The 54,593-nt window shown below is 66.5% G+C and carries 55 protein-coding genes and 1 riboswitch (1 of these 56 running past the window's edge); of the genes, 23 read left to right on the forward strand and 32 right to left on the reverse strand.

Annotated features, from left to right (window positions below; genetic code table 11):
* Nucleotides 1-6: 6 nt before the first annotated feature.
* The 10 genes from tolA to ribBA all read right to left on the reverse strand — a co-directional run bounded on the left by tolA (nt 7) and on the right by ribBA (nt 8,101).
* Entirely contained in the window at nt 7-891 is an 885-nt protein-coding gene (tolA, locus tag CTA01S_RS11160) for a cell envelope integrity protein TolA (RefSeq protein WP_019560943.1), read from the reverse strand.
* A 23-nt stretch (nt 892-914) separates the two neighbouring features.
* Complete coding sequence (locus CTA01S_RS11165; protein ID WP_019560944.1) at nt 915-1,343, reverse strand: biopolymer transporter ExbD; 429 nt, start codon at nt 1,341-1,343, stop codon at nt 915-917.
* Between the two features lie 13 nt (nt 1,344-1,356).
* Nucleotides 1,357-2,073: a protein TolQ gene (gene tolQ / locus CTA01S_RS11170; RefSeq protein ID WP_019560945.1), complete on the reverse strand. Its 717-nt coding sequence runs from the start codon at nt 2,071-2,073 to the stop codon at nt 1,357-1,359.
* Nucleotides 2,070-2,492: a tol-pal system-associated acyl-CoA thioesterase gene (gene ybgC / locus CTA01S_RS11175; protein ID WP_019560946.1), complete on the reverse strand. Its 423-nt coding sequence runs from the start codon at nt 2,490-2,492 to the stop codon at nt 2,070-2,072. The genes tolQ and ybgC overlap by 4 nt, the downstream gene beginning before the upstream one ends.
* Nucleotides 2,493-2,557: 65 nt before the next feature.
* Entirely contained in the window at nt 2,558-2,956 is a 399-nt protein-coding gene (locus CTA01S_RS11180) for a TssQ family T6SS-associated lipoprotein (RefSeq protein ID WP_019560947.1), read from the reverse strand.
* Nucleotides 2,957-3,038: 82 nt separating this feature from the next.
* Nucleotides 3,039-4,733, reverse strand: coding sequence for a serine/threonine-protein kinase (locus tag CTA01S_RS11185; RefSeq protein ID WP_062195604.1), 1,695 nt, complete (start codon nt 4,731-4,733; stop codon nt 3,039-3,041).
* A gap of 120 nt (nt 4,734-4,853) precedes the next feature.
* The gene (locus CTA01S_RS11190) at nt 4,854-6,020 is read right to left on the reverse strand and encodes a pyridoxal phosphate-dependent aminotransferase (RefSeq protein ID WP_062195606.1); all 1,167 of its coding nucleotides are present in this window, start codon (nt 6,018-6,020) and stop codon (nt 4,854-4,856) included.
* A 12-nt stretch (nt 6,021-6,032) separates the two neighbouring features.
* The gene (gene nusB / locus CTA01S_RS11195; RefSeq protein ID WP_062195613.1) at nt 6,033-6,509 is read right to left on the reverse strand and encodes a transcription antitermination factor NusB; all 477 of its coding nucleotides are present in this window, start codon (nt 6,507-6,509) and stop codon (nt 6,033-6,035) included.
* Nucleotides 6,506-6,970, reverse strand: a complete 465-nt coding sequence (gene ribH, locus CTA01S_RS11200; RefSeq protein WP_062195615.1) for a 6,7-dimethyl-8-ribityllumazine synthase — start codon at nt 6,968-6,970, stop codon at nt 6,506-6,508. Before ribH ends, nusB begins: the two co-directional genes overlap by 4 nt.
* Before the next feature lie 27 nt (nt 6,971-6,997).
* Nucleotides 6,998-8,101, reverse strand: a complete 1,104-nt coding sequence (gene ribBA / locus CTA01S_RS11205; RefSeq protein ID WP_019560952.1) for a bifunctional 3,4-dihydroxy-2-butanone-4-phosphate synthase/GTP cyclohydrolase II — start codon at nt 8,099-8,101, stop codon at nt 6,998-7,000.
* Between the two features lie 275 nt (nt 8,102-8,376).
* On the opposite strand from ribBA, the gene CTA01S_RS11210 reads away from it, so the two are divergent.
* The 9 genes from CTA01S_RS11210 to CTA01S_RS11250 all read left to right on the forward strand — a co-directional run bounded on the left by CTA01S_RS11210 (nt 8,377) and on the right by CTA01S_RS11250 (nt 18,247).
* Nucleotides 8,377-9,681, forward strand: coding sequence for an ABC transporter substrate-binding protein (locus CTA01S_RS11210; RefSeq protein ID WP_062195617.1), 1,305 nt, complete (start codon nt 8,377-8,379; stop codon nt 9,679-9,681).
* Nucleotides 9,682-9,823: 142 nt separating this feature from the next.
* A complete protein-coding gene (locus CTA01S_RS11215; RefSeq protein ID WP_062195620.1) occupies nt 9,824-10,684 on the forward strand; it encodes a carbohydrate ABC transporter permease in 861 nt (286 codons plus the stop codon).
* Between the two features lie 7 nt (nt 10,685-10,691).
* On the forward strand, nt 10,692-11,528 hold the full coding sequence (locus tag CTA01S_RS11220) for a carbohydrate ABC transporter permease (protein ID WP_019560955.1): 837 nt from the start codon (nt 10,692-10,694) through the stop codon (nt 11,526-11,528).
* A gap of 20 nt (nt 11,529-11,548) precedes the next feature.
* Nucleotides 11,549-12,613: an ABC transporter ATP-binding protein gene (locus tag CTA01S_RS11225; protein ID WP_062195623.1), complete on the forward strand. Its 1,065-nt coding sequence runs from the start codon at nt 11,549-11,551 to the stop codon at nt 12,611-12,613.
* Nucleotides 12,610-13,350: an SDR family oxidoreductase gene (locus CTA01S_RS11230; RefSeq protein ID WP_019560957.1), complete on the forward strand. Its 741-nt coding sequence runs from the start codon at nt 12,610-12,612 to the stop codon at nt 13,348-13,350. The genes CTA01S_RS11225 and CTA01S_RS11230 overlap by 4 nt, the downstream gene beginning before the upstream one ends.
* A gap of 34 nt (nt 13,351-13,384) precedes the next feature.
* On the forward strand, nt 13,385-14,794 hold the full coding sequence (gene dalD / locus CTA01S_RS11235) for a D-arabinitol 4-dehydrogenase (RefSeq protein ID WP_019560958.1): 1,410 nt from the start codon (nt 13,385-13,387) through the stop codon (nt 14,792-14,794).
* Nucleotides 14,795-14,815: 21 nt separating this feature from the next.
* Nucleotides 14,816-15,742, forward strand: a complete 927-nt coding sequence (locus tag CTA01S_RS11240; protein WP_019560959.1) for an AraC family transcriptional regulator — start codon at nt 14,816-14,818, stop codon at nt 15,740-15,742.
* Nucleotides 15,743-15,780: 38 nt separating this feature from the next.
* Nucleotides 15,781-17,268 carry a xylulokinase gene (gene xylB, locus CTA01S_RS11245; RefSeq protein WP_062195626.1) on the forward strand — a complete coding sequence of 496 codons (1,488 nt, stop codon included), beginning with the start codon at nt 15,781-15,783 and terminating at the stop codon, nt 17,266-17,268.
* Between the two features lie 34 nt (nt 17,269-17,302).
* The gene (locus CTA01S_RS11250) at nt 17,303-18,247 is read left to right on the forward strand and encodes a PfkB family carbohydrate kinase (protein ID WP_198150872.1); all 945 of its coding nucleotides are present in this window, start codon (nt 17,303-17,305) and stop codon (nt 18,245-18,247) included.
* A 37-nt stretch (nt 18,248-18,284) separates the two neighbouring features.
* On the opposite strand, the gene CTA01S_RS11255 is transcribed toward CTA01S_RS11250, so the two are convergent.
* Entirely contained in the window at nt 18,285-18,902 is a 618-nt protein-coding gene (locus tag CTA01S_RS11255) for a riboflavin synthase (protein ID WP_062195631.1), read from the reverse strand.
* A gap of 56 nt (nt 18,903-18,958) precedes the next feature.
* Entirely contained in the window at nt 18,959-20,089 is a 1,131-nt protein-coding gene (gene ribD, locus CTA01S_RS11260; RefSeq protein WP_371326094.1) for a bifunctional diaminohydroxyphosphoribosylaminopyrimidine deaminase/5-amino-6-(5-phosphoribosylamino)uracil reductase RibD, read from the reverse strand.
* 122 nt (nt 20,090-20,211) lie between these two features.
* Between ribD and CTA01S_RS11265 the strand changes: the two genes are divergently transcribed.
* Nucleotides 20,212-20,739, forward strand: coding sequence for a GspH/FimT family protein (locus CTA01S_RS11265; protein WP_084362405.1), 528 nt, complete (start codon nt 20,212-20,214; stop codon nt 20,737-20,739).
* A 17-nt stretch (nt 20,740-20,756) separates the two neighbouring features.
* Here CTA01S_RS11265 and CTA01S_RS11270 read toward each other — a convergent pair whose 3' ends face one another.
* From CTA01S_RS11270 to CTA01S_RS11310, 9 genes are all read right to left on the reverse strand, one after another.
* Nucleotides 20,757-21,257 (reverse strand): type IV pilin protein, encoded by a 501-nt coding sequence (locus CTA01S_RS11270; RefSeq protein ID WP_305781982.1) that lies wholly within the window; start codon nt 21,255-21,257, stop codon nt 20,757-20,759.
* The gene (locus CTA01S_RS11275) at nt 21,254-24,730 is read right to left on the reverse strand and encodes a pilus assembly protein (protein ID WP_198150873.1); all 3,477 of its coding nucleotides are present in this window, start codon (nt 24,728-24,730) and stop codon (nt 21,254-21,256) included. The genes CTA01S_RS11270 and CTA01S_RS11275 overlap by 4 nt, the downstream gene beginning before the upstream one ends.
* Before the next feature lie 23 nt (nt 24,731-24,753).
* On the reverse strand, nt 24,754-25,275 hold the full coding sequence (locus CTA01S_RS11280; RefSeq protein WP_198150874.1) for a pilus assembly PilX family protein: 522 nt from the start codon (nt 25,273-25,275) through the stop codon (nt 24,754-24,756).
* A 53-nt stretch (nt 25,276-25,328) separates the two neighbouring features.
* Nucleotides 25,329-26,309, reverse strand: a complete 981-nt coding sequence (locus CTA01S_RS11285; protein WP_198150875.1) for a PilW family protein — start codon at nt 26,307-26,309, stop codon at nt 25,329-25,331.
* Nucleotides 26,310-26,368: 59 nt separating this feature from the next.
* Nucleotides 26,369-26,848, reverse strand: coding sequence for a type IV pilus modification protein PilV (pilV, locus tag CTA01S_RS11290; RefSeq protein WP_062195644.1), 480 nt, complete (start codon nt 26,846-26,848; stop codon nt 26,369-26,371).
* Nucleotides 26,838-27,290: a GspH/FimT family pseudopilin gene (locus CTA01S_RS11295; protein ID WP_062195647.1), complete on the reverse strand. Its 453-nt coding sequence runs from the start codon at nt 27,288-27,290 to the stop codon at nt 26,838-26,840. The genes pilV and CTA01S_RS11295 overlap by 11 nt, the downstream gene beginning before the upstream one ends.
* A 105-nt stretch (nt 27,291-27,395) precedes the next feature.
* On the reverse strand, nt 27,396-27,854 hold the full coding sequence (gene nrdR / locus CTA01S_RS11300; RefSeq protein WP_062195649.1) for a transcriptional regulator NrdR: 459 nt from the start codon (nt 27,852-27,854) through the stop codon (nt 27,396-27,398).
* An 18-nt stretch (nt 27,855-27,872) separates the two neighbouring features.
* Complete coding sequence (gene glyA, locus CTA01S_RS11305; RefSeq protein ID WP_062195652.1) at nt 27,873-29,120, reverse strand: serine hydroxymethyltransferase; 1,248 nt, start codon at nt 29,118-29,120, stop codon at nt 27,873-27,875.
* A gap of 84 nt (nt 29,121-29,204) precedes the next feature.
* Nucleotides 29,205-29,334, reverse strand: a riboswitch (ZMP/ZTP riboswitch).
* A gap of 88 nt (nt 29,335-29,422) precedes the next feature.
* Nucleotides 29,423-30,283, reverse strand: a complete 861-nt coding sequence (locus tag CTA01S_RS11310) for a transglycosylase SLT domain-containing protein (protein WP_019560973.1) — start codon at nt 30,281-30,283, stop codon at nt 29,423-29,425.
* A 292-nt stretch (nt 30,284-30,575) separates the two neighbouring features.
* Here CTA01S_RS11310 and ubiD point away from each other — a divergent pair, with 292 nt between their 5' ends.
* Nucleotides 30,576-32,153, forward strand: a complete 1,578-nt coding sequence (ubiD, locus tag CTA01S_RS11315) for a 4-hydroxy-3-polyprenylbenzoate decarboxylase (protein WP_062195654.1) — start codon at nt 30,576-30,578, stop codon at nt 32,151-32,153.
* A 258-nt stretch (nt 32,154-32,411) separates the two neighbouring features.
* Here the strand turns inward: ubiD and CTA01S_RS11320 are convergent, their stop codons facing one another.
* Nucleotides 32,412-33,224, reverse strand: a complete 813-nt coding sequence (locus CTA01S_RS11320) for a YdcF family protein (RefSeq protein ID WP_019560975.1) — start codon at nt 33,222-33,224, stop codon at nt 32,412-32,414.
* 130 nt (nt 33,225-33,354) lie between these two features.
* Here CTA01S_RS11320 and msrA point away from each other — a divergent pair, with 130 nt between their 5' ends.
* From msrA to CTA01S_RS11350, 6 genes are all read left to right on the forward strand, one after another.
* The gene (gene msrA / locus CTA01S_RS11325) at nt 33,355-33,897 is read left to right on the forward strand and encodes a peptide-methionine (S)-S-oxide reductase MsrA (protein ID WP_019560976.1); all 543 of its coding nucleotides are present in this window, start codon (nt 33,355-33,357) and stop codon (nt 33,895-33,897) included.
* Nucleotides 33,894-34,535, forward strand: a complete 642-nt coding sequence (locus tag CTA01S_RS11330; protein WP_062195656.1) for an ABC transporter ATP-binding protein — start codon at nt 33,894-33,896, stop codon at nt 34,533-34,535. The genes msrA and CTA01S_RS11330 overlap by 4 nt, the downstream gene beginning before the upstream one ends.
* Nucleotides 34,532-35,737 carry an ABC transporter permease gene (locus CTA01S_RS11335; RefSeq protein ID WP_062195658.1) on the forward strand — a complete coding sequence of 402 codons (1,206 nt, stop codon included), beginning with the start codon at nt 34,532-34,534 and terminating at the stop codon, nt 35,735-35,737. The genes CTA01S_RS11330 and CTA01S_RS11335 overlap by 4 nt, the downstream gene beginning before the upstream one ends.
* A gap of 100 nt (nt 35,738-35,837) precedes the next feature.
* A complete protein-coding gene (locus CTA01S_RS11340) occupies nt 35,838-36,098 on the forward strand; it encodes a hypothetical protein (protein WP_062195659.1) in 261 nt (86 codons plus the stop codon).
* Between the two features lie 9 nt (nt 36,099-36,107).
* Complete coding sequence (locus tag CTA01S_RS11345; protein ID WP_062195660.1) at nt 36,108-36,629, forward strand: DUF3299 domain-containing protein; 522 nt, start codon at nt 36,108-36,110, stop codon at nt 36,627-36,629.
* Between the two features lie 75 nt (nt 36,630-36,704).
* Nucleotides 36,705-39,401, forward strand: a complete 2,697-nt coding sequence (locus CTA01S_RS11350) for a hybrid sensor histidine kinase/response regulator (RefSeq protein ID WP_062195662.1) — start codon at nt 36,705-36,707, stop codon at nt 39,399-39,401.
* 7 nt (nt 39,402-39,408) lie between these two features.
* On the opposite strand, the gene pdxH is transcribed toward CTA01S_RS11350, so the two are convergent.
* A complete protein-coding gene (pdxH, locus tag CTA01S_RS11355; protein ID WP_019560982.1) occupies nt 39,409-40,050 on the reverse strand; it encodes a pyridoxamine 5'-phosphate oxidase in 642 nt (213 codons plus the stop codon).
* Between the two features lie 184 nt (nt 40,051-40,234).
* Between pdxH and CTA01S_RS11360 the strand changes: the two genes are divergently transcribed.
* Nucleotides 40,235-40,879 (forward strand): nucleotidyltransferase family protein, encoded by a 645-nt coding sequence (locus CTA01S_RS11360; RefSeq protein WP_062195665.1) that lies wholly within the window; start codon nt 40,235-40,237, stop codon nt 40,877-40,879.
* Nucleotides 40,880-40,892: 13 nt separating this feature from the next.
* Here CTA01S_RS11360 and CTA01S_RS11365 read toward each other — a convergent pair whose 3' ends face one another.
* A complete protein-coding gene (locus CTA01S_RS11365) occupies nt 40,893-41,525 on the reverse strand; it encodes a gamma-glutamylcyclotransferase (protein WP_062195668.1) in 633 nt (210 codons plus the stop codon).
* 238 nt (nt 41,526-41,763) lie between these two features.
* Here CTA01S_RS11365 and edd point away from each other — a divergent pair, with 238 nt between their 5' ends.
* Together edd and eda are read left to right on the forward strand one after the other, a co-directional pair.
* On the forward strand, nt 41,764-43,575 hold the full coding sequence (gene edd / locus CTA01S_RS11370; RefSeq protein WP_062195670.1) for a phosphogluconate dehydratase: 1,812 nt from the start codon (nt 41,764-41,766) through the stop codon (nt 43,573-43,575).
* A gap of 5 nt (nt 43,576-43,580) precedes the next feature.
* Nucleotides 43,581-44,216 carry a bifunctional 4-hydroxy-2-oxoglutarate aldolase/2-dehydro-3-deoxy-phosphogluconate aldolase gene (eda, locus tag CTA01S_RS11375; protein ID WP_062195713.1) on the forward strand — a complete coding sequence of 212 codons (636 nt, stop codon included), beginning with the start codon at nt 43,581-43,583 and terminating at the stop codon, nt 44,214-44,216.
* A 3-nt stretch (nt 44,217-44,219) separates the two neighbouring features.
* On the opposite strand, the gene gloA is transcribed toward eda, so the two are convergent.
* The 3 genes from gloA to CTA01S_RS11390 all read right to left on the reverse strand — a co-directional run bounded on the left by gloA (nt 44,220) and on the right by CTA01S_RS11390 (nt 47,241).
* Entirely contained in the window at nt 44,220-44,615 is a 396-nt protein-coding gene (gene gloA, locus CTA01S_RS11380) for a lactoylglutathione lyase (protein WP_084362407.1), read from the reverse strand.
* Nucleotides 44,616-44,684: 69 nt separating this feature from the next.
* Nucleotides 44,685-45,506 carry an SDR family NAD(P)-dependent oxidoreductase gene (locus CTA01S_RS11385; RefSeq protein ID WP_062195675.1) on the reverse strand — a complete coding sequence of 274 codons (822 nt, stop codon included), beginning with the start codon at nt 45,504-45,506 and terminating at the stop codon, nt 44,685-44,687.
* A 76-nt stretch (nt 45,507-45,582) separates the two neighbouring features.
* A complete protein-coding gene (locus CTA01S_RS11390; RefSeq protein ID WP_062195677.1) occupies nt 45,583-47,241 on the reverse strand; it encodes a methyl-accepting chemotaxis protein in 1,659 nt (552 codons plus the stop codon).
* Between the two features lie 230 nt (nt 47,242-47,471).
* On the opposite strand from CTA01S_RS11390, the gene CTA01S_RS11395 reads away from it, so the two are divergent.
* Nucleotides 47,472-48,617: a response regulator gene (locus CTA01S_RS11395; RefSeq protein WP_019560990.1), complete on the forward strand. Its 1,146-nt coding sequence runs from the start codon at nt 47,472-47,474 to the stop codon at nt 48,615-48,617.
* 485 nt (nt 48,618-49,102) lie between these two features.
* Here CTA01S_RS11395 and CTA01S_RS11400 read toward each other — a convergent pair whose 3' ends face one another.
* From CTA01S_RS11400 to CTA01S_RS11420, 5 genes are all read right to left on the reverse strand, one after another.
* Entirely contained in the window at nt 49,103-49,726 is a 624-nt protein-coding gene (locus CTA01S_RS11400) for a DUF502 domain-containing protein (RefSeq protein ID WP_019560992.1), read from the reverse strand.
* A gap of 128 nt (nt 49,727-49,854) precedes the next feature.
* The gene (locus CTA01S_RS11405; protein ID WP_019560993.1) at nt 49,855-50,865 is read right to left on the reverse strand and encodes a TRAP transporter substrate-binding protein; all 1,011 of its coding nucleotides are present in this window, start codon (nt 50,863-50,865) and stop codon (nt 49,855-49,857) included.
* 64 nt (nt 50,866-50,929) lie between these two features.
* Nucleotides 50,930-52,210 (reverse strand): TRAP transporter large permease, encoded by a 1,281-nt coding sequence (locus CTA01S_RS11410; protein WP_062195679.1) that lies wholly within the window; start codon nt 52,208-52,210, stop codon nt 50,930-50,932.
* Nucleotides 52,211-52,226: 16 nt separating this feature from the next.
* The gene (locus CTA01S_RS11415) at nt 52,227-52,760 is read right to left on the reverse strand and encodes a TRAP transporter small permease (protein WP_019560995.1); all 534 of its coding nucleotides are present in this window, start codon (nt 52,758-52,760) and stop codon (nt 52,227-52,229) included.
* On the reverse strand, nt 52,757-53,245 hold the full coding sequence (locus CTA01S_RS11420) for a gluconokinase (RefSeq protein ID WP_026330202.1): 489 nt from the start codon (nt 53,243-53,245) through the stop codon (nt 52,757-52,759). The genes CTA01S_RS11415 and CTA01S_RS11420 overlap by 4 nt, the downstream gene beginning before the upstream one ends.
* A 205-nt stretch (nt 53,246-53,450) precedes the next feature.
* Here CTA01S_RS11420 and gntR point away from each other — a divergent pair, with 205 nt between their 5' ends.
* Both gntR and CTA01S_RS11430 read left to right on the forward strand, forming a co-directional pair.
* Nucleotides 53,451-54,476 (forward strand): HTH-type transcriptional regulator GntR, encoded by a 1,026-nt coding sequence (gene gntR, locus CTA01S_RS11425; protein ID WP_026330203.1) that lies wholly within the window; start codon nt 53,451-53,453, stop codon nt 54,474-54,476.
* Nucleotides 54,477-54,584: 108 nt separating this feature from the next.
* Nucleotides 54,585-54,593, forward strand: the beginning of a protein-coding gene (locus tag CTA01S_RS11430; RefSeq protein ID WP_062195681.1) for a GGDEF domain-containing protein. The gene runs 1,629 nt beyond the window's last position; the window shows 9 of its 1,638 coding nt (coding positions 1-9); its start codon is at nt 54,585-54,587; its stop codon lies off the right edge, out of view.

Here is a 54,593-nt window from a genome sequence, read left to right on the forward strand (position 1 = left end):
GGGGGGTCAGTCTTTGGGTCGGAAGGTGATGAGGATGGGGGAGGGCACGCGGCCGTTGTCGTCGCGTGGCAGGGTTTGGGTGCGTTCGATGGCGCGCAGCACGGCTTGGTCCCATTCGGGGTGCCCGCTGGACTGAACCAGCCGGGCGCCGAGGATGGTGCCGTCGGGGGCGGCGCGCACTTCGACTTCGGCCGCCGGGTTGGTCGTCAGCGTGTCCACGAAGATGATGTTGGGCTTGATGCGAGCACGTAGCCGTCCGGCGTAGCCGGCGGAAGGAGTCCCGGCCGCGCTGCCTTGGGCGGCACCAGTGGCCTGTGTGCCGCTGCCGGCCTGACTGATGATGCGCTGCATCTGCGCTTCTCGCAGCTCGGCCAGCCGTTTTTCTTCGGCTTGACGCCGCTTTTCGGCTTCGGCTTTGCGTTGTTGCTCAAGTCTTTGCTTTTCGGCTTGTTCGCGTTGGAGTCGTTCGGCTTCTTCCCGTTTTTTGCGTTCGGCCTCGCGCCGTTGGGCTTCCTCGCGCTTTTTGCGCTCGGCGGCTTCTTGCAGCTCACGCTGGCGCTGCTGCTCGGCCTGCTTGCGTTGTTTCTCGATGGCCAGCTCGGCTTGGCGCGGTGGTGCCGGTGGCGGTGGCGCCGGGGCCGGCTGGGGCGCGGGTGCCGGGGGGGCCGGGGGCGCAGGGGCAGGGGTCGGCGCTGGCGGTGGCGCGGCGGCCTGGGGCAGCGCGGCCCACAGTTCGGCTTCCACGGCTTCGGGTGCGCTGGACTTCCAGTTGACGCCCAGCGCCAAGGCCCCTATGAGCGCCGCGTGCATGCCCAGTGCGATGGCCAGGCCGCGGCCGCGGGCATCGGGCGAGGGGGGGAGCAGGTCGTCGCGTTCGCTGGGCAGCGTCATGAATGGAAGGCTCAGGTGGTACTTCAGCTGCCTTGCTGGCGCACGAGCAGGCCCACGCGCTCGAATCCGCCAGCACGCAGTCGGGACATCACGTTGACGACCGCTTCGTAGCGTACGTTGCGATCGGCCGAGATCACGATGGGGACGTTGTCGAGGCCTTGGACGGCAGCGTGCACGTCTCGTTCGAGTTGGGACAAGGTGGTGCGACCGCGTTCTTTGCCGTCCACGCGCAGCCGCAGTTTCTCGTCGGTGCCGACCACGACTTCGACGACGCGTTGTGGTGCCGCGGCTGCGCGGCCCACGCTGGGCAGATCCACCACGGCCGTGGTGATCAGCGGGGCGCTGACCATGAAGATGATCAGCAGCACCAACATCACGTCGATGAAGGGCACCATGTTCATCTCGCTGATGGTGCGGCGACGAGTGCCGGAGCGGGAGACAACGGCTGGCATGGGGGCCTCCTGCTCAGTGCGCCGGCGTGCCTGCGGCAGGTTGCCCTGCCGCGCTGTGGCTGAGGTTGCGCTGCAAGATGTTGGAGAACTCCTCGATGAAGGTCTCCATGCGGATGGCCACTTGGTCGATCTGGCGTGCGAAGCGGTTGTAGGCCATCACCGCGGGGATCGCCGCGAACAGGCCGATGGCCGTGGCCACCAGGGCTTCGGCGATACCGGGGGCCACCGTGGCCAGCGTGACTTGTTGCAAGTTGGCCAGGCCGGTGAAGGCGTGCATGATGCCCCACACCGTGCCGAACAGGCCGATGTATGGCGCCACCGAGCCGACCGTGGCCAGAAAGGACAAGTGGTGTTCGATGGCGTCCATCTCGCGCTGAAAGCTCGCCCGCATGGCGCGCCGGGCGCCGTCGAGCAGGGCGCCGGCATCGGCCACGCGGCGCTCGCGCAGTTTCAGGAATTCGCGCATGCCTGAGGCGAAGATGCGCTCCATCGGCCCGCCTTGTCGGGGGTTGTCGCTGGCCAGGTTGTACAGATCGTGGAGGTTGCGCCCCGACCAGAATTCGCGCTCGAATTCGTCATTGAGGCTGCGTACGCGACTGAGGCCGAAGAACTTCCCGAAGATCACGGTCCAACTGGCCAGAGAGAGGAACATGAGCAGCAGCATCACCAGCTGCACGATGAGACTGGCTTGCGCGATGAGCTGGATGATCGACAGATCCTGATGGGTCATGCAAGTTCCTGAAGCAGTTCTTTGGGGATGCGGTGCGGGCGTAGGGTCTGCGCATCGACACACCCGATTCTGATCTCGCCTTCGGCCAGCACGGTGCCATCTCGTAACGCTTGCTGCTGGATGACCATGGAGGCGGCTTTGGCCGCGGTCACGGCCACGGTCACTTCGAGCAGGTCGTCCAAACGGGCGGGTTGAAGATAGCGCACGGACGTGTGACTGACCACGAACATCACGCCTTGTTCCCGTCGCAGTTGTTCCTGCGAATACCCTTTCGCACGCAGCCATTCGGTGCGAGCGCGCTCGAAGAACTTGAGGTAATTGGCGTAGAAGACCACGCCGCCGGCGTCGGTGTCTTCCCAGTACACGCGCACCGGGTGGCGATGGACGATGCAGACGGGGGTGGGGATGGACGCTGACATGGGCCACGGAGGCGGCCCGGCGACGAGCCGGGTCGGCAAAAGCCCACATTATCGCCGTGCAGGGCTCAGGGAGACTGGCGGCTCTTGAGGAAGACGGGCCCCCAGAGGGGATGGCCGGCTTCGGATTTGGTCAGATCGAAGTCCGGGTCGGCGGCCCGCGCGGCGCGGAAGGCGGCTTCACATTGAGCCTGCCGCTGGCTGGTGCAATAGATGAAGGCCAGGTACTTGTGCGCGGCGGCTTGGTCTTTGGGAGCAGCCAAGCCGGCCTGCAGAGCCTGTTTGAGCCGGCGCTCGGCCTCGGCATATTGGGCGTCGTCGTAGGCCTTCAAGCCGGCCAGCAGGGCCCCCTCGGCGGGCCGGGCGGCCAGCTCGGTGACACCAACCACCGTGGGGGCGGCTGGCCACTGGGCGCAACCGGCCAGGGCGGCCAAGGCCAGTATCGAGCTCGTCAGCGCTTTGATCATGTCAGTTCCCCACGGCCGCCCGAAAGAACTGACCACCCTCTCGGGGGGAAGCGAGCGAAGCGAGTCAGGGGGGCGTTTCATCTTAGGGGTCAGGGGCGGATTCGAACTTGTGCCGCAACACCACGGGTTGGTCGGGCTTGACGGTCACCGTCACCCGGTGCGGCGGAAATGCATCGTTGCGAATGGTGATGGTGTGTCGCCCTTCGGTCAAGCTCAAGCGGGTCAGTGGCGGGGCGATGCCGGCTGGAGCCCCGTTGACTTCGACCTGCCCCCAGGGGCTGATGGCCAGCACCACTTCGCCGGTGGCCAAGGGGGCTGTGGGCGCGGCGCCGGGCGTGGCACTGGGGCGGCTCCCGCGCACCGAGGGGGACGTCGAGGCGCTGGCACGCTCGCGGGTGGGGGTCGGACGGGCCGGGGCGGTGGCCGGTGCCGCAGGCGTCTGGGTGGGGGGCGCCGCTTCTGCTGCCGCGCGGGCGGCCGTGTCGGCGCCAGGGGCAGAGGCCGAGGGGTCGTTCACGTCGGGCAGCGCGGCATTGGTGAGCGCGTCGGGCCGTGCAGCGGGCACAGCCACCAGGGCCGGTGCGGCTGCAGGCGCCGCGTTGTGCGGCTCTTCGGTCCATGAGGCCAGTCCCAGCCACAGGGCGCCGCCGGCCAGCACACCGGCCGATACGGCCAGTGCCAGCGCGCGCCAGCGCGGGCCACGATGCGGGCTGGACGGCGTCTCGTCATGCTCGTCGGCATCGACCTGCTCTTGCAGCCAGTGCCGCAGTTCGCGTGACAGGGCCCGTGCCGAGCGATAGCGTTGCTCGGGGTCTTTGGCCATGGCCCGCGCGACGATCTGAGACAGCGCTGGCGGCACGCTGGGGTTGACTTCGTGTGCCGGCGGAGGTTGGTGATGCAACACCGCTTCGGCGATTTCGGACAGGGTGGCCCCTTGGAAAGGACGAGCGCCCGTCAGCAGTTCGTACAGCACCACCCCGAGCGAGTACACATCACAGCGCCGGTCCACCGGGGCATGGCGCACTTGCTCGGGGGCCATGTAGTACGGCGAGCCAGCGGTGAAGTCGTCTTCGGGGCCGCCATCCTGCTGACTGGCCACGCGGGCGATGCCGAAGTCCAGCACCTTCGGCTGGGTGCGGCCGGTCATGAAGATGTTGGCCGGCTTCACATCGCGGTGGATGATGCCTTTGGCATGGGCGTAGGCCAGGGCATCGGCGGCACGGCGCACGATCAGCGCGGCTTCGACCGGCCGCGGCCGCCAGCCTTCCTTGAGGAGCTGGCGCAGGTCCTTGCCTTTGAGCAGCTCCATGGCAATGTATGCGCCTTGCGGGCTGGTGCCGGCATCGAAGACGGTGACGATGTGCGGATGGTTGAGGCTGGCCACCGCGCGGGCTTCGTTCAGGAACAGACGGTGGAAACGCTCACGGGCTTCGGCCGACAGTTCCAAGCTCAGGGTTTTGATGGCCACCAGGCGCGACAGCAGCGGGTCCTGCGCGGCATAGACGGTGCCAAGCCCGCCTTCGCCCAGACGGTACTTCAGGGCATAGCGCCCGATGTGTCCGATCGTGGGCAGCTCGTCGGGGGGGACGGAGGCCGGGTCCACGCGCGTGGAGCCGCAGCTGCCGGCGCGCTCGCCTTGCTCGCTGAACAAGGAGCCGTGTGCGGAGTCGAGCTGCTGGGTGGAGTCGAAGGCCGGCGACGCGTCACGCCCATCGCTCGGGCGACGCGAGCGGGCCTGATGCGGGCTCAGTGCGAAGATGGTCTTCTGGAAATCCACGTGTGCAGCTTAGACCAAGCGCTTGGCACCCTGTGGGCGCGCAGTGTGAGAAATGTCCGCCAAAACTGCTTCTGCGGGTAAGGAGTGTGTCCCAGGCTTACAGGGATGGGACGCATGCGTTCACAAGCAGCGTTGCAGTCGGGCCACGGCTTCTTCGAGCTGGGCCCTGGCCGTGGCGTAAGACAGGCGCAGATAGCGCGCCGTGTCGGCATGGCCAAAGTCCCGCCCCGGGGTGATGGCCAGATGGGCGCGGCGCATCAGCTCGAAGCTGAAGTCCCAGCTGTCAGGCGCATGGGCCGAGCAGTCGGCCCAGGCATAAAAGGCGCCGTCGGGCATCACCGGCACGGTCAGCCCCAAACGGTTCAGCGCCGGCACGAGAAAGTCACGCCGAGCACGGAACTCGGCACGGCGGCGTTCATACTCGGCCAGACTGTCGGGCTCGAAACAGGCCAGTGCCGCATGCTGGGCCACGGTGGACGGGCAGATGTAGAGGTTTTGCGCCAGCTTCTCGACCACGGCCACCATGGGCTCGGGCACCACCATCCAGCCCAGGCGCCAGCCGGTCATGCTGAAGTACTTGGAGAAGCTGTTGATCGTGACCACGTCGTCCCCGTGGGCCAGCGCGCTCACACCGAAGGCCTCGTCATAGCTCAAGCCGAGGTAGATTTCGTCCACGATCGTCACGCCGCCACGACGGCGCACTGCAGCGACGATGCGACGCATCTCGTCGGGGGCGATCGAGGTCCCCGTGGGATTGGACGGCGAGGCCAACAGCACCCCACGTGTGCGCTCGTTCCAGGCCGCCTCGACGGCCTCAGCGCTGAGTTGGTAGCGCTGCTGGGGCCCGCTGGGCAGCATCACCGCGCGCCCCTCTGCGGCCGAGACGAAGTGTCGGTTGCAGGGGTAGCTCGGGTCGGGCATCAGGATCTCGTCGCCGGGCTCGACCAGCGCCAAGCAGGCCAGCTGCAAGGCGCCGGAGGCCCCGGCCGTCAGCACGATGCGTTGCGCCGGCACGGTCAGACCGAAGCGCTGTGCATACCAGTGGCTGATGCGTTCGCGCAAGGGCATCAGGCCCAGGGCATCGGTGTACTGGGTGCGGCCATCGCGCAGGCAACGCTCGGCCGCCTCGCGCACCAAGGGCGGGGCGGTGAAGTCGGGCTCGCCGATGTTGAGGTAGATCATCGGCTGCTGCCGGCAGGCCGGGCTGCGCGCCAGCTCGGCGGCCGCTTTGGCGCACTCCATCACGTAAAACGGCGCGATGCGATCGGTGCGTGCGGCAAATCTCATGCGTGGCAGACCTCAGCCGCGCGAGGCCCGAGCGGCTTGCACTTCGGCGGGGCGCAGCTCGGCTGCAGCCTTGTCGAGCACACCGTTGACGTATTTGTGTCCGTCGGTGCCCCCATAGCTCTTGGCCAGTTCGACCGCTTCGTTGATGACCACCTTGTAGGGGATGTCCACGCAGTGGCGCAGCTCGTAGCAGCCGATCAGCAACACGGCGTGTTCCACTGGTGACAGCTCGCTGGTCTTGCGGTCCACATGGCGAGCCAGCACGGCGTCCAGGCTGGCAGCCTCCTGGATGCAGCCATGCAGCAAGGCATCGAAATGGGCCGTGTCGCACTTGGCAAAGCCATCCTGCTCGCGCGCATGCGCGTCGATCAGGCCGGCATCGCTGCCCGACAGCAGCCATTCATACAGGCCCTGAAGGGCGAACTCGCGCGATCGGCGACGTGCCGATTTGGCCGGGGCGCGTCGGGGCTTGGCAGAGCTTGCGGTCACGAGAGATCTTCCAGCAAATTGGCCATCTCGACGGCCACGCGGGCGGCGTCACGCCCCTTTTCTTCGGCGCGTGCCCAGGCCTGGGCCTCGTTGTCCACGGTGAGAATGGCATTGGCCACGGGCAGTTGATAGTCCAGGGAGATGCGCGTCACACCCGCGCCGCTTTCGTTGGCCACCAATTCGAAATGGTAGGTTTCGCCCCGGATGATGCAACCCAGAGCGATCAGGGCGTCAAAGCGTTCGCTGTCGGCCAGGGCTTGCAGCGCCACGGGCACTTCCAGGGCGCCGGGCACGGTCACGTGCTCGATGTGTTTGTCGGCCACACCCAAAGCGGCCAGCTCGGCACGGCAGGCTTGCGCCAGGGCGTTGGTGATGGCCTCATTGAAACGCGCCTGCACGATGCCGATGCGCAGATCCTTGCCGTCCAGACGCGCTGCGCGACCCTTGTCAGCACCTTGCATGCGTGTGCCTTTCTCGTGCGAGATCGTTCACTGTTCCGGGCCGATGAAGGCCGTCACTTCCAAGCCATAGCCCACCATGCTGGGCATGCGCCGCGGGCTGCCCAGCAGCTTCATCTTGGTCACTTGCAAGTCGCGCAGGATTTGTGCGCCCACGCCATAGGTGCGCAAGTCCATCTGCGCGGGCGGTCGCGGCGCCAGGGCGGGCTCGCTGGGCAGCAGGCGGCGCAACAGATCTTCCGGGCCGTCGCTGCTGCAATTGAGCAACACGGCCACCGCGCGTTCTTCCTGCTGCAGTCGTGCCAAGGCGCGGCCCAAGGGCCAGGAATGCGTGCATTCGCTGGTGTCGAGCAGGTCCAGCACCGACAGCGGTTCGTGCACACGCACCACCACCTCTTCGTGCGGCAGCCAGCGCCCCTTCACCAAGGCCAGATGCACGCCGCCGGAGCGATCGCGGTAGATGGTGCAGTCGAACGGGCCGTGTGGGGTGTTCAGCGCACGTTGTCCAAGCCGCTCGATCAAGGATTCATTGCGGCTGCGGTACTCGATCAAATCGGCGATGGTCCCGATCTTCAGACCATGCGTCTGCGCGAAAACCTCGAGGTCGGGCAGCCGGGCCATGCTGCCGTCGTCGTTCATGATCTCGCAGATCACCGCTGCCGGGGTGAGGCCGGCCATGCCGGCCAGATCACAGCCGGCTTCGGTGTGACCCGCACGCATGAGCACCCCGCCGTCTTGGGCCTGCAAGGGAAAGATGTGCCCGGGTTGCACCAGGTCGGAGGGCTTGGCGTCGCGGGCCACGGCCACCTGAATGGTGCGGGCCCGGTCGGCCGCCGAGATGCCCGTGGTCACGCCCGTGGCCGCTTCGATCGAGACGGTGAACGCGGTGCCATGCTTGGTGCCGTTGCGCGCAGCCATGGGCGGCAATTGCAAGCGCTCGCAACGCTCGCGCGTGAGCGTCAAGCAGATCAAACCCCGCCCGTACTTGGCCATGAAATTGATGGCCTCGGGGGTCACATGGTCGGCCGCCAGCACCAGGTCGCCTTCGTTTTCGCGGTCTTCCTCATCGACGAGGATGACCATGCGGCCGGCGGCCAGCTCGGCGATGAGCTCGGGAATCGGAGAAATGGGCATAAGCGCAGCATTGTAGAGGCTCGCGCAGTCCTCAGTGCCGGGGCCGGAGGCCGCCGGTAAACGCCTGGGGCTGGGATGCCGTGGCCTCGGGGCGCAGGGTTCCTAAACTTATTGTCAGTCTACTGGGGTAAATCCCGAGTATATGGCGCAATAAAGTATAGAAAAGCGGGAAGGGCGTACCAGTGTGACCAATGGGTGTCAGGACAATGCAGCGGCACGGCCGCAGGGCCGGATTGCATGCATCAGCGATGCGAGAACCCATGAAGGAGACTGGTATGAGATCGAAGCTGACCGCGGCGTTGGCGGTGTGGATGGTGGCCGGCTGGGCCCAGGCCAACACTGAGCTGGTGATTGCCACCGTCAACAACGGCCACATGATCGAAATGCAAAAGTTGTCCAAGCATTTCGAGCAAGCCCATCCCGACATCCGACTCAAATGGGTGACGCTGGAAGAAGGCGTGCTGCGCCAGCGCGTCACCACCGACATTGCCACCAAGGGCGGCCAGTTCGACATCATGACCATCGGCATGTACGAGGCGCCGATCTGGGGCAAGAAGGGATGGCTGCACGAGCTCAAGACCGACGCGGCCTACGACGTGGACGACTTGCTGCCGGCCATCCGCAGTGCCTTGACGGTCGATGGCAAGCTCTATGCCGCACCGTTCTACGGCGAGTCGTCCATGTTGATGTATCGCAAGGACCTGGCCGATAAAGCTGGGGTGCAGCTGCCCGAGCGCCCCACCTGGCCGCAGATCGCCGAGCTGGCCAAGAAGATCCACGACCCGGCCAACGGGGTGTACGGCATTTGCCTGCGCGGCAAGCCCGGTTGGGGCGACAACATGGCGTTCTTGAGCACCTTGGTCAATACCTTCGGCGGCCAGTGGTTCGACATGCAATGGAAGCCGCAGATCGACACCAAGCCCTGGAAGGAGGCGATCACCTTCTATGTCGATTTGCTGAAGAACTACGGCCCGCCGGGCTCCAGCGCCAACAGCTTCAATGAGATTCTGGCGCTGACCAACGAGGGCAAGTGTGGCATGTGGGTCGATGCCACCATCGCGGCATCTTTCGTGAGCGACCCCAAGCAATCCAAAGTGGCTGACAAGATGGCCTTTGCGCAGGCGCCCATCATGCACACGCCCAAGGGCGCGAATTGGTTGTGGTCTTGGAATCTCGCCATTCCGGCAGGCTCGAAGAAGGCCGACGCAGCGCAGAAATTCATCACCTGGGCGACCAGCAAGGACTACATCCAGCTCGTGGCCAAAACCAATGGCTGGGCCAATGTGCCCACGGGCACGCGCAAGAGCACCTATGCCCACCCCGAGTTCCAGAAGGCGGCTCGCTTTGCGGCGGCCGAGCTCAAGGCCATCGAGACGGCCAACCCCAAAGACAGCACCTTGCCCAAGAGCCCTTATGTGGGGGTGCAGTTCGCCGCCATTCCGGAATTTCAGGCCATTGGCATTGCCGTCGGTCAGCAAATGAGCGCGGCCTTGGCCGGACGCACCTCGGTGGAGGCGGCGCTCAAAGCCTCGCAAACGGTGGCCGACCGCGAAATGCGCAAAGCCGGCTATTACAAGTGAAGGGGTGAAGCTGCGCGATCCGTGGCGGCGCAGCGGCTGCTACGGATCGCCCCGAGAGACGCCTCGGCTTGCCTACGGATGCCGCCGTGTGGCGGTGGCATCGGCCCGGATGTCGTGTTTGCGCTGACGTCAGATCTTGCCCATGAACCGCCTTTTGCGCCGAATGCTGCTGGCCCCTGCGGTCACGACCTTGCTGCTATGGATGATCGTGCCGCTGGGCATGACCATCTACTTCAGCCTCATTCGCTACAACCTGCTGCAGCCGGACGTGCGCGGCTTCGTCGGGCTGGAGAACTTCGAGTTCTTCTTCACCGATCCGTCGTTCGGCCCAGCGGTGTGGAATACCGTGGTCTTGCTGGGCAGTGTGATCGTCATCACCGTGGGTTTGGGCATCGCGTTGGCCTTGCTCATCGATGAACCGTTTCCCGGCCGTGGCATCGTGCGGCTGCTGCTGATCGCGCCGTTTTTCGTCATGCCCACGGTCAATGCGCTGCTGTGGAAGCACATGATGATGAACCCGGTCTACGGCGTGCTGGCGCAGGTGTGGCAGTTCTTCGGTGCGCAGCCGGTGGACTGGCTGACCGATCACCCCTTGCTGTCGGTGATCATCATGGTCTCGTGGCAATGGCTGCCTTTTGCCACGCTGATCTTCATGACGGCGCTGCAAAGCATGAACCGCGAGCAGATCGAGGCGGCCCGCATGGACGGCGCCAACTATCTGCAACAGCTGCGCTACTTGTATTTGCCCCATTTGGCCCGCTCGGTGGCCGTGGTGGTGATGATCGAGCTGATCTTTTTGCTGTCGATCTTCGCGGAGATCTACACCACCACGGGCGGTGGGCCTGGCGATGCCAGCACCAATGTGGCGTTTTTGATCTTTAAGCAGGCCTTGCTGAACTTCGATGCGGGCGTGGCCTCGGCCGGAGCCTTGTTTGCGGTGCTGCTGGCCAACATCGCGGCGATCTTCATGATCCGCCTGGTAGGCAAGAGCCTGGACCGATGAGGTGACCATGCAACGAGCATTGCATCACGCATTTCCTTGGGGCCGTTGGGTGCGCGCGGTCCTGGCTTGGTCGGTGGCCTTGCTGCTGTTCTTCCCTTTGGGCTGGCTGGTGCTGACGGCCTTCAAGACCGAGTTGCAAGCCATCGCCGTGCCGCCTTTGTTGGTGTTCGAGCCGACGCTGGAGAACTTTCACGAGGTGCAGGCGCGCAGCAACTACCTGCTGTATGCGAAGAACTCCGTGCTCACCAGTGTGGTGTCGACCGTCATCGGTTTGATCATCGCCACGCCGGCGGCCTATGCCATGGCGTTCTTCAAGCGCAAGCGCGACAAAGACCTGTTGATGTGGATGCTGTCCACCAAGATGATGCCGGCGGTGGGCGCCTTGGTGCCGATCTACGTGCTGGCGCAAAAGGCCCAGTTGTTGGATAGCACGCTGGCGCTGATCATCGTCTTCACGGCCTCCAACCTGCCCATCATGGTGTGGATGCTGTATTCGCATTTCAAAGACATCCCGCATGAAATCCTGGAAGCCGCCCGCATGGATGGCGCCAATCTGTGGCAGGAATTCCGACTCGTGCTGCTGCCGCTGGGCTTGGGAGGCTTGGCTTCCACAGGCTTGCTGTGTCTGGTGCTGAGCTGGAATGAAGCCTTCTGGTCGCTCAATCTCACCTCGGCCAAGGGCGGCACCTTGGCCACGCTGATCGCCAGCTATTCCAGCCCGGAAGGGCTGTTCTGGGCCAAGTTGTCGGCCGCCTCCTTGTTGGCCATTGCACCGATCGTGGTCTTTGGCTGGTTCAGCCAGAAGCAGCTGGTGCAGGGCTTGACCTTCGGCGCCGTGAAGTAAACCATTTGGTGAGAGTTCCCATGGCCTATTTGCAACTGCAAGGCATCGAAAAGTATTTCGGCAGCCACCGCGCGATCCAGGGCATCGACCTGTCCATCGAGCAAGGGGAGTTCGTCGTCTTCGTCGGCCCGTCGGGCTGCGGTAAATCCACCTTGTTGCGCTTGATTGCCGGGCTGGAGACCATCGACGGCGGCGCGCTGTGGCTGGACGGGCGCGAGATCACCCACTTGAGCGCCAGCAAACGCGACTTGGCCATGGTGTTCCAAAGCTATGCGTTGTACCCGCACATGAGCGTGTACGAGAACATGAGCTTTGCCTTGAAGCTGGCCAAAGTGCCGGCGCAGCAGATCCGCGACAAGGTCGAGCGTGCCGCGCAGATCTTGAATCTGCAGCCGTACTTGCATCGCACGCCCAAGGAGTTGTCTGGTGGGCAGCGCCAGCGGGTGGCCATTGGACGGGCCATCGTGCGTGCGCCCAAGGTGTTTCTGTTCGACGAGCCGCTGTCCAACCTGGATGCGGCCTTGCGCGGCCAGACCCGGGTGGAGATTGCCAAGCTGCATCGTGAACTGGGCGCCACCACGATCTACGTGACTCACGACCAGGTCGAAGCCATGACCCTGGCCGATCGTGTGGTGGTGCTGCGCGAGGGCCGCATCGAGCAAGTGGGCAGCCCCCTGGAGCTGTACGACCGGCCGGTCAATCAGTTCGTCGCGCAGTTCATCGGCACGCCGCAGATGAACGTGACGCCTCTGCAGCGCCTGCCGTCGGCCCTGCGCGGCCGTGCCCCGCAGGCCGCGGCCGGCGGCAGCATCGGCCTGCGCCCGGAAAGCGTGCGCCTGAAGCGTGCCGGCGAGGGCGCACTGACCGCGCAGGTCGAGCTGGTCGAGGCCCTGGGGGCCGAGACGCTGATCTACGTGAGCACTCCCGAGGGGTGCCAGCTCGTGGCCCGCAGCACGCAACGCAGTGGGCTGCGCGCTGGCGACACGGTGGGCGTGGACATCGCGGTGGAGCAAGCTCATTGGTTCGATGCGCAGGGACGGGTGGTCGCCCATCCGTCGGTGTCTCCGACGGAGGCGCTGGCATGACGGCGGGGGCAAGTTCAGCGCTGCAGGGGCGGGTGGCGGCCGTCACCGGCGCGGCCAGCGGCATTGGGCGGGCTTGCGCCGAGGCGCTGGTCGGCGCCGGCGCTTCGGTGGTTTTGATCGATCGGCAGGCCCAAGCCTTGCAGGCGGTCTGCGAAGCCCTGGGGCCGGCGGCCCATCCCGTGGTGCTGGACTTGCTCGATGCTGCGCAATGCGCGCGCTTGGTGCCCGAGGTGCTGCGCGTGGCCGGACGGCTGGACATCCTGCATGCCAACGCCGGTGTGTATCTCGGCGGCGAGCTGGTGGACGCCTCACACGAGGCGATCGATCGTCTGGTGCAGCTCAATGTCGGTGTCGTGATGAAAAACGTGCGCGACGCCGTGGCGCACATGCGCTTGCACGGCGGCGGCGACATCGTCGTGACCAGCTCCTTGGCTGCGCATTTCCCCACGCCCTGGGAGCCGGTGTATGCGGCTTCCAAATGGGCCATCGATTGCTTCGTGCAAACGACGCGGCGGCAGGTCTTCCGGCATGGCATCCGGGTGGGGGCGCTCTCGCCTGGGCCGGTGGTCACCGGCCTGCTGGCCGATTGGCCTGCCGACAAGCTCGCCCAGGCCCGGGCCGAGGGCAGTTTGATCGAGCCGCAGGACGTGGCGCAGGCCTTGCTGTTCATGCTGAGCCGACCACGTGGCCTCACCGTGCGCGACATCATCCTGATGCCTTCGGCATTTGACCTTTGAACCGACCGCTTCGTTCCATCGACTGCACTGCACCATGAACCGCATCCTTCATTTGGGCCTTGGCTCGTTCCACCGCGCGCATCAAGCCGTGTATTTGCAGCGCCTGCACGACCTGGGCGATCCCTCGTGGACCTTGGCTGCAGGCAATCTGCGAGCGGACATGATCGAGACGATCGAGGCTTTGCGCCGCCAGGGCGGAACGTACACCTTGGAAACCATCTCGCCAGCGGGAGAGCACCGCTACGAGCGCATCCATGTGCTCAGCGAGGTGGTGCCGTACACGCCCGATTTGCGCCGCCTGATCGAACTGGCCAGCGATGCGGCGACCCGCATCATCTCGTTCACCGTCACCGAAGCGGGCTATTACCTCAATGACCGACACCAGCTCGACTGGGACACCCATGCCGAGTTGCGCGACGATCTGCAACGGGCCCGCAACGGCCAGCCTGGGCAGACGATCTACGGCGCCTTGGTGGCCTTGTTGCGCGCTCGGCGCCGTGCTGGCGGTGCGGCACTGACGCTGTTGAATTGCGACAACCTGCGCCACAACGGCGACCGCTTCCGTGCCGGCTTGCTGCAATTCATCGAGGCTGTGGGGGATGCGGCCTTGCACGATTGGGTGAGCCGGTGCACCAGCAGTCCCAATGCCATGGTGGACCGCATCACGCCCCGGCCCACGCCCGAAGTGCGCCAACGCGTGCGACAGGCCTTGGGGGTGGATGATGCAGCCGCGTTGATGGCCGAGAGCTTCATTCAATGGGTGATCGAAGACCGCTTCATCGCCGGCCGTCCGGCCTGGGAGCGCGTTGGCGTGGAGCTGGTCGACTCGGTCGACGCTTACGAGGAAGCCAAGATCCGCCTGCTCAATGCGACGCATTCCTGCATCGCTTGGGCTGGCACCTTGGTGGGCTATCAATACATCCATGAAGGCACGCAAGATCCGCGCATCCGGGCCATGGCCCATGCGTACGTCACCGATGATGTGATTCCGGTGCTGCACAGGCCGGACAAGCCCTGCCCGATCGATCTGCAGCGCTACCGGGACGTGGTGCTGGAGCGCTTCGGCAATCCGGCCATTCGGGACACCAACCAGCGCGTGGCCATGGATGGTTTCAGCAAGATCCCGGGTTTCATTGCGCCGACGGTGGTCGAGCGCTTGGCTCGCGACGAAGGCATCGACAGCGTGGCCATGCTGCCCGCGCTGTTTTTGGCGTTCTTGCAGCGTTGGCATCGAGGGGAGTTGCCATACACCTATCAAGATCAGGCCATGGACGAGGCTGTCGCACGGGCGATCTGCACCGCAGACGATCCGGTGCGCGCCCTGTGCGGCTGCACCCAGCTGTGGGGTGCCTTGGCCGGCGATGCGCGCTTGGAGGCGGCCGTGCGGCGCGCTTTCGGGCGTGTGCAGGACTTCGTCGCACAATACGGCGAACCGACTCACTGACGCGTCCCGGAGGGCCCACTCATGAGCGTGCGCACCCGGCCCTTGCCCCGCCAGACCAAGCCCGAATTGGAGTGGGAGTATTCCCGCTCGCCGGAGCTGGGCTACGAAGCCTCGCAAGACATCGGCATGATCCGTTGCCTGGCGCATGGCTTTCCCACGCCTTTGGCGCGCTGGCATTACCACGATGAGTACGAGCTGCATGTCATCGTCGCCACCAGCGGCAAAGCCTTCGTGGGGGACTGGATCGGTCAGTTTCAGCCCGGCCATGTGGTGCTCACGGGCCCTCGCTTGCCGCACAACTGGATCTCGACCGACTTGCCCGAAGGCGGGGTGGCCCTACGTGATTTGGTGATTCAGTTTCCCCACGAGCCTTTGGCCCAGGCGGCCCAGCACATCCCCGAGCTGGCCGATGTCATGCCCATGCTGGAACGCTCCAGACACGGCATCGAGTTTTTCGGCATGGGCGAGCGAGCGCAGCACCTGTGGCACGAGGTCAAGCAGCATCAAGGCTTGCGCCGCCTGGCCGCGTTTTGCGCCTTTCTGGCCGAGTTGGCCGCCTGCACCGACTACCGGCTGCTGTCGAGCGTGCAACTGCAGGGCGACGACGATGAAGCGTCGCTGGACAAGATCGAAGTCGTGGTCAACCGCGTCATGCAGCGCATGAGCGAGCCGCTGTCGGCCGCCGCGCTGGCCGCAGAGTTCGGCATGAGCGAGAGCCGCTTCAGCCGCTTCTTTCGCAAAGCCACGGGCAACACCTTCACCGAGTTCGTCAACCGCATTCGTATCAACCGCGCCTGTCAGCTGCTGATGGAAACCGATCAGCGCATCACCGACATTTGCTTCGAGGTCGGATTCAACAACGTGGCCAACTTCAACCGCCGCTTTCAACAGATCAAAGGCGTCACGCCCTCGGCCTTCCGGCGTGAAGCGGCCGGGCGCTTCCGTTGATCGGCCATCGTCAGGGCAAGGCACAAAGGCACGAAGACATGTATTTGGGATTGGATCTGGGCACTTCCGAGCTGAAGGCGGTGTTGCTGGATGAGCGACACGCCATCGTCGGTGTGGCGCATGCACCTTTGCTTTTGGAGCACCCGCGGCCGCTGTGGGCCGAGCAGCACCCGCAGCAGTGGTGGCAGGCCCTGGAGCAGGTGATGGATCGCTTGCACAGCGAGCATCCTCAGGCGCTTGCACGGCTGCAGGCCGTGGGCTTGGCCGGGCAGATGCATGGGGCGGTGACGCTGGATGCGCGCGGCGAGGTGATTCGGCCAGCGATTTTGTGGAACGATGGGCGCAGTGCGGACGAATGCGTCGAGTTGATGCGACGGGTGCCGTCGCTGCCCGCCTTGACCGGCAACCTGGCGATGCCGGGCTTCACCGCGCCGAAGTTGTTGTGGATGCAGCGCCACGAGCCTGCGCAGTTCGACCGTGTGGCCCACGTGCTGTTGCCCAAGGACTGGTTGCGTTGGAAGCTCTGCGGGCAAAGGGTCAGCGACATGTCCGATGCGTCCGGCACCTTGTGGCTGGATACCGCGCGGCGGGATTGGTGCGATGCCTTGCTGGCAGCCACCGGCCTGAGCCGCGCGCACATGCCGGCTTTGGTCGAAGGCAGCCAGATCTCGGCCACGGTGTTGCCGGCGTGGTGCGACCGCTGGGGCTTGCCGCGCGGTGTGCGCGTGGCCGGTGGGGCGGGGGACAATGCGGCCAGCGCCGTCGGCATGGGGGTGGTGCGTGCCGGGCAAGGCTTCGTCTCTTTGGGATCCTCGGGTGTGGTGTTTTTGTGCACGGCGGGCTTTGCGCCCCGTCCTGAGCGGGCCGTGCATGCGTTCTGCCATGCCTTGCCGCGGCAATGGCATCAAATGGCGGTCATGCTCAGCGCAGCCAGTGCCTTGACTTGGGCCGCGCGCGTGCTGGGCTACGCCAGCGAGGCCGAGGCCTTGCGCGAGGCCGCAGCCTTGGAGCCGGCGCGGGCGCAGCGTGCTCCGTTGTTCCTGCCGTATTTGAATGGCGAGCGCTCGCCGCACAACGATCCCCATGCGCAAGGTGTGTGGTTTGGCCTGACGGCCTCCCACACACGCGCCGACCTGATCTACGCGGTGGCCGAGGGTGTGGCCTTCGGCCTGCGCGATGGGTGGCTGACGCTGGATCGGCCCGAAGCGGACGCGCCGGCGTGCCTGTCGCTGGTCGGTGGGGGCTCGCGCAGCCTCTGGTGGGCCCAACTGCTGGCCGACGTGCTCGGTGTGGAGCTGCAGCTCCATGAAGGCGGTCATACCGGGGCGGCCTTGGGGGCGGCCCGTCTGGCCTGGCTGAGTGGGGGCGCCTCGGTGTCGGACGTGTGCCAAACGCCGCCCGTGCGCCAAGTGGTGCGGCCTGACAGCCTCCGCAGCGCCGATGTGATGGAGCGGCATGCGCGCTTCGTTCAGCTGTATGCCCAGGTGCGTGCGCAATGGGCCGCTCAGGCCCCTGCCAAAACCTGAGCGCGCAGCTTCATCTTTCGCGATCGACGACCTCATGGACTCACGAACTCCTCTCGCCCCCCCGTCCCCAGCGCCTGCTCTGTGCGTGCTGGGGGAAGCCTTGATCGACTGCGTCGAGCAATCCGATGGCAACCTCGTGCCGCTGCAAGGTGGCAGCCCGTTCAACTTGGCGCGCGCCGCGGCTCGCGCTGGGGCGCGGGTGGGTTACTTGCCCCCGTTTTCGTCCGACCGCTTTGGCCAGCGGCTGCGCCAGACCGCCGAGCAAGACGGCGTGCAGGTGTGTTCGCCGGACAGTGCCTGCCCCACGTCCTTGGCCATGGTCACGGTGCAAGACGGTCAGCCGAGCTACAGCTTCTACCGCGAGGGCGTGGCCGATCGGGATTGGCAGCCCGATGCGCTGATCGAGCGCTTGCGGGCCTGGCCCGCCGGGGTGTTGCACACCGGCTCCTTGGCCATCATGCCGCCGGACGATGGGCGCGTGCTCGAGGTGGTGCAGGCCGCCCGCGCGTTGGGCTGGACCATCAGTCTGGACATCAACCTGCGCCCCCGTGTGGCCCGTGATCTGGAGGCGTATCGCGCATCCGTGTGGACCTTGATCCGCGCGGCCGATTGGGTCAAGGCCAGCGAGGAAGACTGGACCCTGCTCACCGGCGGTGTGTTGTCGCCCGACCGACCCGAGCCAGCCTTGCAGGCCCTGCAAGAGCTCGGGGTGCGCCACGTGGCCTTGACCTTCGGCGCCCAAGGCGCTTGCTTGCAGGTGGATGCCGCGCGCGCCCAGGCCGCAGCCCCGACGGTGGACGTGGTGGACACCGTGGGGGCGGGTGATACCTTTTGGGGCTGGTGTTTGGCGGCGTGGATGCGCCACGGCCCGGCGGCGGCTGGGCAGGTGCACACCACCTTGCAGCACGCGCTGCGCGCCGCGGCCATCAATTGCTCGCGGCGGGGCTGTCAGCCCCCATGGGCTCATGAGCTGGGTTGAGTCGATTCAGCCTCGGGCGGCAGGGTTGGGCCTGTCGTCATCTTGAAGACAGCATGCGCTCGACATAACGCGCGATCAGGTCGATCTCGAGGTTGACCCGATCGCCGGGCGCCAGCCGTCCGAGCGTCGTGTGCTCGACCGTGTGCGGGATCAGATTGATGCTGATTTCGGTGCCGTCGGGTCGGTCGTCCACGCGGTTGACCGTCAGGCTGACGCCATGGACCGTGATCGAGCCCTTGTACGCCAAGAAACGGGCCAACTCGCGCGGGGCGAGCACGCGCAGCTCCCAAGACTCACCCACTCGCGCCAGCTGCGTGACCGTGCCCAGGCCGTCCACATGGCCGCTGACCAGATGCCCGCCGAGACGGTCCTGCGCGCGCAGCGCCTTCTCCAGATTGACCCAACCCGGGGCATCCAGCCCCGCGGTCTTGGACAGGCTCTCGGCCGAAATGTCGATCGTGAAACAGGCGGCTTTGGGGTCGAAGCTGGTGACGGTCATGCACGCGCCATTGAGCGCGATGCTGTCGCCCAGCTGCACATCGTCCAGATAGCCTGCGGGCGCTTCGATCAACAGGCGCTTGCCATGGGCGGCGCTGTCGCCCAGCGGTGTGACCTCGAGAATGCGGCCGATGCCGCTGATGATGCCGGTGAACATGGGCTGCATTGTCGCAGGCTGGCGGCCGCTGTGTCGCGGCAGGGCGTCAGGCACGGTCAGAAGCGCTCGCGCCCCGGGGGCCGGGCACGCAGGCGCAAGTCCGGGCCAATGCGTTCCACGTCGAGAAAGGTCAGCGCCACGGCCTCGTCCAGCGAGGCCAGCGGGCCAAAGCGCATCATCTCCCGTCCTAGGCCAATCAGTCGGGGCGCCAGATAGACCAGGTATTCGTCCACCAGATCTTCGCGCACGAACGAGCCGTTGAGCTTGTGCCCGGCCTCGACGTGCAGCTCGTTGATGCCGCGGCGCGCCAGATCGGCCAGCATCGCGCCCAAGTCCACCTTGCCGTGGGGCGCGGCGAGCCGAACACACCGGGCGCCGGCCGCTTCCAGGGCGGTGCGCCGCGGTGGGGCGTCGTCGGCATGGTAGATCAGCACCTCGCCAGGTGGCGCCAAGAGGCGGGCAGTCGGCGGGGTTTCCAGCCGCGAGTCCACGATCACCCGCAGCGGTTGGCGGGGCGTGTCCACCGCGCGCACATCCAAGCGAGGATCGTCTTCCAGCACCGTGCCGATGCCGGTGAGCACCGCGCCGGCACGGGCGCGCCAGGCGTGGCCATCGGCCCGGGCCGAGGGACCCGTGATCCACTGGCTGCGGCCATCGTCCAGCGCGGTGCGGCCATCCAGCGAGGCCGCCACTTTCAGACGCACCCATGGGCGGCCACGCAGCATGCGGGAGAAAAAGCCGATGTTCAGCTCGCGTGCCTCCTCGGCCATCAGCCCCAGATCCACTTGCACGCCGGCGGCACGCAGCCGCTCGACGCCTCGACCGGCCACCAGGGGATTGGGGTCTTGGACGGCCACCACCACGCGGGCCACGCCTTCGCGAATCAACGCATCGGCGCACGGCGGGGTGCGGCCATGGTGGGAGCAGGGTTCCAGCGTCACATAGACCGTGGCGCCCCGCGCCGACAGCCCCCGCGCGCGCAGCAAAGCCAGAGCCTGCGCCTCGGCATGCGCTTGGCCGGTGGCCTGGGTGTGGGCGGCCACTGTCTGACCGTCGGGCAAGACGATGACGCAGCCCACCGCAGGGTTGGGTGGGCAAATCCACCGTGCCTGCGCGGCCTGGGCCAAGGCCTCGCGCATGAAGCGCGCATCACGGTCGTCACCACCTGACTGAGGGAGAGAATTCACCGATGCATCCACTTTAGACTCCCGACCAAGCTTCAATCGCAGCGGCCAGCGCCCATCAGAGGCGCATCCGCGAAAACGACCCGCGCACACCGGGCGTTTTGCCATTTCTTCAGGGGGGAAAGATGAAAGCTTATCCCAGACCGCGTCAGGGGCGGCGGGGCGTCTCGCTCGTGAGCGCGTTGTTGGCCATGGGCCTGGCCGCCGCAATGATGGGCGCCGCCATGGCGTCATGGTCGGCCATGATCGCGCGCCAGACCGGCATGGCCGTGTCATCGCAGCTGCGGTCGCATCTGGCCTTGGCCCGCACGGCGGCCTTGTCGCGGGCCGAAGCCGTGGCCCTGAGCCCCCGGCAGGGGCATTGGCGTCATGGCTGGAGGGTCCACCTCGACCCCAATCGCAACGGGCGCTGGGATGCCGGTGAGGACGTGCTGGCCGAGCATGCCGTGGCTTCGCCGCTGACGCTCACGGCCAATGGCGTGATGCAGCACTATGTGCTGTTCGGGCCCGAAGGACGCCCCGTGCAAAGCAACGGCGCGTTGTTGGCCGGCACCTTCACCCTGTGTTTGCCCCAGGCTTCGGCGGTGCGGTTGGTGATGAATGCGACCGGACGGGTGCGCACCGAGACCTTGCCGGCCGGCACGTGTCTTTGACGAGCCGGCCGCAGGCCTCAGCGCCAACAGCGCGCCAAATCGGCGCTGCCCGAGCGGCCTTTGACGCCGGTGTGGGTCAAGCTGAGGGTGCCACAGCCGGCATCGGCCGTGGCTTGCGCACCTTGTGGGCGGGCTTCGACGGTGTATGTCACCGCCGTGGGCTGGTTTTCAGCGAAGGCAAAGGTGTAAAAGTTGGCCAAATCATTGACGCATTGCGTCTGAGGCAAGCTCACATTGGTCGGCGGTGAGGTGGCCGTGCGGTCATAACGCATGTGGGTGGTGTAGAAGCGCTCCATGAACTGCGCCATTTCCACCAAACAGGCCTGGGCGGCGGCCCGGCGGGAACTCACCACGTGCTGCTGGTAGCTGGGGTAGGCGATGGCTGCCAGGATGCCCACGATCGCCACGACGATCAAGATTTCGACCAAGGTGAAGCCGCGGGACGCCGAGGATAGGATGCAACGCAGGCGCATGGTGTTCACGGGGACACGCAGGGGATTGGTGGTCAGCGCGCTCATCGCACGATCTCCCGCCAGGAGATGCGGCCGACGCGCGCGCCACCCATGTTCAGGTGGATGTCCTTGGGACCGCCGATGACATTGGAGCCGCCTTGCACGGCGCGGTTGCCCACGACGATGGCTTCGGTGCCCATGCCCACCCCCAAATCGACGGAGCCCACGATGCCGCCGTCCAAGGTGTCGGCATTGTTGAAGGCATTGTCATTGTTCACGTCGAAAATCGTGCCGGGCAAGGCACCGCCGCTGAATGGGTCCAGCGCGTTCAGATAGCCGCGGCCGGAACTGCTGCATTGGGTGACTTCCGGGATGATCGAGGCGACCAACAAGGTCGGATACGCCAGATTGACCACGGTGGCGGCCGACACCACGCGTTCGCCCTGAGCTGCATTGCTTGGCGGTGTCAGCAGGTCCATGAACCAGCCGCGCTGGCCGCTCATGTCGTTGGCTGCTGCGGCGGAGAAGGTGCGCACCGAACGGCCGGCGACCATGCCGGAGCCGGTGATCGTGCGCTGGCGCAGCTGGGTGCGCCCCAGGATCGTGGTGCCGTTGTCGATCAGCCCGTAGATGGTCTGAACGTTCGTGACGTTCGGATCCGAACTGGTGAGATATCGCCCAGTGCCGAACAAGACGTAGCGGCTGCCATAGGTGGTGCTGCCGTTGCGCGTGTTGGTCACCACGGCCGGGGCGGCCGTGATCGGTTGAGGTTGCAAGTCCGGCCCCACCGCGGTGAACAGTGGCAATCCGCCATTGGCGATCGACCACCCCCCGGACGACGCGGCTTGCAAATCGAACTTCCAGAGATTGCCCAACAGGTCGCCGGCATAGGCGAAATCCACCGTGCCATTGCCGTCGGCGTCGAAGGCGGCCGGCGTGGCCAAGCCATTGCTTGCAGCCGATGAACCGACGCCGGTGTTGAAGCGCGCCAGCACCTGTCCATCGGACAGGCGCACCACCAGCAGCACGGCGCGGCCGTTGGTGCTGTTGTAGCCATTGCCGACCAAGGCCGCCCATTCGCCGGTGTTCAAGCGCACGATCACCGGTTTGCCCAACACATTGCCCAGGTCGTCGTCTTGGTTTCCGGACAATTCCCACAGCACCTGCGAGGCGCCGAAGGTGGACGGATCGGTGACATCCAGCCCGAACAAGCCCTTGCCGCCGCGGCCCAGCGAGGCGATCAGGTAATTGCGGCCACCGGTTTGTGAACGCTGCGACACCGCGATTTCACCGTCGACGAAGTACTGATGGGTGTAGTCACGGCCGGACAGCGCCCGCAGCCGCGGCACGATCATGCCCGGCACGTAGGCGAAGACTTCCTGGCCGTTGTCGGCATTGAACGCATGCAGCATGCCGTCGTTGGCGCCGACGAACACCGTGCGCGAGTCCGAATTGAAGGCCGGCGATGAATGGACGATGTCGCCCAGCAACTGCGTGCGGGGCCGGTAGGGGCGGGCGACGGCATCCGCGCCGTCATATTCCCTCGAGCGGTCGCCGCGCAGGTAATCGACCACCGAAGCCGCTCCCAGGCTAGCTTGCTGCGAGGCGCTGAGCTGGCTCCAGACGAACTCCACGCCCGACGTGCCGTTGTGCGAAAAAATGCGCCGGCTGCTGGCCGAGCGGGTGCGCAGAAGTTCTTGCGCGCTCCAGGATGGCGTCGACGACAGGCCCGAGGCCGAGATCGGATAAGCCTTGAGGTCGCCGATCCATTCATTGTTCAACACTTCGAAGCTGGCTTGGAAGACGCGGGCGCCATCGACCAGCTGGGTGCTGTTGGCCGCCACGTTCGAAGCCGAGGACGAGCGGTTTTGAATGTTTCGCAAGGCTTGCACCAAGCCAAGGCGGAACTGTTCGGGGTTCCTGGCGGCGGTGAACGTGCCACGGCCATTGACCGAGGCATGCCACAAGTCGTCGATCTTGGCCTCGTCGCTGCTGGTCGGGTTGGGCCAAGCGCGGGCGCCTGAAGTCAGCGCGGGCAAGTCGGTGGCCGGGTTGAGCGTGCCCTGGACCCCGATGGACAAGCCGAACGTGACCATGTGTTGCCAGAAAGCGTCGGTGTCCGAGCCCGGCACGTTGTTGGGCATGTCCGGGCGCAGATCGTTTTTCCAGTAGTGCATGGCCACATCGGCCAGGGTCGTGGAATGGTCGTCTCGATACGGGCGTTGTCGCACGTAGCCGGTATCCGAGCGGTTCGACAAGGCCGACACATGCACGGGACCATCGGAGTTGTCCGAATTACCGATGTGGCCGAGCGTGTTCGCGTCGTCATTCCAGTAGCCGTCGGTGGTCAGGATCGTGTAGTTGCGCCGGCAGCTGACTTGGGTATTGGCATTGGCTCCCGGCCCCCAAGGACCCTGGGCGTCGGTGCGCTGAAAGTAGCGGCCTGCCCAATCGAGGGCGATCCGCAAAGGCGTGCCTTGCGCGGGGATGGGGGTGTTGAGCAGGCGCGTATAGAAATCGCTCTTGTTGCTGCCCTCGAAGCCGCCGGTGGTTGGAATGGGCAGATAGGAGGTGCCCGCCGTGTTGCTGGACGGATCGACCCCGGTCACCGAGCCCGTGCCCGAGGCGGCATTGATCGTGATGAAGCCCACCCGGTAGCCTGAGCCCAGGTCGGCAAAGGCTTGCGAGGCGCCGGCGCGCGCGGCCAGCACGCGAGAACGATAGTAGGTGAACCAGTTGGCGAAGTTTTGGATTTCGTCGGCCACCGTTCGTCCCCAGGGCAGAGTGCCCGTCACCGCGGTTTCGGTGGCATTGCTTGTGGCCAAGTCCCAGCGGTACAGTCTGCCACCTCGGTACTGGTAGCGGATGTAGTTCGCCCGGTCGGTATCCGAGCCGCTGCCCTTGTACACGTAGAACGTGATGGGGTAGTAAGACCGCGTGCCGCCGGAGGCAATGTCACAGTTGCTGACCGTGCTGCATTCGGTGAACCAATCGGCCCGCGTCGATTGTTGGGCGGTGAGGTTCAAGGTGCCAGCGCCGGCATGGGTGGGATTCCAAGGCGCGGCGGTTGCAGGGCTGTTGGCCATGCGCGAGCCGTCGGCATTGCGCCACGGCTCATAGGTGATCTGTGGGTTGTAAAAAATTTGATTGCGTTGGCTGGATCGCAACACCACGTTGAAATGGTAGCCGGAGTCGAAGTCGACGGTTACGGGTCTGCCGGAGGGGCCGGTGTAGTACGTCGAGAGGTAGACGCGTGTGCCCGGGTTAGAGCCCGGGGGGGGGAAGAGATAGTACGCGTAGTAGCGGCGACGATCGTTGACGCCCGAGACGATGTCGCTTTCCGGCATGATCTCGAATTGCATCGAGCCGGAGTCGTCCAGGATGAACAGGATGTTGGGCGAGATGGTCGAGCCGATCTGCAGCGGCGTCAGCGGAAAGTCCACCGTGGCCAAGGCCGGGGTGGAGACGGCCGCGGCCGTCAGCAGGGAGACGGCCCAGCGTTTCCAGGGGCTCGGGTTGGAGTCGTGGTCGAGGCGCATGATCGAGGCTCCCAGGGGCGAACTCATTGGGTCGCGTAAATGGATTGCAGCATCACCACCGCCCGGTCGTTGCCGGCATTGCTGCGGGCCGTGACGCGGTAGCGCGTGCAGCTGAGGTTGCTGTTCGGTTGGGCCGGGTCGCAGGGAAAGTTGTTGCCGAGAAACTCGATGAAATATTGCGGCGCACCGCCGGCTTGGGCCGTGAGGTTGACGCCGGTGACGTTCACCCAGCCGGTGAAGTCGGCCCTGTTCCAGCGCTCATGGCAGTATGGCCCCGGCGGGGCGCACACGCCTTGGTTGCAGCTGCTGCTGCACTGGGTGGGCGAGGTGGGCGTGCTCAGCGCGGTGGCCAAGGGATGGGCTGGCACGGCTTGGGACTGCGCCAAGGCCAGGGCTTCGCCAGCCCGCAGGCCCGCTTCGGCGGCTTGGAAGGCCAGGCTGCGGTCGTAGTGGTTGGACACCATCTTTTCTTCGAGCACGATGCCGCGCAGACTGGCCACGCCCAACAGGGTGATCACCACCAGCAAAATCAAAGCGATGATCAAGGCCGCGCCTGTTTCGGCGTGCGGGCCGTGAGGGAGACGGGGCTTGCAGGCTTTCATGGTAGACGGTTGCGCAAACTGACGACGTGGTAGGCGCGCCGCTCCAGCACGGCACCGTCGGTGCCGACGGCTTCGTTGCTGCGCAGGGTCAAGACGATGCGAGTGGCCACGACGCGGGTCCAGTCGGTGATGGCGTTGGCGGCTTGATAGTCGGCGGGCAAGCTGCCGTCGGCATTCATTTGAAGATAGGTCAGTTGCATGTCGTGCACGCCTTCGGCGATTTCTTCGAACTGCACCTCGGCGTTGCCGGCGGCGTTGCGCGTCAGGCGTGCCCGGTACAAAGATCGGCCGTTGCGGCCATTGGCACCGACATACCAAGTTTCACTGGCCACGCCATTGAGCATGCCGCCGGCCTGAAAGGCGTACGTGGTGGGAGTGCCGGCGCAGCTCATGCCCAAGCCAGTCACACAGTTGCCGGGCGAGGCGCCGGCAGTGTTGTGCCCCACCACGGCGCCCGCAACGGACGACACTTGAAACAGCGCTGCTCGCCGGTAGTCGCAGGCCAAGGCCAGATGGCCGGCTTGCAGGCCGTGGGCTGCAGAGCTCAGCGTGAATTGAGCGCTGGCGGTGTCGTGGTTGGTGATGGCCGCGCCGCTGTTGCCGTCGGCATGGATCGAGAAGAAGGCATCAGTGCCGTTGATCCGCTGTGCGGCTGCCGTGCCGAATCCGACCGCAGGGGCGGCCTGGTTGCCTTCGTAGCCGCGCAATCCGGCGTCCCAATCGGCCCACCAGAAATTGCTGGCATTGTTGATGACATTGGCCGTGGGCAGGTTGCGTCCACAATTGGAGCCGCCGGCCTCACGCAGGCTGCGCGCCATCAGCTCGAACGACACCCGGGCGCTTTCTTGCAGACGGGTCAGTTGCTCGGTGGAGCGGAAGGCTTGCCGGTTGGCCACGAAGAGGTTGATGACCCCGCCGACGATGAACAATCCAAGCAGCAAGGCCACCATCAACTCGACCAGGCCGATGCCGCGCATGTGCGCATTCATGCCGCCATGGCGGCGGGGGCGCGGTGTGTGGGAGGCGTAAGAGGGCATCACAGTTGGCTGGTGGTTTCGACGACCTGGGTGGCGCTGCCCCCAGTGCCGCGGCTGTCGTCCCAGAACACGCGAACGGTGCACACTGCGCCTTGGCAAGCGATTTCACCGCACGAGCTGTCATGGTCACCCAAGGTGTCTTTGATCGCGATGATCCAGGCACTTTGGTCATTGGCCACCAAGCTGCCGCCGGACAGGGGAGTGCAGGTGCGGCCCAGCACATAGGCACCCGCGCGGGCTTGATCGACATTGGCGCGCATCGCGTCGAGCATCAGATAGGTCAGGGCCACGGCTTGGCTGCGTTCATAGGCACTTTGGCTGTTCTTCAGCGCGCGAGCCTGCAGGCCGGCGATGCCCAGCAGGCCAATGGACAGCACGAGCACTGCGATCAAGACTTCGATCAGGCCCACGCCGCGCTGCGGGCAGTGCAGCTGCCGCGGCGCGCGGACGGGGGCGGTGGTGTGAGACTTACTCCACATGGATCGATCCGGTTCGGATGCGAATGTTGCGGGTTTGGCTGCCGGCGGTGATGCTGATCTGCCCGGCCGTCACCAAAGAGGTGCCCGCCGTGTTGCTCGAACAGGTGCAGCTGTAGGGCAGGCCGTCGGCACGGAAATCCACGCAGGTTGCCGTGACCGTGGTGTTGGCTTGCAGGCTGCCTTGTCGAATGGCCGTGGCCGATGTGGGCGTGCGGATCACCCAGCCGGAGTTGTCGCTGCAGAACCGGTGGGTCGCATTGCGCCGGATGGCTTCGGCCCGGGCCGCGTGCAAGGCTCCCAGTACCTCGTTGGTTTGGGAGGTGGCGCGGTTGCTTTCGATCATGGCCCGGAAGCTGGGCACGCCCAGGCCCAGCAAGATGGCCAGCACGGCCAGCGCGACCATCAACTCGACCAGCGTGAAACCAGATGCCTTGGGCTGCACGGACGAAACCTCCTGACTGTGAAGGTAACACCCCCTTGGGCCGCCTGGGCGAGCGGCGCGACGAGTGGTCGCGGCGCGTCGATCGACGGCGGTCGTGCGCAGCCTTCAGCGGCTTTTTCGTGAAGTTTCTCTCACCGCGTGCATGAACTCGCTGACATCGTCGAAGCTGCGGTAGACCGAGGCGAAGCGGATGTAGGCGACTTTGTCCAGGCGCTTGAGTTCACGCATCACCCATTCGCCCACGCGGGTGCTGCTGATCTCGCGCTCGCCACTGTGGAGCAAGGAGGCTTCGATGCGCGCGACGGCTTGGTCCAGCGCCTCGGCGCTGACCGGACGCTTGCGCAGCGCCAGCGTCATCGAGGCACGCAGTTTGGCGCGGTCGAACTCGGTGCGCCGGCCATCCTTCTTGACGATCGTGGGGTACTCGATTTCCGCGCGCTCGTAGGTGGTGAAGCGCTTGTCGCAGCCCATGCAGCGCCGCCGTCTGCGGATCACGTCCCCTTCGTCCGATTCGCGGGTTTCGACGACCTGGGTTTCGTCGTGATTGCAGAAGGGGCAGCGCATGATGGGCGGGCGGCAGGCTCAGCGGTAGACCGGGAAGCGGCGCGTCAGTTCGTGAACCTTGGCGCGTACCGCGGCAATGTTGGCTTCATCGTGAGGCCGATCGAGCACATCGGCGATCAGGTGGGCGGTGGCCACCGCTTCGGCCTCGGTGAAGCCGCGGGTGGTCATCGCTGGCGAACCCAAACGGATGCCGCTGGTGATCATGGGTTTTTGCGGGTCGTTGGGGATGCCGTTTTTGTTGCAGGTGATGTGCGCGCGGCCCAGCACGGCTTCGGCTTCCTTGCCGGTCAAGCCCTTGGGGCGCAGGTCCACCAGCATCACATGGCTTTCGGTGCGGCCGCTGACGATGCGCAGCCCGCGGGCCATCAGGGTCTCGGCCAGGGCTTGGGCATTCTTGACCACTTGCTGCTGGTAGGCTTTGAACTCGGGCGACAGGGCTTCTTTGAAGGCCACGGCCTTGGCGGCGATGACATGCATCAGCGGGCCGCCCTGGATGCCGGGGAAAATGGCGCTGTTGATCTGCTTGGCCACGTGGTCCTTCATCAGGATGATGCCGCCGCGCGGGCCACGCAGGCTCTTGTGGGTGGTGGAGGTGACCACGTCGGCATGGGGCACGGGGTTGGGGTAGACGCCACCGGCGATCAGGCCGGCATAGTGCGCCATGTCCACCATGAAGTACGCGCCCACGGCCTTGGCAACGCGAGCAAAGCGCTCGAAGTCGATGCGCAGGCTATAGGCCGAGGCCCCGGCGATGATGAGCTTGGGCTTGTGCTCGTGTGCCAGCCGCTCCATCGCGTCGTAATCGATTTCTTCCTTCTCGTTCAGGCCATAGCTGACCACCTTGAACCACTTGCCGGACATGTTCAGCGGCATGCCGTGGGTGAGGTGGCCGCCTTCGGCCAGGCTCATGCCCATGATGGTGTCGCCCGGCTGCAGCAGCGCGAAGAACACGCCTTGGTTGGCTTGCGAGCCGGAGTTGGGCTGCACGTTGGCATGCTCGGCGCCGAAGAGCTGCTTGAGCCGGTCGATGGCCAGCTGTTCGACGATATCCACGTACTCGCAGCCGCCGTAGTAGCGCTTGCCGGGATAGCCTTCGGCGTACTTGTTGGTCAGCTGGCTGCCCTGTGCGGCCATGACGGCCGGGGAGGCGTAGTTTTCGGAGGCGATCAGCTCGATGTGGTCTTCTTGGCGCTGGTTTTCTTGTTGGATGGCCGCCCAGATGTCGGGATCGACGTTGGCAAGGGTGGAGGTGGATCGGTCGAACATGGCAGTCCTCTTCAATGCGATGAAGTCCCTCGTCGCACCGGCGGCGGCTGCGCTGACGCACCCGAGATGCCGCGTGCTGGATCGGAGGGCTGCCCAGGCGAACGGCGAAACGGCGGGGCTGGATGCGGCCGCCGGCTGCACTTCCCGGTGGTTCACCACCTCGGGCGCACACCTCGCAGGCGAGGGGGCCTTATCGCCAGTTGTGCAACGCCCGCAGTGTACTGGAGAACGCCCACGCCGGCCCGGCCCATGGTGCAGGCGCCCCACGGGCGCGAGGCCTTGCGCGGCTCAGGAGGCTCGACTCAGGAGGCTTGAGCCACCCGGGTGTCTGCGTCGGGCTGTCGCGTGGCCTTGGCCTCGGGGGCAGAGGCCGCGGCCGGGGCCGTGGTCGGGCTGCTGGTGCGCACCAGCAGCGGCACCGTGACGGGCACCGCACGGCCTTGGGCCACTTGGCGCAAATGGTTGCGCTCGGCCAGCACCTTGGCCGCGTAACCGCCGTCATCGGGCAGGTTGGCCGCGCCCACATACCACTTCAAGCCGCCTTCGAGGCTGCCGGCACGCTGGATGTATTCGTGCAGGATCTGGGCACCCACGCGCAGATTGCTCACGGGATCGAAGGCCGCATGGGTGCCACCAAAGGCCTCGTATTTGTCATCGTGGACGCGGGTCATCACCTGCATCAAGCCCTGGGCGCCCACCGGACTTTGGGCGAAGGGGTTGAAGCTGGACTCCACGGCGATCACGGCCAGCAGCAAGGTCGGGTCCAGCCCGGTGCGCTGGCCCACATCCCAGGCTTCTTGGACCAGCCGGGCCACTGGCTCGGGCGCCACACGGTAGCGCCGCGATATCCATTGCACGATGGCGGCTTGTTCCTTGCCAAGTTCGCGCGGGTCGGCCGCCGTGGCGCGGCGGATGGCCTCGGGATCGGCCAGCGCGGCCACCAGGCTTTCGTCTTGACTCAGGCGGGCTTCCTGGCGCTGGAGCAGCCAGCCCAGGGCCTGCTGCTCCAGTTGTTCGCGCCATTGCGGCCGGCCCAGGCCAAAGAGGGCCGCGCCCAGCACGAGCAGGCCCAGCAGCGCCAGGCCGTTGTGGCTGATATCGAGCAGGCCCTGTCCAACGTCCCGGAAGAAGACCGAGACACTGCGGGCCACCGACTGCGTCATCTGCGACACCCGGTGTCGCAAGGGATGGTTCGCTGTCATGTCACTCCTTTCGGTCCGCGGGGCCTGGAAGGCCGATGTCTCGGCCCGGCCTGAGCCGCGGAGATAATGCCCGGCCACCCTAGAAAGTCAGGCGCCTGCAGAATGCAAGGCCCGGGTGGCGATCGAGGGCATGGGCAGCGTGAAGTGCACCGGCAGCCGGTGCGGGTTATCCCTGATGGGAGACGGCCGGATTCTAGGAAGGCTCGAAATAACCAGTCAAGCCTATAGATTACACGTGTAATTATGATGAGTTATGAAGTACCGGGATTTGCGTGATTTTTTGAGCCGGCTGGAGGCCATGGGGGAACTGCGGCGCGTTCACGAGCCCGTGTCCCCGGTCTTGGAAATGACCGCGTTGTGCGATCGCGTGCTCAAAGCCGGGGGGCCGGCGCTGTGGTTCGAGCAGCCGGTGGGGCATCGCATCCCGGTGCTGGGCAATTTGTTTGGCACCCCCAAACGGGTGGCCCTTGGCATGGGGCAGGACGATGTACAGGCCTTGCGGGGCATCGGGGAGCTGTTGGCCCGGCTGAAGGAGCCCGAGCCGCCGCGCGGGCTGAAAGACGCCGGCCGGCTGGTGCAGATGGCCAAAGCGCTGTGGGACATGAAGCCGGCCGTGGTGCGGCGGGCACCGTGCCAGTCCGTGGTGTGGGAGGGGGCTGACATCGATCTGTCGCGCCTGCCGATCCAGCATTGCTGGCCGGGGGACGTGGCGCCGCTGATCACCTGGGGCTTGGTGGTGACGCGCGGGCCGCAGTCGGTGCCGCATCCGCGCACGCGCCAGAACCTGGGCATCTACCGTCAGCAGGTGATCGGGCCGCGGCAGTTGATCATGCGCTGGCTGGCCCACCGGGGCGGCGCGCTGGATTTCCGGGACTTCGCGCTGGCCAACCCAGGCCGGCCGTTTCCGATCGCGGTGGCTCTGGGGGCGGACCCGGCCACCATCCTGGGGGCGGTCACGCCGGTGCCCGACAGCCTGTCGGAATACCAGTTTGCCGGGCTGTTGCGCGGTTCGCGCACCGAGGTGGTGACCACGGGGGTCGGGGAAGGATCGGTGCAGCTGCAAGTGCCCGCCAGCGCCGAGATCGTTTTGGAGGGGCACATCCCGGTGGCCGCCCCAGGCTACACGGGCACGTCGGCCCATGGCGTGCCGTTGAAGGAAAAGGGGGGATATCTGCATGCCTTGGAAGGCCCTTTTGGGGACCACACGGGCTATTACAACGAGCAGGACTGGTTTCCGGTGTTCGAGCTGTCTCGTATCACGATGCGGGATGCGCCGATCTACCACTCCACCTACACCGGCAAACCGCCCGACGAACCCGCGGTGCTGGGCGTGGCGCTCAACGAGGTGTTCGTGCCGATCTTGCGCAAGCAGTTTCCCGAGATCGTGGACTTTTACCTGCCGCCGGAGGGCTGCAGTTACCGCATGGCGATCCTGAGCATGCGCAAGGCCTATGCGGGCCATGCGAAGCGACTGATGTTCGGGGTGTGGAGTTTTTTGCGGCAGTTCATGTACACCAAGTTCATCGTGGTCACCGACGACGACGTGGACATCCGCTGCTGGGCCGATGTGATCTGGGCCATCACCACCAGGGCCGACCCGGTGCGCGACACCACCTTGGTGGAGCACACGCCGATCGACTATTTGGACTTCGCTTCGCCGACGTCGGGCTTGGGCGGCAAGATGGGCATCGATGCGACGAACAAATGGCCGGGTGAAACGCAGCGCGAATGGGGCCGCTTGATCACGATGGACGCGCAGGTGCGCGCGCGCATGGATGCCCTGTACGAGCGCTTGTTTTGCACGGCGGCGGCTGATGATGGCCCACGGTAATGGTGCCCGGTGATGGCACCCGGTGATGGCGCCCGGTAATGGGGGCGTGTGTTCTGATTGGAAATGCGAACTGGCGTCCAGGCCGAGGCTGCGGTATCGTCTTGACGCCTGCTGGAATGCAGGTGTTTCCGATGCGCAGTCTCTGCGCGTAAGGAGCCCCGGACTTCTTCCCTCCGGAGCCCCGAAACGTGGCGTCACGCCACCCCCCCTCCGGCCGCCACGGCTCGGAGGGGTTTCTGTTTGGGGGCTCGCGGTCGTTCAGTACCCAAGCCTCAAGGCAAGCCATTCGCGCCAGGCATGGCGGTTTTCCAGCAGGCCGAGGAGGCTGGGTGTCCAGTGGGCCAGGTGCGAGGTCTGCGCAGGAAGCAGCCCCATGGGTGCCGGTTGGATCGTCAAATCGCTGCCGGCCAGCGCTTCGGTGAAGGCGCGTTGCGCGCGCGGCATGTGCCAGACATGGGTGACCAGCACGATCTTGCGCACACCGGCATGGCGCAGCAATGCTGCAGTGCGGCCGGCGTTCTCGCGGGTATCGCGCGAAGTGTCTTCCACCCAGCGCAAGCTTGCGGCATATTCTTCCCGGGCGATGCGCTCGGCCACGCGGGCTTCGGGGGTCACGGATTCAGGCAGGCCATGCGGGATGCCGCCGCTGTAGGCCACGGGCAGGCCGGTCTGCCGCGCCAGCCACAGCCCGTAGCGCAGGCGTTGCAGGCCGGTGTCGGACAGGTCTGACAGTCGGTAGTCGGGCGAGCGCGGCACCAGGCCGCCGCCCAGCACGACGATGGCCACGCTCGGTGGTGCTTTGCCTTGGGCTTTGGCCTGGGTCTTCAACTCGTCCAGGTCCAAGGGGCCGAGCGCTGGCGGCACCCGCAGCACAAAGGATTGCGTGATCCAAGCCCAGCCGGTGGTCGAGCCCAGCCACAGTCCTGCACAGGCCAGCAACACCAGCGCAATGCCCAGGCCGCGACGTGGGCGCAGTTGGCGCAGGCCAATGAGCAGCAGCACGATGAATGCCCCCGGCGGCAGCACCAAGGCCAGCACATAGGGAAGGTAGGGCGCGAGGCTGTCGGTCATGGACGGCGGTCGAGGCAATGGGATGCTGGATTGTGCTGCTGGGATTGTGCAGGAAAGCCCCTGCAAGTTGCCGCCCCAAGGCAGGATCGGCGCTGCACTTCGTTAAGCTTGTCGGCTTTGGAGTCTGGCGATGTCCGAAGCGCAAGAAATCACGCTGGCTGGCGGCTGTTTCTGGTGTCTGGAGGCGGTGTTCGACCGTGTCGAGGGTGTGCTCGACGTGGAGTCGGGCTATTCGAATGGGAGCTGGCACAGCCCCAGCTATGAGCAGGTGTGCTCGGGCCAAACCGGTCATGCCGAGGTCGTGCGTGTGCGCTTCGATCCGCAGCGCATCAGCTTGCGCGAGATTCTGGAAATTTTCTTCACGATTCACGATCCGACGACCCTGAACCGGCAAGGCCACGACGTGGGCCCCCAGTACCGCTCGGGCATTTATTTCCACACGGCCGAACAGGAACGTGTGGCGCGTGCGCTGATCGCCGAGCTGAGCGCAGCGGGGGTGTGGAAGGATCCCATCGTGACCGAGGTCGCCCCGGTGGACAACTATTGGCCGGCCGAAGCCTATCACCAGGACTATTTCCTGAAGCATCCCGAGCAAGGCTATTGCGTGCATGTCGTGGCGCCCAAGGTGGAGGAGTTCCGCCGACGCTTTGCTCACAAGGTGCGCAAGGGATGATCGCCTGGCGCGACCTGAGCGTGCAGTATCCGCGCGGTCCGTGGCTGCGCTTTGCCGACATGCAGCTCGACACCGGGCGCACGCTGTTGTTGCGTGGTGCCTCGGGCACCGGCAAGTCGAGTTTGCTGGCCTTGCTGGCCGGCTTGTCGAGCCCCACGAGCGGCGAAATCGAGGTCGATGGCGTGCCGCTGCATCGCTTGACCCCACGCCAGCGCGATGCCTGGCGCGCCGCGCATCTGGGTGTGTTGCCGCAGCGGCTGCATTTGAGCCAGAGCCTGAGCGTGGCCGACAATCTGGCCTTGGCCCTGTGGGCCGGGGGGCGGGCGCATCAAGCGGCCCAGCGGGTGCCGCAGGTGTTGCAGCGCTTGGGCGTGGCCGATCTGGCCGGGCGCCGACCGCATGAGCTCAGCGTGGGGCAGGCGCAGCGGGTGGCTTTGGCGCGTGCGCTGCTGTGCGAGCCCCGCCTGCTGTTGGCCGACGAGCCCACCGCCAGCCTGGACGATGCATCGGCCGCCGATGTGCTGGCGCTGCTGCGTGAGCTGAGCCGCGAACGGGGTGCGACCCTGGTCATCGCCACCCACGACTCACGGGTCGTGCAGGCGCTGGCGGCCGACGATCCGGTGGAGATGCGGCTGTGAATCTTGCGCGTCTGTCCTGGACCTACCTGTGGGCACGCCCTTGGGCGACCTTGCTGCATCTGGGCCTGCTGAGTTTGAGTTTGGCTTCCATCACCTTGGTGTTGCTGGTGAGCGAGCAGATCGAGAAAGGCCTGCAGCGCGACTTGGCCGGCATCGACCTGGTGGTGGGGGCCAAGGGCAGCCCGATGCAGCTCATTTTGGCCGGTGTGTTCCATTTGGACGTGCCCACGGGCAACATCCCGGCCGAAGAGGTGCAGCGCTGGCGCGCGCATCCCTTGGTCGAGGCGGTCATTCCGGTGTCGCTGGGCGACAGCTACCGGGGGTTTCGCATCGTGGGCACCGAGCCTGCGTACCTGACACATTACGGTGCGAGGTTCGCTCAGGGGCGTGTGTGGCGCGAGACGCTGGAGGCGGTGCTGGGCGCCGATGTGGCCGCACGCACGGGGCTGCGGGTGGGCGACCGCTTCGTCGGCGTGCATGGTTTGGGCGGCGAGGGCGAAGCCCATGGTGAGACGCCCTACACCGTGGTGGGGGTGCTCGAACGCAGTGGGCGGGTGCTGGACCGGCTGATCCTTACCTCGACCGAGTCGGTCTGGGAGGTCCATGAGGCCGCGACCGCGCTGGACGAGGCCGATCGGCGCGAGCTGCAAGCCGAGCGAGAGGTGACGCTCCTGCTGCTGCGTTACCGCAGCCCGCTGGCGGCCGTGAGCCTGCCGCGGCTGATCAATGCCGAGACGGCGCTGCAGGCCGCATCTGCGGCCCAGGAGACGGCCCGCTTGTTGCGCATCGTCGGCGTGGGCGTCGATGTGGTGCGTGGCTTCGGGTGGGTGCTGCTGGCCGTGGCGGCGCTGTCGGTGCTCATGGGTCTGTACCATGCCGTGCGGGAGCGGGCCTACGATTTGGCCATGCTGCGCATGCTGGGGGCGCCGCCGCACAGGGTGGCCGCCGTGGTGCTGGCCCAGGCGTTGTGGCTGGCCGCAGGCGGCTTGCTGTTGGGCTTGGCCCTGGGTCATGGCCTGACCGCGTGGTTGGGATGGCTCCTGGCGCAGCGTCCCTCGGTGGCGTTGAGCGGCTGGACGTGGCTCAGCGCCGAGTGGGCGGTGGTGGCCGGGGCTCTGGCCGTGGCGGTGTGCTGTGCGGCCTTGCCGGCTTGGCAGGCGTACCGGCTCGACGTCATGCGGCTGTTGCAAGCGCCGCGCTGAGAGGCTCGGGCCGGCCCAGTGGCACCGGATGAACCTTTGGGCCGGCGGCGGGTCGATGAAACGAGCCGTGTCTTTGATGATGTGTGGAGGCTGTCGTCGCATGAAATCCAGGTTCCCGTCTTTGTTGCTGGCTTTGGCGTTGACTTTGGGGGGCGCCCTGGCCTGGGCCCAGACGGCCCCAGCGCTGTCGGACCATGTCAAGAAGGACATCGAGCGCCACCGCGCGATGGCCGCGGCCCATGAGGCCGCGGCACGTTGTCTGGAGTCTGGCAAGAGCGAGGAGTCCTGCCTGAAAGAGCTGCAGGCGGCCTGCAAGGGCTTGGGCATCGGCAAGTACTGTGGCATGCGCCACGTTCATTGAGTCGGGCTCATGATCGACCGTCGCGGCGTGGTCGCTGGCTTGCTGCTTCTGGCGGCTCGTGGGGGTTGGGCACAGCCTTCCCCAGCGCGAGGCGCGGCGGGGTTGGCGGCGCCATTGGGTAGCGGGCCGGGCTACCACAGCCCGGACAGCCCGATTCCTCCTTTGCAAGAGCGCGAGGGGGTGCTGTCCTGGAAGCGGCTCGCCGCGGTTCAGACCCGGGCCGAACGCCAGCGGCTGCGGCCGATCTTCCCGGCCGACGTGAAGGCGCTGGACCAGCAGATCGTCAAGGTGCAGGGTTTCATGATGCCGTTGGACGCCAGCGAGCGTCAGTACCACTTTTTGTTGTCGGCCGTGCCCACGACGTGCTCGTTTTGCATTCCCGCCGGCCCGGAAGGGCTGGTCGAGGTGCGGGCCAAGACGCCGGTGCGTTACAGCGTGGATCCGGTGGTGGTCCAAGGGCGGCTGTCCGTGCTGGACAACGACCCCTACGGATTGTTCTACCGTCTGACCGACGCGCAGCCGGCGCGCTGAGCGCGTCCCTGCCGGGGGCGCCCAAGCGGGGGCGTGAACTCGCTACACTGGGCAGATACTGCCCTTCAGGCTCACATGTCCTGCCCTTCGCCAGCCGGCGCTCTCCCTTTCGATCCTTCGTTCATCGAGGCGGCTGCGCGGGCCTTGATGGACCTGGCTTCCGAGCCGTTGTTCATGGCCGATGATCTGGGCCGCATCGTCTATGGCAATGCGGCCTGGCAGGCTTGGACCCAGCGCCAGGCGCAGGGAGACCACGAGGTCAGGGCCGTGGTGCAGGCCCGCATGTCGTCGCAGGATACGCAGGAGCCGCCGCCGGTGAGGCTCGGTGGGAGCTGGCTGCAGCTGCGTCGCTGGCGCGGGCCGACCGGGGTGGGCGCCTGGTTGGGGCGCTTGTCGGTGGCGCCCGCCTCGCCGCAGACCGATCACGACAGGACGCCTGGGCTGGCGCAGCGCTTGGCGATGACGCAGGACTTCGGGCGCTTGGCGGTGTGGGAGCGCCATCTGGACGACCAGCAGGCGTTTTGGGATGAGCACATGTTCCGGTTCTTTGGGCTGCTGCCCGAAGCCCGGGCGCCCGATCTGGACACGATCTGGGCGTTGATCCATCCCGACGACCGCGAGCGTGTCCGGCAGAGCTGGCATGAAAGCATTCGCACGCCTGGGGCCTATCAGGTGCGCTTCCGCCTCGTGCCACGCGCCGGTGGCATGCGCATGGTGCATTCGCTGTGGCAGGTGGTGGCCGATGCGCAGGGACGGCCGCAGCGCGTGCAGGGGGTGTTGGTCGATGACACCGAGAGCTTCGAGCAGGGCGCGCAAGTGCGCAAGCTCAGCACGCAATTCGAGCTGGCGGTGGAGCTGGGCCAGTTGATCCTTTGGGCGCATGACCTGGCCACCGACGAGCTGCATGTCAATGAACGGGCGGCGGCAATGCTCGGTTTCCCGGGGCGGGGGGTGCTGCCCTTGCATGAAGTGCGTGCCCGTGTGCACGAGGACGACCGCGAGGCCTTGGCCGAGGGGCTGCGTCGCGCGCTGGCGGGCCGCCAAGCGGTCGATGTCGTGGCCCGCTGTCTCGACGGCCAGGGCGTGTATCGCACGCTGCTGACGCGCCGCACGGCGCAGCGTGACGAGACCGGGCAGGTGGTGGCCGTGCTGGGGGTGGCGATGGACATCACCGAACGCCGCCATACCGAACTGGCCTTGCAACAGGCGCAGGCGCGTGCGGCCTTGGCCACCCGCGAGGCTGGCGTTGGCACCTGGGAGCGCGATTTGCGCAGGGGCATCAGTCACTGGGATGCGCAGATGTATTTGTTGCGCGGCCTGTCTCCGGACGATCCGCGCCCGGTGGAGGCGTTGCGCATGAGTTGCGTGCATCCCGAAGACCGGGCCGCGATGGCCGAGCGTTACGAGCAGGTTCGCGCCGGCCTGCTGGACCGCACGGCCTTCGAGTTCCGTGTCCGGTGGCCTGACGGCAGCGAGCATTGGCTGGCCACGCGCGCACACGTGGTGCGCGACGACAGCGGTCAGCCGGTGCGCATGCTCGGGGTCAACTGGGACATCACCGAGGCCAAGCGCGCCGAGCAGGCTTGGCGCGAGAAGGCTGCGGCCGAGCAGGCGAGCCGGGCCAAGTCGGAGTTCCTGGCGCGCATGAGCCACGAGTTGCGCACCCCCCTCAATGCCGTGTTGGGGTTCACGCAGATCTTGCTGGCCGACACGACGCAAGTGCTCAGCCCGGCCCAGCGGCAACGGGTCCACCACATCGAGGCCGCGGGTCGGCATTTGCTGACCCTCATCGAGGACATGTTGGACCTGGCGCGCATCGAGGCTGGCGCGGTGACCTTGCATCTGCAGCCCCTGGAGGCGCGCGCCGTGCTGGCCGATGCCCTGGGCCTGGTGGCGCCGATGGCCCGGGCGCAGGGCATCGAGCTGCGCATGGGCTCCCTGGCCGGCTGGGTGCTGGCCGACCCGCAGCGACTGCGCCAGGTGTTGATGAATCTGGTGTCCAATGCGATCAAGTACAACCGCGCAGGTGGGCGGGTGGACGTGGCCGCGCACGAAACGGCGCAGGAGTGCGTCCTGGTCGTGCGTGATACCGGCCGGGGCATGAGCGAGGACCAGGTGCGGGGCTTGTTCGAGCCCTTCAATCGCCTGGGCATGGAGCGTGAGGGCATCGAAGGCACGGGCATCGGGTTGTCGATCGCTCGCCAGCTCGTGGCCCACATGGGCGGACGCATCGAGGTGCGCAGCCGCTTGGGCCAGGGCAGCGAGTTCCAGGTGTGGTTGCCCAGGGCCGAGCCGGCCGAGGCCGACCCGGCCGCGCCCGCGCTGGTGGCTGCGCCTGCGGTGTCGCCGCAAGCCGCGCACGGGCCGGCGCCGCCCGGGCTCGAACTGGTCTATATCGAGGACAACGACGTCAATGTCACGCTGGTGCGCGAGATCTTGGCGCTGCGACCGGCGGTTCGCTGCAGCGTCGCCGGGGATGGGGCCGGCGGCCTGGCCTTGGTCCACGCCGTGCGGCCCGATGTGGTGCTGGTGGACATGCACCTGCCGGACATGGATGGCCACGAGGTGCTGCGCCGTCTGCGTGCCGACCCGCGTACTGCGGCCGTGCCCTGCATTGCGCTGTCGGCCAACGCCATGCCCGAGGATGTCCAGCGGGCCTTGGCCGCCGGTTTTGCCGAGTACTGGACCAAGCCCATCGAGGTGGCGCGCTTTCTGGCGGCCATCGATCGCCTGCTCCAGGCGCGCGCGGACGGCGCGTCTGCGGCAGGGTGAGCATGCCTCAAGGCGCCAGTCGCTCGCGCACCCACTGGCCGTGCTCGTCCAGGCGGTAGCGCAGCCGATCGTGCAGACGGGATTTGCGGCCCTGCCAGAATTCCCAGCGATCCGGCACCAGGCGATAGCCGCCCCAATGCGGCGGCCGCGGAGGGTCCAGGGCGAATTGCGCCGCATAGCGTGCGGCATTGGCCATCAGCACGGCGCGCGAGGGGATCACCTCGCTTTGAGGCGAGGCCCAGGCCCCGATGCGCGAGTCCAGCGGGCGCGAGCGGAAGTATTCGTCCGATTCGGCCTCGGACACTTTCTCGACCCGACCTTCGATGCGCACCACGCGTTCGAGCTCGACCCAATGGAATTGCAAGGCCGCGTAGGGATGCACCTCCAGCTCGCGGCCCTTGCGGCTGCGATAGTTGGTGAACCAGACGATGCCGCGCTCGTCGCAGCCCTTGATCAGCACGATGCGGGTGGAAGGCCGGCCGTCGGCGCCGACGGTGGCCAGCGTCATCGCATTGGGTTCGGGCAGTTGCGCGGCCAGGGCCTCGTCGAGCCAGCGGCGAAACTGGCGCAGCGGATCGGGGTCGGCATGCCGTTCATCGAGCTCGGCGCGTTCATAGCTCTTGCGCAGATCGGCCAGACGTTTGTCCATGGTCGGCAGTATAGGCACCGCCCGCGCGCGGCGCGCCGACCATCGGAGCCAACCCCAAGCGGGTCGCTCCCTAGGGCTTGTCCCCAACCGGGCTGTCCCCAGTGGCGCCGGCGCTCCAACTGGGCTTCCATAGGAGAGCATCCGGCCGCTGCGCCCGTGCATCATCTCAACCAGGAGGAATCTGATGTCGTCTTCGCCCGTGGTCATCGTCCTGGCCGCCGGGGCAGGCTCGCGCTTCGAGGGCGCGGGGCACAAGCTCACGCAGGCGCTGGGCTCCACCACGGTGCTGGGAGCCACCTTGCAACAAGTGCTGGCCAGCCGTCTGCGGCTGGTGGTGGTGACCACCAGCGGCTTGCGAGACATGGTCAAGGGCTGGGTCGCCACGCAAGACGTCGTCGTGGTCCCCGCGGGCTCGGACGGGGCTGGGGAGCACCTGGGCATGGGCTATTCGATTGCCGCCGGCGTGCGCGCGCGCGGCGATGCCTCCGGCTGGTTGGTGATGCCTGGCGACATGCCCTTGGTGCGTCCGTCCACCTTGAGGGCGGTGGCCATGGCGCTCAGTGCCCATCCGGTGGCGTATGCGCAATTTCAGGGGCAGCGGGGCCATCCGGTGGGCTTTGCTGCGGAGCTGTATTCGGAGCTCGCCGTCTTGGACGGGGACCAGGGCGCCCGCCGCATCCTGGCGCGTTATCCGGCTGCGGCGGTGGAGGTCGACGACCCCGGGGTGCTGGTGGACATCGACACCCGAGCCGATTTGCTGTCGGTGCAGGCCCGCCTGCCGCCGTCGGGCGCGGTGCCGGCGGCCCACCGGGAACGGCAGCCGCCTTGAGCGCTGCGCCGCGTCAGTCGTCCAGCAAGCCGTGACGGCGGGCCAAGGCCAGCAGCCCGGCCAGTGCGCGGTCGTGGATGCCTTGCTCTTGCAGGCAACGCTGCGTGCGCACCACGTAGTCCAGCGTCGAGCCATAGCGACCGCGGGCGTGGCGCAAGATGTGCACCAGGCGGGCCTCGTCCAGCGTGCCGGTGTAATTGGGGCTGTCTCGGCTGAGCGTGAACGCCAGGGCGCGCACCGTGCCTTGGGCCGTGCGGCACGGTAGCCAGCGCGGGTCGTAGACCCCGGTGGGCATCTCGCGTTGCCACAGCTTGTCCAGCTCGCGCCGCGCGATGGCGCGTGGCACACGAAACACCACGCCTCGGCACGCCCCGCCGGGCATCAGCGCGAACACCAAGCCGGGCTCCAAGGGCGTGCCCCGGTTGATGCGCGACCACATGCTCAGCCGCCGGTGATAGCCGTGCACCCGGGCCGGCAGGCGCAGATCGTGCTCGATCTCCGGGTTCCAGATCAGCGAGGCGTAGCCGAACACCCACAGGTCGGCTGCGGAGGGCCATTGCGCCAGCGTGTGCTCCAGCAGGACCTGGGGGTCGCGCAGGATGGGCACGTGGCCGAGGTCGGAGAAGTGGTCCAAGGGAGGGCGCATGGGCGCGTCGAGCAGCGGCTGAGGATGCAGGGTCTGGTCCTCAGTTGTACTGCAAGTTCGTGGGTTTCGATTGGAGGCACCGTGGGAGACGGGCCACGGCCGGGCGAACATCGCCGCCGTGACACAAGTCCACCCCGACGCAGGGGCGGGCGGGCGTCTTGATTTGACGTTGTAACCAAGTTACCTAAGAATTGAGGTATTGGTTACAACCGCACGCCTCGGGCGTGCCCACCCTGCGATGAAATCCGTCATTCGAGAAGTGACTCAGCGCATTGCCGAGCGCAGTGCGGCCACGCGACGCGCCTATCTCCAGCTCGTCGAGGACATGGCCCGTCGGCCCCGCGGGGCCGACCGCATGGGGTGTGCCAATGTGGCGCATGCCTTTGCGGCGTTGCCGGCGTCGGACAAGTTGCGGGTCGTGGCCGAGCGGGCGCCGCACCTTGGCATCGTGACGGCCTACAACGACATGCTGTCGGCACATCAGCCCTATGAGGGCTTTCCGGCCGTCATCCGTGATGAAGCGCGCCGTCGGGGCGCCACGGTGCAGGTCGCCGGTGGCGTGCCGGCCATGTGCGATGGCGTCACCCAAGGCCAGCCGGGCATGGAGCTGAGCTTGTTTTCGCGCGACACGATTGCCATGGGCACGGCCGTGGCGCTGTCGCATGATGTGTTCGATGCCGCATTGCTGCTGGGGGTGTGCGACAAGATCGTGCCCGGCTTGCTGATCGGTGCGCTGCACTTTGGCCATTTGCCCTGTGTGTTCGTGCCGGCTGGACCGATGAGCTCGGGGCTGTCCAACAGCGAGAAGGCCAAGGTGCGCGAGCAATTCGCGCAAGGCCTGGTGGGTCGCGAGGCGCTGTTGGCGGCCGAATCGGCCGCTTACCACGGACCGGGCACCTGCACTTTTTACGGCACGGCCAACAGCAACCAGATGCTGCTGGAGGCGATGGGGCTGCATGTGCCGGGGGCGGCCTTCATCCATCCGCAGGCCGAGCTGCGCGAGGAGCTCACCCGCGAGGCGGTGCGCACGGCGCTGCGCTGCGTGGGCCAGCCGCAACGCGCCATCGGGCGCTTGGTCGATGAGCGTGTCATCGTCAATGCGATGGTGGCGCTGCTGGCCACCGGCGGCTCCACCAATCACCTCATCCATTGGGTGGCGGTGGCACGTGCGGCCGGCCTGTTGATCGACTGGAACGATTTTTCCGACCTGTCTGCCGAAGTGCCGCTGTTGGCGCGGGTGTACCCCAATGGGAGCGCGGACGTGAACCAATTCCAGGCCGCGGGTGGCCCGGGTTTCGTGATCCGCGAGCTGATCGAGCAGGGCTGTTTGCATGCCGATGTGGTGACCGTGGCCGAGGGGGGGCTGGCCGCCTATGCCCGCGTGCCGGTGCGAGGCCCTGCCGGCCTGACTTGGCAAGACCTGCCGCGCGACAGCGGCGACGACACGGTGCTGCGCCGTGCCGAGCGCCCCTTCAGCCCCACTGGCGGCCTGAAGCTGCTGCGTGGCAACCTGGGGCGTGCGGTGATCAAGACCTCGGCCGTGCCCGAGGATCGGCATGTGGTGGAGGCCCCGGCGCGTGTGTTCGACAGCCAGGAGGACATGCTGGCGGCTTTCAATCGCGGCGAGCTGGAACGCGATGTGGTCGTGGTGGTGCGCTTCCAGGGCCCGCGGGCCAATGGCATGCCGGAGTTGCACAAGCTGACCCCGCCGTTGGCCGTGCTGCAAGGCAAGGGCTTCAAGGTGGCGCTGGTGACCGATGGGCGCATGAGCGGTGCCTCGGGCAAGGTGCCGGCGGCCATCCATGTGAGTCCCGAGGTGCTGGCCGGCGGGCCGCTGGGCAAGGTGCGCGATGGTGACGTGATCCGTGTGGATGCCGTGGCCGGCACGCTCGATGCGTTGGTGGACGAGACCGAGTGGACCGCGCGTGAGAACGCGCAGCCCACGGCCGAGCAGCGTCATTCCCATGGCCGCGGCCTCGGCCGTGAATTGTTTGCCGGCATGCGGCGCAATGTCTTGAGCGCCGAAGAGGGCGCCTGTACTTGGTTGTGAACATCATGATGATCGATCCTTTGGAGTTGGCCGACCATGGCCCCGTCATTCCCGTGATCGTGCTCGACCGCGTCGAGGATGCCGTGCCGCTGGCGCGCGCGTTGGTCGACGGCGGGGTGAAGGTGTTGGAGGTGACGCTGCGCACCCCGGTGGCGCTGCCATGTGTGCAGGCCATCGCGCGCGAGGTGCCCGAAGCCATCGTCGGGGTGGGCACGGTGCGCCGGCCGCAAGAGGTGCGGGCCGCGGTGCAGGCCGGTGCCCGCTTTGCCGTCAGCCCGGGCTATTTGCACGAGATCGGCCAGGCCTGCCGCGACGCCGGCTTGCCGCTGCTGCCAGGGGTGGCCACCAGCAGCGAGGTGATGGCCGCCCATGCCGATGGCTGGTCTTTCTTGAAGTTCTTCCCGGCCACGGCCGCTGGCGGCGTGCCCTTGCTGAAGGCTTGGGCCAGCCCCTTTCACGACGTGGTGTTCTGCCCCACGGGCGGCATCACGCCGCAGACGGCACCGCAGTTCCTGGCGCTGCCCAATGTGAAGGTGTGCGGCGGCTCTTGGCTGACGCCGCCGGAGGCGATCCGCGCCGGTGATTGGGCACGCATCACGCAGCTGGCGCGCGAGGCCGCGGCGCTGCGGGCAGCAGCCTGAGGCTCAGGCGGCCTCGGTTTTGCGCTCGATCAGTTCGATCTTGTAGCCATCGGGGTCGGTCACGAAGGCGATGACGGTGCTGCCGCCTTTGACCGGGCCGGGTTCGCGCGTGATCTGGCCGCCGGAGGCGCGGATTTTCTCGCACGCGGCATACACATCGGGCACGCCGATGGCGATGTGGCCGTAGGCCGTGCCCAGTTCGTATTGCTCGACGCCGTAGTTGTAGGTGAGCTCGATTTCGGCATGCTCGGGATTGCTGCCGTAGCCGACGAAGGCCAGCGAGTACTGCTGTTCGGGTCGATCGGTGGTGCGCAGCAACTGCATGCCCAGCACGTTCGTGTAGAAGTCGATGGAGCGCTGCAGGTTGCCCACGCGCAGCATGGTGTGCAGGATTCTCATGGGGGGTCGATGTCGTCGTTGCACACCGCAGTGTGCCAGCAGATCGTTTTCCCTGAGCGGCGTCTGGCTTCACGGCGCCGATGGTGGGACGGCCACGGTGTAGTTCAGGGCTCGGCGTCCACCATCGACATACAGGATCTCGCCCGTGATGTAGCTGGCCGCTTCGCTGGCGAGGTACAGCACGGCATCGGCCACTTCGCGCGGCTCGCCCAGGCGCTTCATCGGCGTGCGACTGAGGATGCGCTGGCGAGCCTCTTCGCTGCCGAGCACGGCCTGGCGCGCCAGCTCGGTGGCGATGGTTCCGGGCGCCACGGCATTGACGCGGATGCCATGGTCGGCCAAGGCCAGGGCCATGACCCGGGTGAGCTGGTCGATGCCGCCTTTGCTGACGTTATAGCTGGCGATGCTGGGGATGGCCATCACGCCATTGACCGAGCTCATGTGGATGATGGCGCCGCCATGGCCTTGACGCACCATCTGGCGCGCACAGGCCTGTCCCATCAGGAAGGCGCCTTTGAGATTGACGCGCAGCACCGCGTCGAAATCGGCCTCGGTGATGTCCAGAAAATCCGCCGCCCGGAAGATGCCCGCATTGTTGACCAACACGTCGATGCGCCCGAAGCGCTGCACCGCGGCGGCCACGGCCGCGTCGACCTGCGCTTTGTCGCCGACGTCGCAGTGCTGATAGAACGCGGCGGCGTTTTGGGTGCACAGCCGCTGCTGCACGGCGTGGCCGGCGTCGTCGTCGATGTCGAGCAAGACCAGCTGAGCGCCTTCGTCGGCCAGACGTTCGGCGCAGGCCAGGCCGATGCCACGAGCCGCGCCCGTGATGACGACCACGCGATCTTGCAGCCCGAAGCGTATTGGGGCGTCCTTGTTCGGTCCAGGCATGTGAGGTCTCCTGAATGCAGGCCAGCCCTGGCGCAGTCGGGGCGCGCCAGGGCGGTGCATACAGTGTAGTGGGCCCTCAGGCGGGTTGAGCGGTGGCTCGCAAGCGTTTCATTTGCTTGCGCAGGCTCACCGCATCGGGGAGGGCGGCGCGGTCGCCGCCGTCCAGACGGAACACCCCCACGGCACTGGCCACCACTTGCGCTTGATGCTTGAGCTGGGCCGCCGCCGAGGACAGCTGCTCGACCATCGCGGCGTTTTGCTGTGTGATGCCGTCCATCTGGGCCACGGCTTCATTGATTTGGGAGATGCCGCTGAGTTGTTCCTGCGCGCCGGTGCTGATGTCGGCGATCAGGCTGCGCACCTTCTCGACGGCCTGCAAGGCCTCGTCCATGGTCGATCGCGCGGCCTGCACCTGCTGCTCGCCGTTGCCCACGCGCTGGGCGGATTCCTCGATGAGCTGCTTGATCTCTTTGGCCGCGGCCGTGGTGCGCTGGGCCAGGGCGCGTACCTCGCCGGCCACCACCGCGAAGCCGCGGCCCTGCTCGCCGGCGCGTGCGGCCTCCACGGCGGCATTGAGCGCCAGGATATTGGTTTGGAACGAGATGCCATCGATCACTTGGATGATCTCGGCGATGCGATGTGAGGACTGGCTGATGGCCTGCATCGTGAGGGTGACTTGATTGACCGCTTGGCTGCTGCGCTCGGTGACGCGGCCGGCTTCGCTGGCCAGTTCGGCGGCCTGAGCCGCCGACTGGGCGCTGTTGCGCACCGTGCCGGTGATTTCTTCCATCGACGAGGCCGTCTCTTGCAGGCTGCTGGCCTGTGATTCGGTGCGCGCCGACAAGTCTTGGCTGCCGGCGGCGATTTCGGCGGCGGCGGCCTGGATGCGCTCGACCTCGCGCCGGGCATCGCGCACGATGGACATCAGGTTGACATTGAGCTGGTTCATCGCCTGAGCGAAGTGGCCGATCAGGTCGTGCCGGTGCACGTCGATGCGCTGGGTGAGGTCGCCAGCGGCCATGCGGTTGGCCACCGTGAGCATCTCGTTCATCGGCAGGATCAGCAGGCGACGCAAATACTGGCGCATCAGCAGGGCCAAGGCGGCGGCCAAGGCCGTGCCGGTGAGCGCTTGCATCGCACCCTCACCGGCCCAGCCCGACGATGCGGCCTGTGTTCCCAATAGGTACGCGGCAGCCACGGCGGCGGCCGAGACCGCGCAGACCTTGGCCGTCAAGCCCAGCTGCGTCCATTGCGCCAGCCGGCCGGTCCAGCTGTTGCGCAACAGCTGGCCGCGATGCAAGACATGCACACGCCGTCCGGCGGCAGCTTCGGCCCGCATCTGGGCGTACAGCGCCTCGGCCTGGCGCACCTGCTCGCGCGTCGGTACGGTGCGTACCGACATGTAGCCCACCGGGCGGCCGGCCTCCATCAGCGGGGTGACGTTGGCCATCACCCAGTAGTACGAGCCGTCCTTGCGGCGGTTCTTGACCATGGCCCGCCAGGGCAGGCCGCTCTGGATGGTGGCCCACAAGTCGCGGAAGGCTTCTTCGGGCATGTCCGGGTGGCGGATCAGGTTGTGCGGCTGGCCCAAAAGCTCTTCCCGGGTGTAGCCGCTGACTTCGATGAAGGCCGGGTTGCAATACAGGATGCGGCCTTGTAGATCGGTGGTGGAGACGAGCGTTTCCCCCGGGGCAATGGGGTATTCGCGATCATGGACAGGCAAGTTGACGCGCATGGGGCCTCCCTGAGGCGAAACGGGACGATGCCGCTGTATCGGCCGCGGCACCCCGGGGGCACACCCCCCTTGAGAGGGGGGGATTGATGTCGATCAAGCTGGCCGCGTGAAGGAATGCGCACCGGCGGCCGTGTCATGCGCCGTCGCCGGGGCCTCCCCCCGTTTGGAGGGGGGCGCCTTGTCAGGGGGGCAGGACGCACGCAGCATCCGCCGAACTGAGGGAAAAAAGTATGAACGACGCATGGCCGGCCCGCGTGCTCGTGGTGGGCCGCGAGGGCAAGGACTGGGCGGAGCTGGCGCAATGGTTGGCGCCGGAGTTTTGTGTCGTGCAGACCTGGGATGAGGACACGGCCCCGGCCATGATCTTGATCGATGCGCTGCATCAGCCGTCCAAGCTGGCGTCGAGGATGCAAGTGCTGCGGGCCGATCCGGTGTGCCGAGCTGCGCCGGTGTTGGTCATGGCCGAGCCGGTGGAGGAGCAGACGCTGCAATCGTGGCTGCGCTTGGGGGTGAGCGATGTATTGACGCCGCCGTGGTCGCAGGCACGGCTGCGCGCCCGACTGAAACCCTATGCGCAATTGCACCAGGTGTCGGTGCTGCTGCGGCAAGGACAGCAGCATTTCGAGGACGCATTGCGCCAGCGCGTCCACACCGTCGCGTTGGAGCGTGATGCGTTGCTGTGGACGCTGGCGCTGCTGGCCGAGCGGCGCGACCATGAAACCGCCCGACATCGGCTGCGCATGCAAGGCTATGTGCGGGTGCTCGGACAGGGCTGGCGCCGCCTCAGTGGCCGATGGGCGGAGCTGGACGATGAGCGACTGGACCTGATGGCGCGGGCCTCGGCCTTGCATGACTTGGGCAAGTTGGAAATTCCGGTGCATTTGCTGCGCAAGCCTGGTCGTCTGACCCCGGAGGAATTCGCCATCGTCAAAACCCATACGCTGCGCGGCCATGCCGCCCTGGCCCGCGCGCAGGCGCAGCTCGACGAACCCTGCCCCTTGCTGAGCATGGCGCAGGAGATCGCCTTGACGCACCAGGAGCGCTGGGATGGGTCTGGCTATCCCCAGGGCTTGGCCGGTGAAGCGATTCCGCTGTCCGGCCGCATCGTGGCGCTGGCCACGGTGTATGACGCGTTGATCAGCGTGCGCAGCTACAAAGAAGCCTTGCCGCATGACACGGCCGTGGCCGTGATCGGCGGCTGCCGGGGCACGCATTTCGACCCGTTGCTGGTGGAAGCGTTCGAGCGCGAGCACGAGGCGATTCGGGAGGTGGCCGCCCGCTACGCCGACGATGCCCAGGAGATGCAGCGCTGGATCGACGAGGCCGGCCATGCGTCCGGTCCTGCGGACTCCGCATCCAAGGACGTGCCGGCTTGAGCCGGTTCGCACGCGCGCGCGCGCCGGCAAACCTCTTCAGCGCCACGACCTGCCCAGACCCAGGCCGACACTGAAGCGGCGGCTGGCCGCCGGTTCGAAGAACTGTTCATTGGCCGCCAGGTCAGCGACAGCAGGCTTTCCCAGCGCACCGACCAGCCGGCCTGCCAGGAGGCTTTCCATCCCACGCCCTGTGCTGGCATGGACATGCCAGCCAGGGTGTCCCTCCACGTTCAAGCCCGGCATCGCGCCGTGGCGAGCCTAGCGGCGCGAGCCACTGGGACAGGGCCAGCACCCGGGCACACGTTGCAGCGCGCCGGTCACGACGATGGGGGCCCAGCGCCTGCCTGTGCCGGGAATCGGAGTCGGTGTCTTGGGCCCACGCACTCCGTGGGCTGGCGGCTAGCAGCACCGCCCAGGAGCCAGCGGCGCTTCGTCGCAACAGGCGGTGGGCGCGCACGGGGGGCAACCGGCAGGCGAGCGTCGGGTCAGCGCGGTGTCGGTGGCGCCGGAGGCTGGCCGGTGCGGGCCATCCAGGCGATCAAGGCCGAGCGCATCGCTTCTTCCACCGTCATCGCGATCGGCGTGATCCAGGCCCGTGGCACGAACACGGTGTAGCCGCCGATCATGTAGCCCATGGGCAGATAGACGGCCACCCGGTCGTCTTTGCTGACGCCTTCGGGCAGACCGTCCAGGCTGTTGCGCGTGATCAAGCCAATGATTTCGAGCCCACCGCCTGGAAAACGCAGCACCACCACCTGCTGGGCGGCTTGGTTGTGCTGGGGCGCAAAGTAGTCGGCAAAGCTCTTGAGCGAGCTGTAGATGCTTTTGACCACCGGCAGGTTGGTGAACGGGAACTCGATCAACGAGGCCAGGCTGCGCACCGCCGGCAGCGAAATCACGAGGCCCAGGGCGCCGATGACCACCACGGCCAGCAGCAGCCCCAGACCGGGGATGTAGGTGTCACCGAACAGCGGAGATACCAGCCAACGGGCCATGCTGTCCGTCCAGGCCAGGAAGACATAGAGCACATAGATGGTCAGGGCCAGGGGCAAGATGGCCAGCAGACCCCGCACGAAGTACTGGGTCCAACGCTTGATCAAGGGGTTCATCACGCAATGAAGGGCACAACCACGACTTGCGCAGAATAGCAGCGAGCGTTGGCAGCTGCTGGAGGCGCCCCAAAGACGACGCCCGCGGGCCGAGGCCGCGGGCGTCGTGCGCGAAGGCCGGTGGGGACTTACTTGCCGCCGCGCAGCTTGGTCAGCGCGGCCTGGGTCTCGGCCCACAGGTCGCGGCCGACTTGCTCGGCGATGCTGGCGTGCACGGCCGTCAGCTTTTCACGCATGCGGTTGGCTTCGGCCGGCGACAACTCATTGACCTGCATGCCCTTGGCCTTGAGCTCGGCCAAGGCACGGGCGGCTTCCTCGCGGGTGTCCTTGCGCTCGAAGTCACGGCTCTTGATGGCCGCCTCTTGCAGCACCTTGCGCTCGGCCGGGCTGAGCGTGTCCCACCATTTCTTGCTCACCAGCACGATCCAGGGGCTGTAGACATGGTTGGTGATGGTCAGGTACTTCTGCACCTCATAGAACTTGCTGGACAGGATGGTGTTGTACGGGTTCTCCTGACCATCGACCGCACGGGTTTCCAGCGCGGTGAACAGTTCCGAGAAGGGCAGCGGAATGGCGTTGGCCCCCAGGCTCTTGAAGCTGTCGAGGAAGACGTTGTTTTGCATCACGCGCAGCTTGATGCCTTGCAGGTCCTCCAGCTTGGTGACCGGCTGCTTGTTGTTGGTGAGGTTGCGAAAACCGTTTTCCCAGTACACCAAGCCGACCAAGCCCTTTTCCTGCAGCTTGTCCATCACTTTTTTGCCCACCGGGCCATCGAGCACGGCATCGGCCTCGGCGCTGTTGTTGAACAGGAAGGGCGTGTCCCAGATGGCCATTTCCTTCGTGATGCCCACCAGGGTGGCGGTGGAGCCCACCATCATTTCCTGCGCGCCCCCGATGAGCGCTTGCTGCATCTGCACGTCCGAGCCCAAGGCGGCCGCTCCGATGGCGCGCACGCGCATCTTGCCGCCGGAGAGCTTTTCCACCTCTTGGGCAAAGAGCTTGACTGCCCGACCCTGGTTCGATTCTTCATTGAGGCCGTAGCCGAAGCGGATCATGCGTGGCTTGATGTCCTGCGCCCAAGCCTGGCCGGCGGCCAGCAGGGCCACACCCAGGGCGGCGATGGCGAGTTTCAGTTTCATGCGAAGTCTCCTTCTTCAGTGGCAAAGGGCGGGAAAGGCAACCTGAGTTGCCAGCGGAACACACTCATCCGCCGAGCCAGCGCAGCGGCGCCAGCACGATCGGAGGAAACAGGATCATCAACAGCAGCAGGGCCACATACACCGCCAGGAAGGGCAGCACGCCGCGCACGACGGGCTCCATGCGCAACCGGCCCACACCAGCCACCACGTTGAGCACCGTGCCCACCGGAGGCGTCAGCAGGCCCAGCCCGCCGATGAAGATGAAGATGAAGCCGAAGTACACCGGGTCCAGGCCGGCACGGGCGGCCAAGGGCGCCAACACCGGGCCCAGGATCAGGATCGTGGGCGTCAGATCCATCACCATGCCCACGGCCAGCAGGAAGACGGCCACCACCAACATGAACAGGATGCGGTGCTCCAGCAGCGGGCCGAAGCTGCGGGCCAACTCGCCGGGCAGGTCCGCCAATGTGATCATGTAGGACGCTGCGGTGGCCGCGCCGCACAGGAACATCACCACGCCGGTGGTTTTGGCGGCCGAGACGAACACCTGGTACAACGCAGCCGGGCGCAACTCGCGGTAGACCACGGTGGCCACCAGCAGCGCGTAGACGGCGGCCACCACCGCGGCTTCGGTGGGCGTGAACAGCCCAAAACGCAAGCCGCCGATGATGATGACCGGCAGCATCAAGGCCCACACGCTGCCGGCCAGGGCATGCCAGCGCTGGCTCCACGACGCTTTCTCGGCCACCGGCAGCGCGGTGCGGCCGGCGATGCGCCGCCACACCAGCACCAGGGCCGCGGCCATCAACACGCCTGGCACGATGCCAGCCAGGAAGAGCTTGCTGATGGAGGTATTGGTGGTCACGCCGTAGATCACCATGGGCATCGACGGCGGGATGATCGGCGCGATGATGCCGCCCGAGGCGATCAAGCCGGCGCTGGACCCATCGGGGTAATGCTGTTTGCGCATCATCGGCAACAGCAGGGTGGCCAGTGCGGCGGTGTCGGCGATGGCCGAGCCGCTCATCGAGGCCAACATCAGCGCGGCGGCAATGGCCACATAGCCCAGGCCACCTTGGATATGGCCCACGAAGACGCGCGCCAGCTCGATGATGCGCCGGCTCAGTCCCCCGGCATTCATCAGCTCGCCAGCCAGAATGAAGAAGGGCACGGCCAGCAGCGGGAAGCTGTCGAAGCCGGCTTGCACGTTCTGTGCGAGCAGCTGCGCATCGAAGAAGTCCAGCTGCACCATCAGCGCCAGGGCGGTGAGCATCAGCGCAAACGCGATGGGCACGCCCACCGTCATGGCGGCAAACAGCACGCAAAGAAACAGAGCGATCGTCATGGGGCGGCTTGGGTTCTCAGTCCAGATGCGAGGCGCCTGAGCTGGCGGGCTCGCCACGGCGCAGCGCGGCCAGGGATTCGGCCAGCAACAACACGGCCATGGCCACGCCCATCACCAGCGTGCCGGCGGCCCCCAGGGCCAGCGGGTAGTTCATCACCGGGCTGCGCGAGTCCATCCCCGCCAGGACTTGCTGCCACGAACCCGTGATGAGGTAGTACAGCGCCACTGCGATGAGCGCGCGGGTCAGCCAGCGGCACACGGCCGCGCTGCGCCCGCGCAAGCGGCTGGTCACCATGTCAAAGCCCAGGTGCTTGCCTTCGGCCATGGCCAGCACCGCGCCGATGCACACCAGCCAGACGAACAGCAAGCGCGACAGCTCCTCCGAGATCGCCAGCCCGGTGTCGAAGGCATAGCGCAGCACCACATTGACGAAGACGGCCAGCACCATGCCGGCCAAGCTCAGGGCCATGGCAGCTTCGGCCAAGCGGCGCAGTAGCAGCGCGGCCCGTGGGGGCGGTGGCAACTCCGGGGTGGGGACGGCAGGCTTCATGCGGCAGTCTCCGAGGGTTGATGCAACCAAGCGAGCACTTGTTCGCGCAAGCGCTCCAAGGGCAAGGTGGCGTCCAGACGCAGCACGCCCGGCTCTCCCACCGGGGATTCCAGCGTGGCGAACTGGCTGGCCACCAGGCTGGGCGAGAAAAAATGCCCCGCACGGGCGGCCACGCGCTGCCGGGCGGTGGGCTCGTCCAGTTCGAGATAGGCGAAATGCACACCGGGCCGGGCGGCACGCAGCCGATCCCGGTAGCGCTGTCTGAGCGCCGAACACGTCAGCACCACGCCATCGGGCCGCTCGGCCAGCAACTGCCCCAGCCGCGTCAGCCATCCTTGGCGGTCGGCATCGGTCAAGGCAATGCCAGCTTTCATCTTGGCCACGCTTTCGGGCGAGTGGTAATCGTCGCCTTCCAGCAAAGGCCAATTCAAAGCCTCGGCGCAGGCGCGGCCCAGGCTGGATTTGCCGCAGCCGGCCACACCCATCACCACCAGGGCGGTGGCCGTCGGGGCCGAAGGCGGATTGGTAGCGCTGTCCAACAAAGATCGATGCATCGGATCGGCAGGCTGTGCGGCCAAATCACGTAGGAGAAGGCCAGGGGAGGGTGAATGACGGGATCGAGGGGTTGTGCAGGGTGCTTGGTAGCGCTATCCTAGACCAAGTTTTCATCGCGTTACCTAGGGTTAACCCTTGGATTCCTCCTCCCGCAAACGCCGCTCCAGCGGTCGTGTCACCTTGCAAGACGTGGCCCGCGAGGCGCAGGTCAGCCCGATCACCGCCTCCAGGGCTCTGCGTGGCGAGCGGGGGGTCGCCCCGGAATTGGTGCAGCGGGTACGCGCCGCCGTCGATCGCCTGGGCTATGTGCCCGATCCGGCGGCGCGGGCCTTGGCCTCGCAGCGTGGCACGCAGGTGCCGGTGCTGGTGCCCATGCTGTCCAATGCCCTGTTCGTCGATGTGCTGGAGGCGGTGCATCGGGTGCTGTTTCCTGCCGGATACCAGCCGATGATCGGCGTGACCCACTACGACGCGCAGGAGGAGGAGCAATTGCTGCGCAGCTACCTGGCGCATCGGCCTGCCGGCCTGTTGGTCACCGGCTTCGATCGCACCGAGGCGGCTCGGCGCTTGATCGCCGCCAGCGGCGTGCCTTGTGTGCACTTGATGGAAACCACCGAGGCGCCAGGCGTGTATTGCGTGGGCTTCTCACAGACCGAGGCCGGGGCGGATCTGACGCGCCACTTGTTGTCGCGCGGCCATCGGCGCATCGCGTTCATCGCCGCCCAGCTCGACCCGCGCACGATGCAGCGCGCCGAGGGCTATCGCCGTGCTTTGCGGCAGGCGCAATGCTACGACCCTTCGCTGGAGCTGCTCAGTCCGCAACGGTCGTCCATCGCCCTGGGGGCGCAGCTGTTGGAGCAGTTGCTGCGCCTGCGGCCGGACACGCAGGCGGTGTTCTTCAACAATGACGACTTGGCCCAAGGCGGCTTGTTGGCGGCACAGCGCCTGGGGCTGAAGGTGCCGCAACAGCTAGCCGTGGCCGGCTTCAACGATCTGGCCGGTAGCGATCAAATGCTGCCGCCATTGACCACCGTGCGCACGCCGCGCTGCGAGGTGGGCACCGAAGGCGCGCGCATGTTGTTGCAGCTCATGGGCGGCCAGCGGCCTGCCCAGCCGTGTGTCCGTCTGGGCTATGAGGTGGTGGTGCGGCAAAGTACTTGAGTCTTCGCTCGGTTTTCAAGGACACTACACGGTTTGTCACTTCTATGCGGTACGACGCGTCGGCCCAAGGGGAGGTGCGGCGCGTGCCGCGCCGCCGATTGCGGTTCGATGTCCGAA

The sequence above is a fragment of the Caldimonas taiwanensis NBRC 104434 genome, assembly GCF_001592165.1.
Classification (GTDB): Bacteria; Pseudomonadota; Gammaproteobacteria; order Burkholderiales; family Burkholderiaceae_C; genus Caldimonas; species Caldimonas manganoxidans.

What these genes read in the sequence shown, in the direction of transcription:
- tolA (WP_019560943.1), bottom strand. Translation starts at nt 891, where the DNA reads ATGACGCTGCCCAGCGAACGCGACGACCTGCTCCCCCCCTCGCCCGAT.
- CTA01S_RS11165 (WP_019560944.1), bottom strand. Translation starts at nt 1,343, where the DNA reads ATGCCAGCCGTTGTCTCCCGCTCCGGCACTCGTCGCCGCACCATCAGC.
- tolQ (WP_019560945.1), bottom strand. Translation starts at nt 2,073, where the DNA reads ATGACCCATCAGGATCTGTCGATCATCCAGCTCATCGCGCAAGCCAGT.
- ybgC (WP_019560946.1), bottom strand. Translation starts at nt 2,492, where the DNA reads ATGTCAGCGTCCATCCCCACCCCCGTCTGCATCGTCCATCGCCACCCG.
- CTA01S_RS11180 (WP_019560947.1), bottom strand. Translation starts at nt 2,956, where the DNA reads ATGATCAAAGCGCTGACGAGCTCGATACTGGCCTTGGCCGCCCTGGCC.
- CTA01S_RS11190 (WP_062195606.1), bottom strand. Translation starts at nt 6,020, where the DNA reads ATGAGATTTGCCGCACGCACCGATCGCATCGCGCCGTTTTACGTGATG.
- ribH (WP_062195615.1), bottom strand. Translation starts at nt 6,970, where the DNA reads ATGCAAGGTGCTGACAAGGGTCGCGCAGCGCGTCTGGACGGCAAGGAT.
- ribBA (WP_019560952.1), bottom strand. Translation starts at nt 8,101, where the DNA reads ATGCCCATTTCTCCGATTCCCGAGCTCATCGCCGAGCTGGCCGCCGGC.
- CTA01S_RS11210 (WP_062195617.1), top strand. Translation starts at nt 8,377, where the DNA reads ATGAGATCGAAGCTGACCGCGGCGTTGGCGGTGTGGATGGTGGCCGGC.
- CTA01S_RS11215 (WP_062195620.1), top strand. Translation starts at nt 9,824, where the DNA reads ATGAACCGCCTTTTGCGCCGAATGCTGCTGGCCCCTGCGGTCACGACC.
- CTA01S_RS11220 (WP_019560955.1), top strand. Translation starts at nt 10,692, where the DNA reads ATGCAACGAGCATTGCATCACGCATTTCCTTGGGGCCGTTGGGTGCGC.
- CTA01S_RS11225 (WP_062195623.1), top strand. Translation starts at nt 11,549, where the DNA reads ATGGCCTATTTGCAACTGCAAGGCATCGAAAAGTATTTCGGCAGCCAC.
- CTA01S_RS11230 (WP_019560957.1), top strand. Translation starts at nt 12,610, where the DNA reads ATGACGGCGGGGGCAAGTTCAGCGCTGCAGGGGCGGGTGGCGGCCGTC.
- dalD (WP_019560958.1), top strand. Translation starts at nt 13,385, where the DNA reads ATGAACCGCATCCTTCATTTGGGCCTTGGCTCGTTCCACCGCGCGCAT.
- CTA01S_RS11240 (WP_019560959.1), top strand. Translation starts at nt 14,816, where the DNA reads ATGAGCGTGCGCACCCGGCCCTTGCCCCGCCAGACCAAGCCCGAATTG.
- xylB (WP_062195626.1), top strand. Translation starts at nt 15,781, where the DNA reads ATGTATTTGGGATTGGATCTGGGCACTTCCGAGCTGAAGGCGGTGTTG.
- CTA01S_RS11250 (WP_198150872.1), top strand. Translation starts at nt 17,303, where the DNA reads ATGGACTCACGAACTCCTCTCGCCCCCCCGTCCCCAGCGCCTGCTCTG.
- CTA01S_RS11255 (WP_062195631.1), bottom strand. Translation starts at nt 18,902, where the DNA reads ATGTTCACCGGCATCATCAGCGGCATCGGCCGCATTCTCGAGGTCACA.
- CTA01S_RS11265 (WP_084362405.1), top strand. Translation starts at nt 20,212, where the DNA reads ATGAAAGCTTATCCCAGACCGCGTCAGGGGCGGCGGGGCGTCTCGCTC.
- CTA01S_RS11270 (WP_305781982.1), bottom strand. Translation starts at nt 21,257, where the DNA reads ATGAGCGCGCTGACCACCAATCCCCTGCGTGTCCCCGTGAACACCATG.
- CTA01S_RS11275 (WP_198150873.1), bottom strand. Translation starts at nt 24,730, where the DNA reads ATGCGCCTCGACCACGACTCCAACCCGAGCCCCTGGAAACGCTGGGCC.
- CTA01S_RS11285 (WP_198150875.1), bottom strand. Translation starts at nt 26,309, where the DNA reads ATGCGCGGCATCGGCCTGGTCGAGTTGATGGTGGCCTTGCTGCTTGGA.
- pilV (WP_062195644.1), bottom strand. Translation starts at nt 26,848, where the DNA reads ATGTGGAGTAAGTCTCACACCACCGCCCCCGTCCGCGCGCCGCGGCAG.
- nrdR (WP_062195649.1), bottom strand. Translation starts at nt 27,854, where the DNA reads ATGCGCTGCCCCTTCTGCAATCACGACGAAACCCAGGTCGTCGAAACC.
- glyA (WP_062195652.1), bottom strand. Translation starts at nt 29,120, where the DNA reads ATGTTCGACCGATCCACCTCCACCCTTGCCAACGTCGATCCCGACATC.
- CTA01S_RS11310 (WP_019560973.1), bottom strand. Translation starts at nt 30,283, where the DNA reads ATGACGCAGTCGGTGGCCCGCAGTGTCTCGGTCTTCTTCCGGGACGTT.
- ubiD (WP_062195654.1), top strand. Translation starts at nt 30,576, where the DNA reads ATGAAGTACCGGGATTTGCGTGATTTTTTGAGCCGGCTGGAGGCCATG.
- CTA01S_RS11320 (WP_019560975.1), bottom strand. Translation starts at nt 33,224, where the DNA reads ATGACCGACAGCCTCGCGCCCTACCTTCCCTATGTGCTGGCCTTGGTG.
- msrA (WP_019560976.1), top strand. Translation starts at nt 33,355, where the DNA reads ATGTCCGAAGCGCAAGAAATCACGCTGGCTGGCGGCTGTTTCTGGTGT.
- CTA01S_RS11330 (WP_062195656.1), top strand. Translation starts at nt 33,894, where the DNA reads ATGATCGCCTGGCGCGACCTGAGCGTGCAGTATCCGCGCGGTCCGTGG.
- CTA01S_RS11340 (WP_062195659.1), top strand. Translation starts at nt 35,838, where the DNA reads ATGAAATCCAGGTTCCCGTCTTTGTTGCTGGCTTTGGCGTTGACTTTG.
- CTA01S_RS11345 (WP_062195660.1), top strand. Translation starts at nt 36,108, where the DNA reads ATGATCGACCGTCGCGGCGTGGTCGCTGGCTTGCTGCTTCTGGCGGCT.
- CTA01S_RS11350 (WP_062195662.1), top strand. Translation starts at nt 36,705, where the DNA reads ATGTCCTGCCCTTCGCCAGCCGGCGCTCTCCCTTTCGATCCTTCGTTC.
- pdxH (WP_019560982.1), bottom strand. Translation starts at nt 40,050, where the DNA reads ATGGACAAACGTCTGGCCGATCTGCGCAAGAGCTATGAACGCGCCGAG.
- CTA01S_RS11360 (WP_062195665.1), top strand. Translation starts at nt 40,235, where the DNA reads ATGTCGTCTTCGCCCGTGGTCATCGTCCTGGCCGCCGGGGCAGGCTCG.
- CTA01S_RS11365 (WP_062195668.1), bottom strand. Translation starts at nt 41,525, where the DNA reads ATGCGCCCTCCCTTGGACCACTTCTCCGACCTCGGCCACGTGCCCATC.
- edd (WP_062195670.1), top strand. Translation starts at nt 41,764, where the DNA reads ATGAAATCCGTCATTCGAGAAGTGACTCAGCGCATTGCCGAGCGCAGT.
- eda (WP_062195713.1), top strand. Translation starts at nt 43,581, where the DNA reads ATGATGATCGATCCTTTGGAGTTGGCCGACCATGGCCCCGTCATTCCC.
- gloA (WP_084362407.1), bottom strand. Translation starts at nt 44,615, where the DNA reads ATGAGAATCCTGCACACCATGCTGCGCGTGGGCAACCTGCAGCGCTCC.
- CTA01S_RS11385 (WP_062195675.1), bottom strand. Translation starts at nt 45,506, where the DNA reads ATGCCTGGACCGAACAAGGACGCCCCAATACGCTTCGGGCTGCAAGAT.
- CTA01S_RS11390 (WP_062195677.1), bottom strand. Translation starts at nt 47,241, where the DNA reads ATGCGCGTCAACTTGCCTGTCCATGATCGCGAATACCCCATTGCCCCG.
- CTA01S_RS11395 (WP_019560990.1), top strand. Translation starts at nt 47,472, where the DNA reads ATGAACGACGCATGGCCGGCCCGCGTGCTCGTGGTGGGCCGCGAGGGC.
- CTA01S_RS11400 (WP_019560992.1), bottom strand. Translation starts at nt 49,726, where the DNA reads ATGAACCCCTTGATCAAGCGTTGGACCCAGTACTTCGTGCGGGGTCTG.
- CTA01S_RS11405 (WP_019560993.1), bottom strand. Translation starts at nt 50,865, where the DNA reads ATGAAACTGAAACTCGCCATCGCCGCCCTGGGTGTGGCCCTGCTGGCC.
- CTA01S_RS11410 (WP_062195679.1), bottom strand. Translation starts at nt 52,210, where the DNA reads ATGACGATCGCTCTGTTTCTTTGCGTGCTGTTTGCCGCCATGACGGTG.
- CTA01S_RS11415 (WP_019560995.1), bottom strand. Translation starts at nt 52,760, where the DNA reads ATGAAGCCTGCCGTCCCCACCCCGGAGTTGCCACCGCCCCCACGGGCC.
- CTA01S_RS11420 (WP_026330202.1), bottom strand. Translation starts at nt 53,245, where the DNA reads ATGGGTGTGGCCGGCTGCGGCAAATCCAGCCTGGGCCGCGCCTGCGCC.